Source organism: Desulfohalovibrio reitneri, assembly GCF_000711295.1.
Lineage (GTDB): Bacteria > Desulfobacterota > Desulfovibrionia > Desulfovibrionales > Desulfovibrionaceae > Desulfohalovibrio > Desulfohalovibrio reitneri.
The window spans coordinates 114612-172282 of record NZ_JOMJ01000004.1; the positions used below are offsets into that span (position 1 = coordinate 114612).

Sequence of the window (57671 nt, forward strand, 5' to 3'; positions counted from 1 at the left end):
CCTGGGCCTGCCTCCGGAGGAGGACAATTCCAGCGAGGGCTTCCGGTGCCTGGTGGAAATGCTCAAGTCCAACCACCCCGCCCGGGTCATCGTCATCACCGGCAACGACGAGCGCGAGAATGCGCTCAAGGCCGTGCAGACCGGGGCCTACGACTTCTTCCGCAAGCCCATCGACCTGGACGAGCTGCGGGTCATCATCCGCCGCGCCTTCCACCTCTGCGACATCGAAGCGGAACAGCCCGGGGAGGAGGCGGAGGAAAGCAACGGCGTGGCCGAGAGCCACGGCATCGTGGGCACCTGTCCGGCCATGCGCTCCATCCTGACCATGATCGACCGTGTTTCCTCGTCGGACGTGCCGATCCTCATCTCCGGCGAGTCCGGCACGGGCAAGGAGCTGGTGGCCAAGGCTGTGCACGAGAAGAGCCCCCGCAGGGGGGGGCCATTGGTCACGGTGAATTGCGGGGCCATCCCGGAGAACCTGCTGGAGTCGGAGTTCTTCGGCCACGAGAAGGGGGCCTTCACCGGAGCCAGCTCCCTGGTGCGGGGCAAGGTGGAGTACGCGGACAAGGGCACTCTCTTCCTGGACGAGATCGGCGAGCTGCCCATGAACCTGCAGGTCAAGATTCTGCGCTTCCTGCAGGAGATGGTCATCCAGCGGGTGGGCGGCCGCAAGGACATCGAGGTCAACGTGCGCATCATCGCGGCCACCAACGTCGATCTGCCCCAGGCCATCGAGGAGGGAGCCTTCCGCGAGGACCTCTACTACCGTCTCAGCGTGGTCAATCTGCACTTGCCGCCCCTGCGGGACAGGGGCGAGGACGTACGGCTCCTGGCGGAGCACTTCCTGCGGCGGCTCACCGGGGACATGCACCGGGAGATAACAGGCTTCACCCCGGAGGCGCTGGCCTACCTCACCTCCTATGACTGGCCCGGCAACATCCGCGAGCTGGAGAACAAGGTCCGCCGGGCCATCGTCCTGGCAGGCGGTTCCCGCATCACCCCGGAAGACCTGGGATTCGTGGGCCACGGCACGCGGGGCAACGGCGAGACCCCGCCCCTTTCCGGCACCCTGCGGGAGGCGAGGGCGGGGCTGGAGAAGAAGATGGTCAAGTCGGCCTTGACTCGCTGCCAGGGCAACATCCTCAAGGCTTCCGAAGAGCTGGGGATAAGCCGTCCCACCATGTACGACCTGCTGAAAAAGCACGGCATCGAGAACTGGGGCAAGTAGGCGCGTGCAAACCATGACCACGAACGCGACGCCGGACCGCGCCGGGGACCAGCCCATGCGCGTGGTGCAGAACCAGCGCGGCTTCACCACACCGCCCTACAGCCGGGTGGCCACCCCGCTGGCAGAGGCGGCCAACGGGAGATGGCTGCGGATGCTGCGCGTCAGCCCCCGCCTGCGTGGCCTGGCGGACGGCCTCGGCTTCTACGCCGTGTCCGGGGATTTCGACGCCGTGGTCACGGTGGGGCACCAGGCGGCCAACGTCTACTGCATGCTCCGCCGGACCTTCGGGGACCGGGGGGCGCTGCACGTGGCCAAGGAGTTCTACCTGGAAAAAGCCAGGCCCAACGGCGCGGCCGGGTGGGCCAAACACGCCCTCAAGCGGCTGCTGGGGCTTTTCTATCCCGGAGTCTTTTCCTCGGTGGACCTGCTGGTGGTCAACGCCAGCGAGGAGGCGGACCTGTACGCCGATCAGCTGGGCATCCCCAGGGAGCGGGTCGTCTTTCTGCCGTGGCCGAGCAATGTGGACCCCGTGGAGAGCCCCGTGCCCGGCAAGGGGTACGTGCTCGGCGTGGGCCGCAGCCATCGCGACTGGGAGACTTTCTTCAAGGCGGCCGCCGGGCTGGACGCCCGGGTGGAGGTGGTGGCCGGGGGCGAGGATTCGCGGGGGGTCGAACCGCCGGAGAACGTCCGCCTGCGGGTGGAGATCCCCCGGCCGGAGTACATGGAGTTGCTGGAGGGAGCTGACTGCGTGGTCATCCCCCTGAAAACCATGGGCCGCTCCACCGGCCAGGCCGCCTTCCTGGAGGCCCTGGCCCTGGGCAAGCCGCTGGTGGTCACGGACGCCGTGGGCTCCAGGGACTACATCCAGGACGGGGGCAACGGCCTGCTGGTCCCCCCCGAGGACCCGGAGGCCATGCGGCGGGCCGTGTCCCGTGTGCTGGCGGAGCCGAAGCTGCGCCGCGAACTGGGCGAGGGCGCCCTGGAGAGCGTGCGCACCCGGTTCAACAGGCGGGTCTACTCGCGCGCCTTCCACGATGCCGTGCTTGAGGCTGTCCGGCGGCGGCGGGCGGAGGGGCGCGGCCCCGTCCAGGCTGCCCGGCCATCCGGCTCCTGATTGTCCGGCCCGGCGCTGGCGATTCGATTTCCCCGCCGATGCCCCGCCCTCTCCCGGAGAGCAGCGGGGCGGCGCATTATCAAACGCGACCGGGAGGCCCGGGTGGACACCGAAGACGGGAAACGGCGGTTGCATCCGTCTGTATTCGATTCCGACTGGTATTTGCTGACGAGGCTCCGCCAGGCCATTGAAGGCATGGTCGGTGCGTTTCCAGAGGCCTCGCGGGTGCTGGACTACGGCTGCGGCGACCAGCCCTACCGCCCGCTGGTGGAGGGCGCGGGGCACTCCTACCTGGGCTGCGACCTGCCGGGCAATCCGCTGGCGGACATCTCCCTCGGCCCAGAGGGCGGAATCCAGGCCGGGGACGGGTCCTTCGACGCGCTGCTGTCCATCCAGGTCCTTGAACACGTGGAGGACGTGGGCGCGTACTTGTCCGAGGCCGGCCGCGTCTTGCGCAAGGACGGCCTCATGCTGCTCTCCACGCACGGGTGGTGGACGTACCACCCCTACCCGGAAGACTACTGGCGGTGGACGCGGGCTGGTCTGGAAAAGGTGCTCACGGACCACGGGTTCTCCATCGATCGGGAGGCTTCCGTCATGGGCATGTTGGCCTACAGCACCATGCTCCGGCTGCAATGCCTCAAGGGCGTCCTCACGGCGCCCCTGCCACGCAGGCTCGTCTTTTCCCCTCTGTCCCTGTATTCCCAGATGGCCATGCTCCTGGCGGACAGGGTCATCCCCGGTCATATCAAGCGGAACAACTCCGCCGTGTACCTCTTTTTGGTACGCAAGCCCTCCTGAGCGGGACGCCCCGGACAAGGAAGTCCGGCGAGAAAAGCGGAAAGCGTCCCAAAGTGTCTGTCCGGCTAGCCAGGACACAGGCGTTTCGCCCATCATTGCCTTTTCGGGTCCGTAAAAGGTGGAGAAGTGGTATGCGTCTTGCTTCTCCATATGCATTATGAAGAACATCATCCAGAGAATCCACAAGGCGTCGAACAGGCTGCTTCTCGTTCTCACTCTGGTGGGTTGCCTGGTGCTCCTGGCGGTCTTTGCCAGCGCCTTCTCGGGCGGTGCGTCACCGGCTGCCCTTCTGGGATTCGACTTCAAGGAACGGGTGGACAAGCGCGTTCAGTCGGCGCCCAAGCCCGCCGTCAAGGCAGGCGGGGTTCAACATGCCGAATTCCCCGGGGATTCCCTGGTGCAGAATTGGCGGCAAGGCCGGTTCCTGCCCGACGACGGCGTGTCCTACGCGGGCAGCATGGCTTCCTGGTTCGGCATGGGCTCGGCCAACGCCCACGGCTTCCGCCTGGGCGGCGGAGGCACCCCGCCTCAGCCGCGCCTCGGCTCCAACTCCCTGGCCAATGGTCCGCGCGCCGCGTCCTTCGGGCCGACCCTCAGCATGGCTGGCGGCGGGTTCTCCGGCGGCGGCTCCGGCGGCGGCTCCGGGGGCTCGGGCGGTGGCTCGGGGGACGGAGAAATCGGCGAGCTCGCCCTGATTCCGCAGGAGTTGCAGAACCCCGGCAAGAACCCCTTTGACTACCCCTGGTACGAACAGCCCCGGGATTATCCCGTGGCCGCGGCCCCGGAGCCCGGCACCGGCATCCTGCTCGGCGCGGCGGCGGTCGTCGGCTTGGCCGCCCTGCGGCGCAAGCGGAACAAAGCCTGACCCGCTCCTTGTGATCAGGCGGCCCAGGGCCGCTGGAAAAACGCAAGCCGAAAGGCTTGCGTTTTCTTTTTGCGTGTCCGGCGGATGCCGCGGTGACGAGGCGATGGAGGATGGGGCGGAGGAACGTGGAGGCGTGGTTGCGTCCGGTGTTCACGGAACCGCCACGCGGCCTTGGGGAGAGGCGCGATGGTTTTCCCGGACGGGGAAGAAGGAGTGGAAGATTTTACAGAAAAACGTGTCGGGGGATTTGACAGAATTCGGTCGGAATATCCGGGCCGGGCGGACTACATGAGGTAGCGCTGCATGACCAGATGGCTTTCGTTGAATGCCTGCATGAACTGGGCTCCGATATAGATCCGATGTTCGCTCAGCTCGCATCGGGCGCTCTGGCAGCGGAAGGCGAGCTGCTCGTCCTTGGAGGCCAGGGAGAAGAGGAGATCGAACTTGGTGCCTTCCTTTACTTCCTGGGGCTTTTCCGGAACCTGGTGGGGCGCTTCCAGGCTCAAGCAGACTCCGCCCAGGGAAATATCCTGGATTTGTGCGTATTTGTACTTGTAGACGTTCTTCTCCTCGCCCGGCAGGGAGATGATGGCCGGAATGCCCATCTTCTCCCGATGAAACTTCCGCTTCTCGTTGGACGCCAGCATGGTGGCCTGGGCCCTGTGGACGTACCTGCTGAGGATTCCCTCGGCCAGGTGCTCCGGGGACAGGCCTACGCTGGAGGAGATTGTCTTCAGCGCCTCGTAGATTTCCGGCTGGACGTAGACGATCCGGGGAGTTTCTTTTTTCATTGTGGCCATGGTCCTTTGGAGGTGTGTTTCCATGAAGGGTGCGATGAAAGAATGATGCCAAAAAATGAGGGGGTTTCGCGGCCATGCCGAAAGTGCAGCTCCTTCGTGAATTATTTCCCCGAACGCGGCCGGGGCGGGTGGTGTGTCCGGTTTTTTCCGTGCGGGGCGAAGAGGCGCAAGCTCCTGGTTTAGCATGCGAAGTCTCTCGCGGACTTTTTTTCTGAAAGCGTGTATGAGGGGAGGTTGGCACGACATCGGCATGGGGTGTCCGAGAAAGATGGATTGGTGGGGTGAAACCGGACCAAATTACATGATTACCCGCATTGGCAAGGACGCCCGATGTTGCCAAGGTGCATACTAGACTGGACTGGTTTTCATTTCGCCACAATTGCTGCGAAACCTGGGAGCCCTATCCCATAAAGGGGCGCTTTAGCGGGGGATTTTGGAACATGGGGTACATTCTTCTCGTAGACGACGACCAGACCTTCCTTGAATCGTTCGAAGCCTCCCTGCGGAGCCTTGGACACACCTGCGACCGGGCCACCAGCCTCAACGCGGCCTTGGCCATGGTGGCCAACAACGATTACGAGTTGGTTTTCCTGGACCTTTGCCTGCCCGACGGCAATGGGCTGGACATGATATCCACCATTTCCGGAGCCAAGTGCGGTCCGGCCCTGCTGGTCCTCACCGGTGTCAACGACACCGACGCGGTGGACAGGGCCCTCAAGGCCGGGGCATGGGACTACCTGCTGAAGCCGGTGCAGCTGGTGCAGCTCGGCCCGCTGGTGGAACGCACCATCCAGACCCACCGGGCCCAGGAGCGAAACAACTGCGACCCTGGATTCGATTCCTGCGGCATCATCGGCGAGAGCCCGCAGATCCGGCAGAGTCTTGAGCAGGTGGGCCTGGCGGGCAAGAGCGACGGCAACATCCTCATCACCGGCGAGACCGGCACGGGCAAGGAGCTGTTCGCCAAGGCGGTGCACCGCAACAGTCCCAGGCGCGACGGCCCCTTCATCGTGGTGGACTGCACCAACCTGCCGCCCACACTGGCCGAAAGCCTGCTCTTCGGGCACGAGAAGGGCTCCTTCACCGGTGCGCAGGACTCCAAGGAGGGCCTGTTCAAGCAGGCGGACGGCGGGACCATTTTCCTGGATGAGATCGGCGACCTGGGCTACGACCTGCAAAAGACGCTGTTGCGCGTGCTGCAGGAAAAGCGTTTCCGCCCGTTGAGCAGCAAGCGCGAGGTTTCCAGCGACTTCCGCCTCATCGCGGCCACCAACCGCGACCTTTTCGACATGGTGGAAAAGGGCGAGTTCCGCCACGACCTCTACTACCGCATCAAGACGGTGCATCTGGAGCTGACCCCCCTGCGCGACCGCAAGGAGGACATTGAGCCCATCGTCAAAGAGTATTTGAAGAAGATCTGCAATTCTCTGTCGCTGAAGCGCAAGCTCCCCACGGAGGCCTTCATCAACGCGCTGAAGAGTTACTCCTGGCCGGGCAACGTGCGGGAGCTGATCAACACCCTGTACTGCGCGGTGAACATGGCGGTCTACGAGAACGACCTCGAGCCGCACCACCTGCCCATCGAGCTTCGCTCCTTCCTGGCCAAGCAGCGGCTGGAGGGCAAGAAGGACAACGGCGGCCCGACCCTTTCCTCGGCCATCTCCTTCTACGAAAACGGACGGCTGCTTGAAATCCGCGACATCAGAAAGCGCACCATCGACGTCATGGAACGCAGCTATCTGGACAGCCTGGCCGAAGCCAGCGGGCGTTCAATTACCCGGGCCTGCAAGATCTCCGGCCTGTCCCGCGCCCGGCTCTATGAGTTGTTGCAAAAGCACGACGTGAAGCTGGCGGGCAAGGGGGCTATTCAGCCAGGAAACTCTTGAGCTTGGAGAGGATGTGCTGGCTGGGGGCGCTGACCTCCCCGGCCAGAAAGAGGGAGCCGTTGCTTCGCACCCGCCTGGGCGCGCAGTCCAGGTGAATGAAATCCCGCGAATCCGGCGAGGTGAATACCACCTCGAACTGTTCGGCCGCGGCGAATACCTGCCTGTCCTCCTCGTTTTCCAATTGCACCTGCAGGAGGACACCCCGCAGGGAGCAATCCCTCACGAAGGCCTTGGAGAAGGCCGTCCTGCCCCCGCTCACGGCGTTGACCACCGCCGGGTAGTCCACCCGCTTGCGCGGCGACCGCCGCCGCTCCTTGCCGCCGGACGAGTCGTCCGCATTTTCCCGACAGTTCTCGAAGCCGTCCACTATGGCCCGACGCGCGGCCTCCTCCTCGGAGACCCCGAGCTCGCTCGCCAACTCTCGCAGCTTCTCCCGTTCCCGGGGGCCAAGGAGGAGGGACAGGGGCTGGCCGGGGGACTCTGCGGGGTGATCATTCATGGTGTGCGGGTCTCTCGGGTTGCGGGTCCGTTGGTTTCATACTTGCAAGTCCGAAGTGCCATAAGCATGCCAAGACCGGGAGCGTGCAGGACGCGAACCAGGCGAGGCTTCCCCGGAACCGGGGCGACGCGGAAGAGGGGCGAACACGAATGTCGGAAAAGCGAAACGACGACAGGGCCGAACACGAGATCGACCTCGTCTTCAACAAGGTGATGGCCTGCGACGCCGGGGAGCGGAGCCGCTACCGCCTGGACACCATGCCCGGCACCCACGCGGGTGGGGTCGTCCAGAAAAGGTGGAGGGAGCAGGAAGTCCGTCCGGAGGAGATGGCCATCGAGGCATACGGCCGCATGACCCGGGAGGGCGCGGGGATGCTGGTGGTCGGGGACGGCGAACGCCTGCTCGGCTACCTGCAGCCGGACGACCTGGCCCGCTGGGTGGAGGTGGGCACCGACCTTTGGAAAACGCCGGTGCGTGAGATCATGAACGGCAACGTGGTCCGCGTGGCCCCCACCACGCAGCTCAGCCTCATCCTCTACAACATGTACGCCCAGGGGGCCTCGGTGGCCTCGGTGGAGCGGGACAACCGCTGTCTGGGCTTCATCCGCCGCGACGCCCTGGAGAAGTCCCTGCGACACCTGCTGGGCGGCGAGGACGTCCAGGCGCCTCGGGATTCCTGGGAGCTGCACCTGCTGGACGAACTGCTGGACGTGGGGGTCATCATCACCAACGAGCGCCGCGAGATCATGTACTTCAACAGCTGCCTTTCCCACCTCCTTTCCGGCAAGGGGACTCCCAGGATAGGAGACGACGTCATGGAGTACCTGCGCTCCGAACTCAACGAGGACGTCTTTCACCGGCTTTCCAGGCGGGAGCACGGCGTCGCCGGAGAGGAGCGCTTCGAGTGGCGGTTCGACGGGCGCATCCTCTCCTGCAAGGTACAGCGCTGCGCCGAGACGGCCGAGGCGTGCGGCTTCGCCGTGCTCCTGCGCGACGTGACCCGCGAGCGGTTGGAGATGGAGAAGGTCAAGAAACTCGCCCTGCGCGACCCCCTGACCCTGTTGGCCAACAAGACCCTCTTCCTGGAGCGGCTGGCCAACGAGATCAACCGGGCCAACCGCTACGGCGGCAGCCTGGCGGTCATCTTTCTGGACATCGACGACTTCAAGTATCTCAACGACACCCACGGCCACCTCATCGGCGACCGGGTGCTGCAGGCCATGGCCGCCCGCATGGCGGACACGGTGCGGGAGTCGGACACTGTGGCCCGTTTCGGCGGGGACGAGTTCGTCTTTCTGCTGCCCAACGTCAACAGCGACGAGAGCGCCAACCGCTTCATCAGGAAAATACAGGAGGAGATCCGGCGGCCGCTCAACGTGGACGGCCGGGTGTTCGACGTCTCCATCAGCGTGGGCTACGCCATCTACCCCTGGGACGGGACCACCGCAGAGTCCCTGCTCTCCCTGGCGGACAGGAGCATGTATGAGGCCAAGCGGAACCGCGCGGCCAAGAAGAGGATGCGGCGCGGCGGCGGACAGGGCCTGTCCGCCGAGTGAGCCCGGCGGCGGGCCGGGGCGGCTATTCAGCCATGGCCGCCTTGCGGGCTTCCTCGGAGAAGGAGGGGGAGGAGGCGATGTCCACCCAGGTGTGCACCATGCGTTCGTCCCACTGGCTGCCGGCCCCCCGGCGCAGCCGCTCCATGGCGTCGCGGTAGGTCATGCCCTGGCGGTAGGCGCGGTCGGAGGTCATGGCCTCGTGGCCGTCCACCACGGAGATGATGCGCGACAGGGGCGGGATGTCCCCCAGGGGCAGACCTTCGGGATAGCCCAGGCCGTCCGGCCGCTCGTGGTGGCAGTAGATGAGCGGCAGGACCTCCTCCAGAAAGATGACCCGCCTGACGATGTCCTTGCCCACCGAGGCGTGCCTCTTCATGACGGCGTATTCCTGGCTGGTCAGCGGACCGGGCTTGTTGAGGATGTGGTCGGGCACCCCGATCTTGCCGATGTCGTGCAGAAGCCCCGCGATGCGCAGCAGCTTCAGGTCCTTGGAGGCCAGCCCCATTTTGCGGCCAAGCATGACCGCGTAGCTGCTGACCCGCTCGGAGTGGCCGCTGGTGTAGTGGTCCTTGGCCTCCACCGCCCGCACGAAGGAGGTGATGACCCCCATGTTGATGCTGCGCATGCGGCTGTCCTTGAGGGCGTTGGCCAGCATGACCGTGGCGTGGGAGGCGAAGAAGGTGAGGTATTGCAGCTCTTTTTGGGTGTAGTCCGAGGCGCCGGGGTGGCGGAAGAGGGCCAGCGAGCCGATGCGGGTGTCGTCGTGGCGCATGGGCACCACCAGCAGCGAGACCTCGGGCACGTCCTGTGGCACCACGTTTCCGGCGCGCTTGGCGTTGGCCAGGGTGGCCGGGTCGAAGAGGCGGGGCTGATTGCGGTCCAAGAGGCGGCCGCCCACGGCCTTGCACCAGCGGGTCAGGGAGGGGTGCCAGGCATCGCCGCCCCAGACCGTGGGACCGGCCTCGCCGTTGACGTGGCCGTCCGGGAAGAAAGCCAGGCCGTGCGGAGCGAAGAAATCCCAGGTCTGCTGCAGAAATTCCTGCAGGAGGGTGGAGAAGTCCTTCTTGTCCTTGAGCGACTCGCTGAAGCCCAGCACATCCATGAAGGAGGTGGCCTCCTGCACGGAGGAGCGCAGGCGGCGCTCGCCCAGAGCCTTGTCCAGCCTCGCCGTGAGCTCGTCGATGTTGAAGGGCTTGAGCAGGTAGTCCACCGCGCCCAGTTGCAGGCACTCCACGGCGTTGTCCACCCCGCCGTAGCCGGTGAGGAAGATGACGTCCGCGTCGATGTTGCGGCGCTTCATTTCCTTGAGCAGGCTGACCCCGTCCATGCGCGGCATGCGCTTGTCCAGCAGGGCCAAGTCCACGGGGCGTCCGGAGGACAGGACCTCCAGCGCCTCCACGCCGTTGGCGGCGGTGAGGACGGTCCAGCCGCGCTCGGTGAGCGCCTCTCGGCAAATGTCGCGGAGTTCGGCTTCGTCGTCTACAAGAAGGATGCGGCCACTCATGCCCGGCTCCAGGTCTGGATGCCGCGTCCCCGCGGTGGAGGCGCCGGGGAGCAACGGACCATGTGCGGAAAGCGTGTTCTGCATACACGAGGGAATCCGCGTTGTCCACGTATCCAAGAAGCGATGCGCTCTTTTCTTTGTTCAGGTTTCCCAGTACGGTGCGCGTATCCGTCAGACGTGGGGTAAAGAGAGGCGATGCTATGGACAAAGCGGCGACGGCCTCGGGCGGCGAGGGAAGGTGGGACATGGAGTCCCTGATCAAGAGTCTGGAGCAGCTTCCCTCCCCGCCACACGTGGCAACGCGGATTCTCTCCTCCGTATCGGACGAGGACGAGTTCGAAGAGATCGCGGATCTGGTGCGCTCCGACCCGGCCATGGCCGGGAAGGTGTTGCGGCTGGCCAACTCCCCGGCCTACGGCCGGCACAGCCAGGTCAACACCGTGGAGGACGCCATGCTGGTGCTGGGCGCGTCCACTCTGCGGACCATCCTGCTCGGCTCCTTCATACGAGACACGGTTCTGAAAAAGGGGGCCGGGAGCGACCCGGCGGTAACGGGCGTCTGGAAGCACTCGCTGCTCACCGCCTCGACCGCCCGCCTGTTGGCCGCCCGGCTGTACCCCTCCATGCAGCAGCGCGCTTTCACCTCCGGCATGGTGCACGACCTGGGCAAGATGGCCCTTCTGTGCGTGCGGCCGCACCGCTACGAGCGTTTCCTGGACCGAGTGGAACGCGGCGGGCTGGAGATGTTGCGGGCCGAACAGGAGGCGCTGGGGGTTGACCACTGCCAGGCGGGCAAATGGCTGGCCGAGCACTGGGGCCTGCCCGGCTATCTGGTGGAGGTTGTCTGGCTGCACCACCACCCCTGGGAGGCCCTGCGGGAGGCCGCCGCCCACCCGGAGCTGCTGGACATGGTCTGCATGGCCAACCGCATCGCCCACGAAATCGCCGTGGATTACGCCGAACCGCACTTCGCCAACGGCACCAGGGAGCTTGCGGAAAAGGCCGGCTTCGACGCCCAGACCCTTGAGGGGGTGCGGGGCGAGGTGGTGGAGGAGTTCACCCGCACTGCCGCCCTGTTCGACATGGAGATCGAACCGGGCGAGGTGTACCTGGAGGCCTTGGGGCGGGCCAACTCCAAGCTGTGCGGCATGGGGGTGCGCCACCTGCGGGAGCGTGAGCTTCTGGACCGCTGCAACGCCGTGCTCCGCGCCTCCGCCTCCATGGCCCCCAGGCTGGCCTGCGCCGAGGACGTGCGCCAGTTGGCCGCCCGCACGGCCGAGGACATGGCCGAACATCTGCCGCACAGTTCCGGGGCGCTGCTCATCCGGGGGCGCTCGGGAATGGTGCGGGTCGCTTCCTGGCGCAAGGGCAAGCCGGTCGAATGCGAGAACGGACCCAAGGGCCCGCGCCGGCCCAAGTCGCTGGAGGGGCCGCTTCGGGAGGCCTTCGCCCGGGCGGCCGCCCTGCTCGGCGGCGAGTCGGCCCCGGCCGAGCCGCTGCAAGGGGACGGCGTGCTGGTGCTGCCCATCGCCTCCCCGGCCGGAGCGGAATCGGCCGTGGCCGAGAACTGGCTGCAGGGGCGGCTTTTGGTGTGTTTGTCCGCGCCGGGCGGCGGTTCCCCGTCCACGGAGGAGGTCAACGGCCTGTGGCAGATCTGCCAACTGCTGGCGGCCAACCTGGAGCGGTTGCAGCTGCGGGCCAGCCTGCACAAGCGGGCCGAGGACCTCAGCCGGGCCATGATCAAGCTCAACGCCGCCCGCGAGAAGGCGCGGCACGCCGAGCGGCTGGCCACGGTGGGCCAGTTGGCGGCGGGCACGGCACACGAGATCAACAACCCCCTGTCCATCGTCTACGCCCGCGCCCAAATCATGGAGCAGAAGGAGGACGATCCGGCCAAGAAGAAGAACCTCGGCCAGATGCTCTCCCAGCTGGACCGCATCAGCAACATCCTCCAGCATCTCATGGATTTCGCCCGGCCCGCACCGCCCGTCATGGAGGACCTCTCCCTCAACGACCTGGTGCGCGACGCCCTGGAACTGATGCGCGACGGGCTGGAGGACAACGGCATCGAGGTGCGGACGGACCTGGACGACAGCCTGCCGCCCGTCCGGGGCGACCAGGACCAGTTGCAGTCGCTGCTGGTGAACCTGCTGCTCAACGGGCAGCAGGCCATGCTGGAAAAAGGCGTGGAAAACCCCTCCCTGGCGCTTTCCACTCACCTGGACGACTCCGGAGACAAGGCTGTGCTGCGTGTGCGCGACACCGGCCCCGGCATCCCCACGGACGTTGTGGACCGGGTTTTCGAGCCCTTTTTCACCACCAAGGAGCAGGGCAGCGGAACCGGCCTGGGGCTGTCCATCTGCTACGGCATCGTGCAAAGCCACAACGGCGTCATACGGCTGCAGAACGCCGCGGGCGGCGGGGCGGAGGCGGTGGTCTGGCTGCCCCTGGCCCCGGCCGCGGCCCCGGCCGAAAGCAGGGAGCCGCGCCGTGCGGACGTGCTGGTGGTGGACGACGAGGACTACATCCGCGAACTGCTGCGCGAGACCCTCAACTCCGCGGGATTCGGCGTGGAGACGGCCGTGGACGGCCAGGAGGCCAGGGACCGCCTGCTTTCCAAGCGCTACCGGCTGGTGCTTCTGGACCTCCGCATGCCCAGGCGCGAGGGCATGGAGGTGTTGCGCGACATCCGAGCCGGAGGGGTGAACACCCCGGTCATCGTGCTCACCGGCGCGGCCAGCGATGAGGAGGTGCGCATGGCCAAGGGGCTGGGCGCGGTCTCGGCCGTGCGCAAGCCCTTCAAGGTGGATGAGCTGCTGGCCCTGGCTCGGCGGACCATGGCCCCGGCGGAGAAACAATGAGCACCCACGGCTCCGGCCGGGCCAGGGTGGTGTCCATCGCCAGCGGCAAGGGCGGCGTGGGCAAGACCAGCCTGGCCGTGAACCTGGCCCGCTCCCTGGCGGAGGCGGGCAAGCGCACCTGCCTGCTGGACGCGGACCTGGGCCTGGCCAACGTGGACATCCTGCTGGGATTGGAGCCCAAGTACACCCTGGAGGACGTGCTCTTCAACGGCCTGCCCATGGAGCGCGCCCTGGTGCAGGTGCGGGAGCGGCTGCACGTGCTTTCCGGCAGTTCCGGGGTGCAGCGCATGGCCGTGCTGGACCGCGCCTCGCGGGCCAGGCTGGCGGGCGAGCTGGGCAAGCTGGACGGTTTCGACTACTTGGTGGTGGATAATTCCCCGGGCATCACCCCGCAGATCATCTCCCTTTGCCTGGCCTCCCAGGACGTGGTGGCCGTGACCACCCCGGACGCGGCCTCGGTCACCGACGCCTACGCCCTGCTCAAGGTGCTGCGCAATAACGGGCAGGTGCGGCGGCCGCTGCTGCTGGTCAACCGGGCGCGCACACTGCGTCAGGCCACCAGGGTCCACCAGCGCATGGACCAGACCGCCGCCAGCCACCTGGGGCTGGGCTGCTCCCTGCTGGGCGTGGTGCCGGACGACGCGGACGTGTCCCGCGCCGCCGCCATGCGTACCCCGGTGCTGGATATGGCCCCGGCCGCCCCGGCCTCGCGCATGATCAAGCGGGCGGCCGAGCGTCTGCTGGAGGCGGGCGGCGCGCGTTCCCGGCCGGGGCGCAGCCCGGGGGACTTCTTTCAGGATCTCATGGTTCGCATGCAGGGGTTGGCGGACGCCTTCGGCCCCGGCAAGGACCCCCGTCTGGAGCGTGTCGCGGGCAAGCTGGACGAGCTGCTGCGGCGGAAGATGGACCGGGACCTGCGGCTGGGACTCGAGGAGCTGCGCAGGATTCTGGGCAACGGCTCCGCCCCGGGCCGGGGCGGAGCGGAGCGGACAGCCCGGGACAACGGGAGCGGGAAGGCCGTGAAGAAGGCCGCTCCCGCAAAGGACGCCGGAACCGGGGCCTCGCCGGAAGCCACCCCCGGGACCGGCAAGCCCGTGCCGTCGCCGGGTGCGAAGAAGCCGTCCGTGGTGCTGCTCTGCTGCCCGGACCCGCCCATGCTGGAGCTTCTGGAGGAGGTGGTGGCCGAGCTGGGACTGACGGCCGAGGCCCGCCCCGTGGAGGAATTGCTGCGCGGCGGCGTCAAACCGGGGCCGGAGGTTGCCGTTGTCTGCTGGGACGGCCCGGAGGCGGACAAGACCCGTCTGCTGCGGGCCTTGAAGGACATGCCGGTCATCCTCCTGGAGGGGCTGCGCACCCGGCCCTGCGCCGATCCCGCTTACCTGAGCCTGGCCAGCGCCGTCCTGCACCGGCCGTTCAGGCTCGAACAACTCCGCTCCCTCGTCGCCGAGCACGCCGCGAGCGCCTGACGCCTTTCCCATCCGCCTTTTCCGGACCACCTCCGTTCCATTCGACCATTTCCGGACATTCCCCGCGTCCGGCGCGCTTCCGCGCCCTGAATGAAGCCGCCCCGGCATGCAGTCGATTGGATGCGTGCTCCCGTACCGCGCGGGTTTTCAGCCGATATCGGGGAAAGCCCCTCCCACGGCTTCGTAAGGCACGGTTCTTGTTATCGACTTCAACCAATGTCCGCAGCGCAAGGAGAATCATCATGTGCGGCATCATAGCCTATTCCGGACCGCGCCAGGCGGTGCCGGTCTGCCTGGACGGCCTGTCCCGGCTGGAATACAGGGGGTACGATTCGGCGGGTGTGGCCTATGTCAGCGAAGGCGCCATGCGGGTGGTCAAGGAGCGGGGCAAGGTCTCGGTCCTGCGCGAGGCGGTGAGCGGCAACGGGGCGCACAAATCCCGCGCGGCCGTGGCTCATACAAGATGGGCCACCCACGGCGAGCCGAGCCGGGTCAACGCCCATCCCCACCTGGACGCATCGGGCGGGCTGGCCATGGTGCACAACGGCATCCTGGAAAACTACCTGGAACTCAAAACGGAGATGGAGGCGGAGGGCATCCGCTTCGACTCCCAGACCGACTCCGAGGTGCTGGTCAAGCTCATCGGCCGGGAGCTGGCCCGGGGGCTCTCCATGAACGAGGCCCTGGCGGCAGCGCTTGAACGGGCCGAAGGCTCCTATGCCATCACCCTTCTCGACCGGGGCAACCCCGAACGGCTGTGGGCGGTGCGCAACAAGAGCCCCCTGGTGCTGGGCGTGGGCGAGGATGAGTGCTTCCTGGCCTCGGACGTGACCGCCTTTTTGGCCCACACCCGCGAGGTGGTCCACCTGGACGACGGCGAGGTGGTGGAGGTGAACGGCGGCTCCTGGAACGTGACCCGCGCGCCGGGCCGGGCGGGACGCCGCAAGCTGGTGGAGCTGGTGGACTGGGACGTGCAGGCCGCGCGCAAGGACGGCCACCCCCATTTCATGCTCAAGGAAATCCTGGAGCAGCCCAAGGTCATCCGCGACTGCCTCACCGGCCGGGTGACCGCCGACGGCGCCCTGCGCCTGGACGAAGTGGAGGCGCGGCCCGTGCCGTCCAAGCTGACCATCCTGGCCTGCGGCACCTCCTATTACGCCGGGCTGTGGGGCAAATACGTCATCGAGCGGCTGGCCAAGGTGCCGGTGGAGGTCCACGTGGCCTCGGAGTTCCGCTACGAGGAGCCGGTGCTCGGGCCCGGGGACCACGTGCTGGTCATCAGCCAGTCCGGCGAGACCGCCGACACCCTGGGCGGGCTGGAGCTGGCCCGGGAGCGCGGCGCGGAGCTGCTGGGGCTGTGCAACGTGGTGGGTTCCTCCATCGCCCGCGGCGTGGACACCGTGCTCTACACCCAGGCCGGGCCGGAGATCAGCGTGGCCTCCACCAAGGCCATGTGCTCCCAGATGCTCATGCTGCTGCTCATGGCCGTGTCCCATGGCCGGCGCAACGGCTCGCTGGCCGAGGAGGCGGAGCGGGAACTGCTGGACGGCCTGCTGGGGCTGGCCGACTCCGTAGAGGAATCCCTGGATACCATCCGCGTCCAGGCCAGGCGGCTGGCCCGGGAATACGCCCATGCCAGTCACTTCCTCTTCCTTGGGCGCGGGATCTTCTTCCCCCTGGCCATGGAAGGCGCGCTGAAGCTCAAGGAGATTTCCTACATCCACGCCGAGGGCTATCCCTCGGGCGAGATGAAGCACGGTCCCATCGCCCTCATCGACCGCGATTTCCCGACCCTGGCCCTGGCCCAGCGGGACAGGCTGTACGCCAAGGTCAAGTCCAACCTGGCCGAGGTGCGCGCCCGGGGCGGCCCGGTCATCGCCCTGACCAACCCCGGTCACGACCTGGACGTGGAGCGCGCCTGGGAGATTCCGTCCCTGCCGGAGCCGCTGAACACCTTCATGGTGCTGCCCGCCCTGCAGTTGTTCGCCTACGAGGCGGCCGTGGCCCTGGGGCGGGACGTGGACCAGCCCCGCAACCTGGCCAAGAGCGTGACAGTGGAATGAAAACGTGCGTACAACGAATCATGAATCCCGAGCCGGGCGAACCGGTCCGGCGGGGAAGGTCGGGGAGTGTATGAGTCGGCCTCTCGTGTCCGTGGTCATCCCGGTTTTCAACGCCTCCGAAACGCTTCGCGAGGCTGTGGCCAGCGTCCAGGCCCAGGAGGTGGACGACCTGGAGGTCGTGGTGGTGGACGACGGCTCCACCGACGGCACGCCCGCTCTGGTGGAGGCCATGGCCAGCGAGGACGGACGCGTCCGCCTCATCCGCCAGGAGAACGCTGGCAGCCCGTCCGCCCGGGCCAACGGTTTCAGGCAGTCCCGGGGCACGTTCGTCAGTACCCTCGACGGCGACGACCTGTGGCCGGAGGACAAGCTGGGCAAGCAGCTCGACGTGTTGCGAGAGGACCCGGACGCCGTGGTAATCGGCGGCATCAAACGGTTCCACGAGCAGGACGGGCGGCGGGAATGGCTGGGAGAGACCATGCCCTTCCCCTATAATGACAGCGATTCCTACCTGCGGCGGCTGCTGGCCGCGGAGAACCAGGAGATGGCCATTATGGCCACGTTCTGCGCCAAGCGCGAACACTTGCTGGAGGACAACTACGACCCCGCCTTCCTCACGGCGCATGACTGGGAGGCGTGGCTGCGTCTGGCGGCCAAGCATCGCTTCGTCCCCCTGGAGTCCGTCCTCTATCTGTACCGCAAGCACCTCTCCAGCGTTACCCGCAGGCGTCCGCGTCGGCAGACCATCGATTCGCAACTGTCCGTCCTGCGCAAGCATCTGCCGTTGCACGGCCTCTCCGCGCGGGAGCGGGACGACATCTGGACCACGCAGGTGGCGCGCATCGCCCGGCGGTACATGGACCGCCGGGAGTACGGCGGCGCCTGGTACTGCCTGCGCAAGGGCGCGGCCAGGCCGTCCGTGTTCACCAGGCCGGAGTACATCAGGCTTGTTCTTTCCAATGCCAAACGCCAGGCGGTCACGGCGGCACGCTCCCTGGCCAAGCGAGGGGGCGGCCAAAATCCCCCGAAAAAAAGGTGGCAGCCATGAGCGGCGACCAAGAAATGGTCAAGACCATCGGAAACTTCTGGGAGAAGACCGAGCCGGACGAGGGCCAGACCAACTATTCCTCCGTCCTGCTAAAGCGGTTCTGCCACGATGTCCGTTCCCCCCTGTGCGGCGTCATCAACATGCTTGAGCTCATCAAGATGAACACCCAGGACAAGGATCGCCTGCACTGGCTGAGCCTGGCGCTTCGATCCAGCAAGGAAATCCTCACCCTTGTCAACGACGTGGGCGACGTGGAGAACCTGCGCCAGGGCAGGCTGCAACTGCGGCCGCAACCCTTCGCCCCGCAGGAGATGGTTGGCGAGTTGGTCAGGGACGCCACCCTCAAAGGAGCGGAAAAGGGCGTGGAGGTCCGCCTGGAGTCCAAAGGCCTGCCGCCCCTGGTGGAAGGTGACCGGCGGCGTCTGGCGGACATTCTGGAGGTGCTGCTGGACAAGGCGCTGCTCACCGCGGAGGAGCGGGTGCTGCTACGCGTGGAGGCCAAACCCGTGAAGCAGAACGGCAAGAAGCGGACCCGGACGTATGGCTTCCGCTTCGAGGCGGTGGACCGGCGGCTGCTGGACGAGGGCGTGGAGGAGTGGCTGCACTTCGACCCCTACACCCACATGGCCGAGATAATGAACCCCATGTCCCCCAAACGGGATTTCTCAATGGTCAAGGCCTGCATGCTGGCGCGAATGCACGAGGGCGAACTGTTGGTGGCCAGCCCGGACGGGCGCGGCGGTGGCCTGCTCGAGGTGGATCTTTCCGCGCCGAGGCACTGAGACCGAAAGAAGGCCGGTACGGCCACGCGACGATACCGGGCCGCCCCTTCCGGCGAAGGGGCGGCCCGTTCGTTTGGGCTATTGCTCCAGCAGCTTGTCCACCCTGGCCCGGCGACGCAGTTCCTCGGCGCGCTGCTCGATGTAGTTGTTGTCGCGCACCATCTCGCTCCAGCCGTACCACAAGGCGTAGTCAGGGTTGATGTGGAAGGCGCCCTGGAAGGTGCGCATGCGGTGCTTGAGGAACATCAGCCACAGGCGCGTCTCGATCTCCGTGGGCGCGTCGTGGAAGGTCAGCAGGTCGGGGTAGGCGTACTTGTAGCTGTCCGGCTTTTTCAGGATGCCGTCCTCGTACAGCCCGGCCACCACGCGGATGGACTCGGCCAGCAGGTCGTCGGCGATGCGGATCATGTCGTCGCCGCGCCGCAGCTCCGCCCTGGCGTAGGACTCCTGGTGGCACTGGGAGCAGACCTTGACCATCTCCTCCCGCTCTTTGCGGAAGGCTTCTTCCGTGAGCCGGGCCACCTTGGCCTGCTTGACCACCTCAAGCCTGTCCGTGGGATTGCCCTGCGGGTCCAGCACGCCCAGACCCTTGAGCACGGTGGCCCGGTCCTCGGCCCATTCCTCGTCATCCGGCATGGGCAGCCGCACGCCCAGGAATCCCCAGCCGGTCATCACGGCGTGGTCGCCGCCCTCCATGTGGCAGGTCTGGCAGGTGGGAGCGGCCGCGTCCTCGGGCAGCGAGCCCTCCTGCACCAGCTTGTAGCGCACGCCGTGCTTGGAGGAGGAGTACATTTCCCACTGGGGGTGGTCCATGCCCATGTGGCAGGTGCGACAGGCCTGTGGCGACTGGGCCTCCTTCTTGGAAAAGAGATGGCGGGTGTGGCAGGAGTCGCACGATCCCGCGCCGTACGTGCTGCCAGCCTCGCGCAGTTCTTGCAGTTCCTCCTCGGACTTCAGCCCGATCTTGTGGCAGCCGCTGCATCCTTGTAGGCCGGTGCGCAGCGTCATGGGCTGCCAGTGGGTGGTGGGCATGGCCTTGTACGACTTCCAGCCCAGGGCGTGCTTGCCGTTGGAAAACTCCTCCACCCGCTGGGGATGGCACTGGCGGCAGGTCTCCGGCGTGGCCAGGGCCGCCTCGTGGGAGTCCTCGGCCGTGGTGTGCTCGGAGCCGTGGCAGGTGGCGCAGTCCGTGCCCACGCCCGAGTGGGCGCTGTTCTTCCAGTCGGAAACGATCTTGGGCGTGGTCTTGGCGTGACACTCCACGCACACGTCGGCCGCGCCAAAGGCCGGCGCGGCGCAAAGCAGCGCCAGGACGCACGTCAGAAACAGTATCCGCATAATCCCTCCATTGTTGCGGTCCCATCCTCTCCACGCTCCATACGGGACGCGGAACAATCCATTCCACAACCATGACGGAAAAAAAGCAAAAACAAAGGGGGCGGATGGGGGAGGAAGCGGGGAGGGGAAGGCGTGGGGATCGTGCGGGGGTGGGATCCTGCCCCGATTTTAAACAGCCTTGATCTAAGTGGAAGTCCGTGGCTCCTTGGGAGTGGAGGTCGAAAGAATAAGGAGAAAACTCTCCACTGGCCATTGATTTCGGAACGCAGAGTGAATAGGGTGATTTTCCGTAAAGAGGTTAAAGAAATTTATCTTGTGCCTTTTTTCGCAAGCAAGCGTGGGAGGACGGCATTGGCCAGCGACAACGGATTACGCTTCAAATACGTTTTCAGGGATGATTTCAGTCCGAGATACGCTAACGGGGTTTTTGGCGGAGCCACCCCAAAAGGCGAGATCAATATGAACTTCTTCTTGGAGAGGTTTCCTGTTCCTAAATCTGTTTACCATGAGATCGACACCGATACGGGGCGGCTGGGCAAAGAGATGAGCCGGGAGCCAGAGCAGAAGATGATCATCCGTGACATAGTTGCTGGTGTCGTACTCAACTATGACGAGGCGAAAGCGATCCACAATTGGCTTGGCGACAGGCTGGCAGAGATTGAGAGTCGCAAGGCACTGGCTCAGCATAGAGACGAGGAGGTGCAGTAGAATGGCGCAAGCTATGGAGATGTACCCTGAGAAGACAAGCGAAGCAGCAGGAGGCATGGGATACTTTTCGCCCCCTGAATCCACTCCTTCTGGACCCTTCCAGTTTGAGCGCGATGAGTTTTATAGCTCAGTCGGCCCAAGGAGGATATTGTTGCGTGAGGTTTCCGGGCATGCGCTCAATTCTCCCTTGGCAGTCATTGTTGAGCATGACGAGGATGAGTACTTCGTTACCTCTGGGCAGGTTCCTCGTATCTATGGATGCGGGAACACTCTTCAAGAGGCGCTCAGCATGTTTGGGGACGAAGCTTGGTCACTGTGGGAAGACCTCAACGAGGACAACAACTGGACCCAAGAGATGCTTGACCTTCGAAAGAACCTGAGGGGCCTCTTCCCCCATGAAGGGTGAGTATAAAGCTCTTGATGTCAGGGGCATTTGCGAGAAGAAAGCCGAAACAAAGTTCGGGGCTACCAAAGAGCACCAGGCCGTCTTGCGCAAGAGAGATGGAACCAAGGTCGGGAAAGTCACAGTGTCCAAGGGGCGAAATCCCATCAAGCGCAAAACACTCCACGATGGAATAAGAAATCAGTTGCGGCTTACAAAAGAGCAGTTTGAGCGTTTTTTGGATTGCTCCATGACACCAGATGAGTACCTAGACATCCTCGACCAACTCTAAGAACCTAGCCCCCTCTCTCCACCCACCCCAGCCCGTCCCCAGACGGGCTTTTTTGTGCCCCAGCCTCGAAGCCTGCTCGGAGTGGGGGTTTACAGGGCCGCGCAGCCCCCTGGCTGCCCGAAGGGCGAAATCCTCCTCTTCCCTTCCTCCTCTTCGTCCTACTTTCTTCCAGCCACCAGTTCCTCCAGGCTTCTTTTGGGGACGTGGTGCCGGTTTTGCTCGTCGCGCCAGTATTTGATGGAGTCTTGCACGGTGTCGGTGACGATTTCCTCGCCGGATCGGCCCAGGGCCAGGACGAGGAGGGGGTGGAGGTGATCGGGGAGGTCCAGGGCTTGGGCGAGTTTGTCGCGGTTGATGGAACCGAGGATGCATCCGGCGAAGCCTTTTTCCACGGCGCCGAGCATGATGGTCTGGGCGGCGATTCCGTGGTCGCAGTCCGGGGAGTCGGCCAGGGTGGTGTCGTGGAGTATGGCGACGTAGGCGGTGGGGCGTTCGTTTTCCGCCGGGCCCGGCCAGTCGGGCAGGTAGCCCGCCCAGCCCAGGCAGGGGTAGACGGCGGCGCACGCGTCGGGGTCGGCGACCAGGAAGTACTTGAGAGGCTGGCGGTTGGCGGCGGAGGGGGTGAGCCGGGCCAGTTCGACCAGGTCCTCCAGGTCGGCCATGGCGGGGGGATTGTCCTGGGCGAACCGGCGGGTGCTGCGGTTGGCGGCCACGAGGTCCTTGAGGGGCATGGTGTCCTCCTTACATGTAGCCCAGGCTGCGGAGCTGGGCCATGGCGTCTTCTTTTTCCAGGCCGCGCCCGAAACGTTCGGGCAGGGCGGCCATGTCCTGCTCCCAGGCGGGCACGCCGGGCTGGACCGGTTTGGTGGCGGAGCGCGATCCCAGGGAGCGGTATCCTTGCTCGTAGAGTGGGCAGACGGGGAGTCCGTTGTCCAGGGTTGCTCGCCAGACTTCGGTCTCGGTGAGGGGCAGGAGCGGCTGGAGGCGCAGGTGGGGCGGATTGTCGCGCGGCTCCTCGGGGGCGTCGCAGGCCCGGGCGGGGTGCTCGTCCCAGCGCACGGCCGTGATCAGGGCTCCCAGGCCGGTGGCGCGGATGTGTTGGCGCAGGGGCAGGGTCTTGAGCAAGTGGTTGGCCGGTGGGGAGTCCGGCTGAAAGAGGAAGGGGGAGGGCGGGGCGTCCAGTTCGGCCAGCGCGGCGCGGGAGGCGGGGTCGAGCCTGTCCGGGGGCAGGGCGTCGCCTGGAGAGGCGGCGTCCAGGAGCGGGGCGTTCCGCAGGACGACCAGTTCAAGGGACCAGTCGGTTTCCAGACGGCGCACGAAGTCCCTGATTTCGGGAAAAACGTCGCCATCGTCGATGAACAGGGCGCGCGGCTGGGTGAGTCCGGCCACTTCGGCGGCGCGGCGGGCCAGCCACAGGGCCAGGGTGGAGTCCTTGCCCCCTGTCCAGGCCAAGGCCACTCCGTCCGGCCCGAAGCGCCGGAGGGCCCCGGCCAGGGAGTCCCGGGCAAGGGACAGCTTGTCCTCCAGAGAGAGGCCCATGAGCCGTGCCTGTTCGGCCAGTTCAACCGGCATGGGACTTCCACAGGGCGGTGGTGCATCGTGTGCTGGGCATGGTCCGGGTGTAGCCCAATGCCGGGGGGCGGGTCCACAGGCGGTGGTGCCTGTTGGCGACATGCCCGGCAAAGCTGGACAGGCGGGGAAAAAGTTGCTCAATTGACACCCCGTGTGGCCTTGGGAATGCCCCGTGGGGCGGTCCGCCCCGCGCCATCCAGTATCGCGGGCGAGCGTGGGGAGGTTGGAGAGGTTGCCCTGTCCTTGGTTGATGTCCGCAATGCGGGGCGGAGCGGGAAATCGGCCCGTTTCCCTTCCCCTTTTTCCGCTGGTTCTCATTCTCGCGGTGCTTCTCGTTCCGTCGGGAGTGACGGCCGCCGCCAAGACCGTCCGGGTGGGCGTCTACGACAACATGCCCATGATCGGCGCGGCCGGCGAAGGCGGGGCCAAGGGCATCTATGTCGACGTGCTGCGGGAGGTGGCCGCGCGGGAAGGGTGGAACCTGGAGTTCCGGCCCGCCTCCTGGCCGGAAGCCTTCCGCATGCTGCGCCAGGGCGAGATCGATCTGCTTCCCGTGGTGGCCCACACTCCTGGACGCACCGCCTATCTCGACTTCGCCGAGACCGCCCTCATGGCCAACTGGGGCGTGGTCTACACACGCCCCGCGGCCGGGGTGGACTCCATCATGGACCTGGAAGGCATGCGGGTGGGGCTGCAGCCCGGCGACACCCACGCCAGGGCGTTCCGCAGGCTGGTGGACAACTTCCAGGTGCGGGTGGAGATAGTAAATCTCCCGAAATACAAAGACATTTTTCGCGATTTGGACGCCGGTCTGATCGAAGCGGGCGTGGTCAACCGCATTTTCGGGCAGCTCAACGATGAGGGCTACCACGTCCGGGCCACCAGCATCATCTTCAATCCCATAGAAATGCGCTACGCCGTGCCCGAGGGCGACCCCGCCGGGGTGCTCCCCGGGCTGAACCTGCAGCTCCCGTCCATCAAGGAGGCTTCGGGCTCGGTTTTCCACCAGTCAATGAACCGCTGGTTCGGCGGCGCGGAGGGTGGGACTCCCGACTGGGTCTGGCTGACCCTGGCGGGCATCGCGGTGGCGGTGGCCGGGCTGGGGGGGCTCGTTTTGTGGCTGCGCCGCCTCGTCAGGGCCAAGACCCGCCGCATCCGCGAGCAGAACGAGGAACTGGAGCGGGAGGTGGCCGTGCGCAGAAGCGCCCAGGAGGCGCTTCGGGAGAGCGAGGGCCGCTACCGCACCCTGGTGGAGAACGCGGGGGAGGGCGTGATCGTCATCCAGGACGAGCGGTACCGCTTCATCAACCCCGCCATGTGCGCCATCACGGGATACGAGGAGGACTGGCTGCTGGGGCGGGACATCGGCGAGACCGTCCACCCCGAGGACCTGCCCATGGTGCGGGAGCGCATCAAGTCCCGCCTGAGCGGCGGGGCGTCGCCCAGGACGTACGAGTTCCGATCCATCCACGCCGACGGGCGGGTGCACTGGCACCATGTCTCGGCCGTGGCCATTACCTGGGAGGGGCGGCCGGCCAGCCTGGCCTTCGTTTCGGACGTGACCATGCGCAGGGAGCGCGAGGAGCGGCTGCGCATGCTCACGGCCATGGTGGAGCAAGCGGCCGACCCCATGATCCGCACCGACGCCGACTTCCGCATCCGCTACATGAACAGGGCGGCGGAGGAACTGTTTGGCTGGGAGCTTGTGGACCTGTACGGACAGAAACCGGATATCCTGAACGCGGAGGACGACCCGGAAGAGGCCCAGCGTGAGATTTACGAAATCCTTCAGGCCGGGCGGAAGTATTCCGGGGAGATGCGCAACCGCCGCAAGAACGGCGAGGTGTTCGATGTCCAGATGCGGATATCCCCCATCTTCGGGCCGGAGGGAAACATCGTGGCCTACACCGCCTCCCAGCACGACGTGACACGCCGCAAGGAGGCGGAGCGGGCCATCAGGAGGGAATACGCCCTCAATCGCGCCCAGGCGGAGATCGCCAGGGCGGTAGTCCAGCCGGACATGACCATGGGGCGGCTGGCCGAGGTGGTGCGGCGGGTGGCCATGGACATCACCGACAGCGAGCACTGTTTCGTCTCCTCCATCGACCGGGCCACCGGCGACAACGTGGGGCACACGCTGTCGCCCATGATGGAAAACGGGAACTGCGAGGTGGAGGGCAAGCGGACGGCCTTCGCCAAAAAGCGGGGCGGCTACCTGGGCCTATGGGGCCACGCCCTGAACACCGGGGAGCCGTTCTTCACCAACGCCCCCCGGGAACACGCGGCGAGCACGGGGGTTCCGGACGGGCACGTGCCCCTGCGCCGCTTCCTGGCCGCTCCGGCGGTCTACCGTGGCGAAGCGCTGGGGGAGATCGCCCTGGCCAACTCCAGCCGCGACTACACCGAGCGCGACCTGGAGACGGTGGGCGTCCTGGCCGGGCTGTTCTCCGTGGCCGTTGCCGGCATCCGCAACCGCGAGGACATGCTGGAGGCCAAGGAGCAGGCCGAGGAGGCCAGCCAGACCAAGTCGCTCTTTTTGGCCAACATGAGCCACGAGGTGCGCACCCCGCTGCACGGCATCCTGGGCATGCTGCAGCTTCTGGAGGATACTGGCCTGGACGACGAGCAGCGGGAGCTCCTCACTGCGGCCATGCAGTCCTCCAACCGCCTTGCCCGGCTTTTGGCCGACATCCTCGACCTCTCCAGGGTTGAGGCTGGCAAGCTCAGCATCCAGGCCGAACCCTTCGACCTGCACGCCGCCGTGCGGCAGGTGGAGGAACTGTTCCGGGTGACGTCCAGGCAGACCGGCGTTGAGCTGCGCACCGAAATGGGCGAAGACGCCCCGCGCTGGCTGCGCGGCGACCCGGCCAGGCTGCAGCAGGTGCTGAACAACTTGGTGGGCAACGCCTTCAAGTTCACTTCCGAAGGGATCGTGTCCATAACGGTGGTGGCCCTTGATCGGTCGGACGGGGGCGGGCCAGCTCCCATCCGCTTCAGCGTGACCGACACCGGCGTGGGCATCCCCGAGGAGACCCGGGCCGGGCTGTTCACCCCCTTCTCCCAGGTGGACAGCGGCTACACCCGGCGCTTCCAGGGCGCGGGCCTGGGGCTGTCCATCGTCAAGCGGCTGGTGGACCTCATGGGCGGGACCGTGTCCGTGGAAAGCCAGGAGGGTGAGGGCAGCACGTTCCGCGTGACCATCCCCTTCCAGCCGGCCCAGGACCCGAGCGGCCGCTCCGGCGGGCCTTCCGCCCAGGCGCGGAGCGAAACCGGCGGAGCGCGGGTGCTTGTGGTGGAGGACGACCGGGTGAGCCGTCTGTTCGTGGAGCGGGAGATGCAGAAGGCGGGCTGGAGGGTGCTTTCGGCCCGGGACGGCAAGGAGGCGCTGGAGGTCCTGTCCCGGGAGGATGTGGACGTCGTGTTCATGGACGTGCAGATGCCGGGGCTGGACGGCGTGGAGGCCACCAAGGCTATTCGCCGCGGCGAGGCGGGGGAGGACAAGGCGGACGTGCCCATCGTGGCCATGACCGCCTACGCCATGGTGGGCGACGAGGAGTCCTTTCGCGCGGCGGGCATGAACGACTACTTGGCCAAGCCGGTCAAGGTGGAGTCCATCCACGAGGTGGTGCGGCGGATTCTTCCGGGATGATGCAGGGCGCTACCGGGCACGTGGACAACAGGGACCACTCAAGCTGGAAAAGGAGGAACCGTTCGGGCGTTTGACTAAATTTTAAAAGAGGGCTACTCCGTGACACGAATTGCTTATTCGTAGCAAAAGGAGCCCTTATGACCGTGCCGCGCCATTCCCTTTTTCTGGTCCTTCACTTTGCCACAGCCCTGGTTCTGTTCTGCATGGCCGGCCATGCAGCCGCTTCCCCGCAGGTGGGCGAGGACACCCTGGTGTACTCCTGGCCTTCCAATGTAGGTCCGCTCAATCCCCATCAGTATTCTCCGAATCAGATGTTCGGACAGGCCATGGTTTACGAGCCCCTGGTCAAGTACCAGGCGGACGGCTCGGTGAAGCCGTGGCTAGCCGATTCTTGGGAGGTGAGCGAAGACGGACGGGTGTACACATTCCAACTGCGCGAAGATGTGACCTTTTCCGATGGAGTCCCCTTCACTGCGGAGGCCGTGAAAAGGAACCTCGACGCTGTTCTGGCGAACCATCGCGGCCATTACTGGCTGGAATTGGTCAATCAGCTCCATATGGTGAACGAGGCTGGCGGTCAGGCCGTGAAGGTGCTGGGGGAGCATTCGGTGCAGCTCACCCTGCACGAACCATATTATCCCATTCTGCAGGAGCTTGCCCTCATCCGGCCTGTGCGTTTCCTCTCTCCTGCTGCCTTTCCCGAAGACGGAGACACTTCCGAAGGCATCGCCGCCCCCGTCGGAACCGGACCCTGGAAGGTCGTGGAACTGGTCAAAGGCGAATATGACCTGTTTGTCCGCAACGAGAACTACTGGGGAGACAAACCCCGAATGAAGCGCCTGCTCATCAAGGTTATCCCTGACTCCAACGCCCGGGCCGTGGCCTTCGAGACGGGGGACATCGACCTCATTTACGGCTCGGGTGGCCACGGAGGCGGCCAACTGGGACTGGACATGTTCCAGCTCTATCAAAATCGTGCAGATGTCACGGCCCGGGTTTCGCCTCCTTTGGCCACGCGCGCCATGGCGCTGAACAGCAATCGTTTTCCCACCGGCGAACTCGCTGTGCGCCGTGCCATTCTGCACGCGGTGAACAAGCCCGCTTTGGTGAAGCACGTCTTCCTCGGAGTGGAACAGCAGGCCGACACCCTGTTCGCTCCCTCCATGCCCTACTGCGACATCGGCCTGGAGCCGTATGGCTATGATCCGGCCAGGGCCGAGCGGCTCCTTGAGGATGCGGGCTGGACCCTCGACGAGGGAGAGGAATATCGCACACGAAACGGCAAAGTCCTCGCTCTTGACCTCTGCTTCGTGGGCAATGACGCGATAATGAAGTCTGTGGCCGAGGTGGTGCAGGGCAATCTCGGACGGGTCGGCGTCAAGGTGACGCTGGTCGGCGAAGAGAGCGATTCCTTTCTTGTTCGGCAGAAGAACGGCCGTTTCGGCATGATTTTCGGCAATACCTGGGGGCCTCCGTACGATCCCCACTCCTTTTGCAGCTCCATGCGCGTGCCTTCGCACGCGGATTATCAGGCCCAGCTCGGCCTGCCGATGAAGGAGGAGATCGACGCTAAGATCGGCCGAGTACTCGTTACCGTGGACGAGGCGGAACGAAGCGGTTTGTACGCGGATATTCTAGGCACATTGCATGAGCAGGCGGTTTATCTGCCTCTTACATACATGACATCCATTATGGTGCACAGGGATGACCTCGAAGGCGCCTCCTTCGGAGCCACCAAGAACGAGATTCCCTTCAGCCCCATGCATAAGCGGTAAGCTGCCGTGACCTGGTACGTTCTGAAAAGGCTGGCGCTGCTGGTGCCGATCCTCTTGGCGGTTTCCGTGCTGGTCTTTCTGATTCTCCGGCTGGGCCAGGGCGATCCGGCCATGTCTTACCTGCGGCTTTCCAACATCCCGCCCACGGACCAAGCCCTTGATGCGGCCCGCGAGGAGTTGGGCCTGAACAGGCCGCTGCCGGTACAGTATCTAAGCTGGCTAGAAAAAGCGGTGCAGGGGGACTTCGGGCGTTCGTACGTGACCAAGAGGCCGGTTCTGGAGGACATCCTCTACTACATGCCGAACACGTTGAAGCTGGCCTCGGCCTCGCTGCTTTTGACCCTTGCGCTGAGCGTTCCCCTCGGGATGGTCTCGGCTCTTCGAAAAGACGGCCCGGCGGATTACCTGACCAGGGGGATGAGTTTCTTCGGAGTCTCCATCCCCAACTTCTGGCTGGGATTCCTGCTGGTATGGCTTTTCGCCGTGAAGCTGGAGTGGCTGCCGCCCATGGGGAAAGGCGGGCTGGCTCACATGGTCCTTCCCGTCGTCACCATGTCCCTGATGTCGCTGTGCATCAACACGCGCCTGATTCGGGCCAACATGCTGGACAACATGCACTCGCGCTACGTGCTCTATGCGAGGGCGAGGGGCCTTCCCGAATCGACGGTCATCGGCAGGCACGTCATGGCCAACTCGCTCATTCCGGTCATAACGGCTGTGGGCATGCACGTGGGGGAACTCTTTGGCGGCGCGGTCATCGCGGAATCCATATTCTCCTGGCCCGGCGTGGGAAGATACGCGGTCTCCGCCATCTACAACCGCGACTACCCCGTGATGCAGTGCTTCATCCTCATCATGACCAGCATCTTCGTGCTCATGAATCTGGTTGTGGACATTTGCTACGCATGGCTTGACCCGAGAATCCGATACGAAGGGGGAAGTGGATGATCTTCGCCAGAATGCGTCCTTTCATCCGGCGGGGCATGGTCGCTCTGGCCGTCTCCATCCTGGTTGTCCTGGTTCTGGGGGCGTTGTTCGCGCCGCAGCTGCTGCCGTACGATCCGGAAGAGGTGGCTCTGGAGAACAAGTTCGCCTCGCCCGGCCAGGAACACATCCTGGGGTGCGACCACCTGGGACGGGATGTGGCCTCCAGGCTGCTCCACGGAGCCCGGACTTCGCTGGGCGCGGTGGCGGTCATCGCCTGCGTCATACTCACGCTGGGGGTCGCCGTGGGCGCCACCGCGGGATACGCCGGGGGAGCGGTGGACAACGCGCTGATGCGTTTTTGCGATATATTCCTTGTCTTTCCCACATTCATACTGGCCATGTTCCTGATTGGCGTACTCGGCACGGGGCTGGTCAACGTCGTCCTGGCCGTTTCGCTCACGCATTGGGCGTGGTACGCACGCATAATCAGGGGTTTCGTGCTCTCGCTGAAACACCGTGAGTACGTTCTGGCGGCCAAGGTTTCCGGCACGGGGCGCGTGGCGACCGTGCTGCGGCATGTGCTCCCGCCTGTTTTCGCCCAACTGGCCATTCTGATCACGTTGGATGTCGGCCATATGATGATGCATGTTTCCGGGCTTTCCTTCCTGGGGCTGGGCGTCACCCCGCCCACGCCGGAATGGGGTGTGATGATCGCCGACGCGAGGCAGTACGTGTGGACCCACCCGGAACTGATCATGTACCCGGGGTTGGCCATTTTCATCACCGTTATGGCTTGCAACTACTTGGGCGACGCGCTGCGGGACGCGCTTGACCCCCATTCACGTGAGCACCAGGCCGTGGAGCGGGAAGTGGTCGAACATGTCCCTGGGTATGACAGCTTGGCGGAGGTGCGCTCATGAGCGGCCAGCGGCCGGGCAGCGGTTCTTTTCTCGAGGTGCGCGGCCTGACCGTGCGGGCGGTGAACAAGCCGTTGCTGCGGGGAGTTAACTTCACTGCGGAAAAAGGCCGCGTTACCGGGCTCATCGGCGAGAGTGGAAGTGGCAAGTCCCTGACATGCCAGGCCGTGATGGGGCTGCTTTCACCCGGACTTCGGTCGGGTGGATATGTGGCCGTGGACGGACAGCGAATAGACCCGTCAGCGCGCGGACGGGGCCGGAGGTATCGCACCGGCCGTGCGGCCATGGTCATGCAGAATCCCATGAGCTGCTTCGATCCGGTGTTTACGATCAAGGCCCATTTCAGGGAAACGCTTGCCGCCCACGGCGTCCCGAGGCGTGAAAACACTAAGCGACGGTGGCTCGCGGCTCTGTCCGAGGTAGGCTTTTCCAGCCCGGAAGCCATTCTACCCATGTATCCTTTCCAGATGAGCGGCGGCATGCTGCAACGAGTCATGCTGGCCCTGGCTCTGGTTCTGGAGGTGGGGCTACTCCTCTCGGACGAGGCGACGACCGACCTCGACGTGGTGGCCCAATCGAGGGTCCTGGGGCTTATGGAGAGGCTGGTCAGGGAGCGAGGCCTGGGCATTCTGCTCGTGACCCATGATTTGTCCGTCATTGCCAGGCTGGCCGACGAGGTGCTGGTCATGCGTGACGGAGTGCTGGTCGAAAGTGGCCCCGTCGAGGGAATCTTCCGCCGGCCGAAGCATGAATACACCGGTGCACTTCTGGACGCGCACCACCGGCTCTGCGGTGAACGTTCCGCCGTGGGAGGGAAATCGTGAAGATTCTCGAGGCAGTGGGCGTGAGTAAAACGTACCGCAGGGGCGGTTTCTTCAGTCGCTCGGAATCGGTCCAGGTCCTGCGTGGCGTGGAACTGTCCGTGTCCCAAGGCGAATGCGTGGGGGTCGTGGGCCGGAGCGGCTCCGGAAAGAGCACCCTTGGACGGCTTCTTCTGGGGCTGGAAGCCCCGAGTGCGGGGGAGGTGCGCATTCTGGGGGAAACCACGACCGACGGCCGGGGAAAGCTCCGCCTGACTCCTGAGCAGCGCCAGGCCGCGCAGGTTGTTTTCCAGGACGCGGTCGGCTCGGTCAACCCAAGGCTGACCGCCGGGACCATCCTTTCCGAGCCGTTGCGAAACCTCGATAGGCTCCGCGGCGCGGCCCTGTCCGAGCGTGTCGTGGAACTGCTCGAACAAGTGGGTTTGAACAAGGACGACGCCGCCAAACATCCCGGCCACTTCAGCGGCGGCCAATTGCAGCGATTAAGCATTGCCCGGGCCCTCGCCGCCAGGCCGCGCTGCATCATCCTGGACGAAGCGGTTTCCAGCCTGGACATGCTCATGCAGGCCAGGATTCTGGATTTGCTTGATGTCCTGCGCCGTGAACGCGGCGTGGCGTATCTCTTTGTGACCCATGACTTGAGACTGGTCCGACGCTTTTGCGACAGGGCGGTGGCTATGGAAAACGGCCGACTGGAGCCCTTCGACCTTACCGGTGACGCAGTACATAAGATGAGCGATTCTCTGCGCGAACTGGCGGAAGCGATTCTGCCTTCCTGTCCAGGCGGTGGTTTTCTGCCCACCTCGCAAGACTAGAGTCGATAGACTTGCTGGACGCACATCCGCCCTTGAGGCATACAGTGGCGATCCGGGTACCGCCCGGCAACGGGCGGTTCATGGAGCCACCCCGCAAGCCAAGGGGGTCCCATGCGGTTCGAGAGCATCCAGGTCGGCGTGGACGAGCGGTATCCCGATACCGTGGTGGACTTCGTGCGCAACGAGAGCTTCAGTGTGGTCTACAAGTTCCGGCTTCTGGAGGAGAAGCGCACGGAGTTCGGCGAAGTGGTGAAGGTGGGCGAGAGCCCCCATCTGGGAACCCTGCTCTTTATTGACGACGACATCCAGATGGCCTCCAGCGACCACCACCTCTACCACGAGGCCTTCATCCGCCTGGCCGGGCTGGACGGGCCGGACATGGAACGCATCCTGGTGGTGGGCGACGGCGACGGCGGCTTCACCCGCTACCCCTTCGCCGGAAAGATCACCTACGTGGAGCGCAGCCGGGTCATCATGGACCTGGGAGAGCGCTTCTTCGGCGCGGACTGGTCCGCGCCGCGAGAGATCATCCTCCGGCCCTTCGAGGAGCTGCGGGTGGAGGAACCATTCGACGCCATGGTTTTCGCCCTCACCGACGAGTTCAACCGGGCCGGAGCGCACGAGGCCTTCCGGCGGGCTGTGGAAGAGGACTGGGTGAAGCCGGGCGGGACGGTGGTCTCCCACTGCGGCTGCTCCCTCACCCCCTACCACCGGGAGGTCATGGCCGAGTACGGCCGCATCGCCGGGCTGTTCTCCTCCCACCGCTTCGAGGAAGTACCCATCCCCTCCTTCTTCGCGCCGCTGACTTTCTTCGCCGGCACAGTCTAGGCCGGGTCCGGCCGCTGACCGTTCACCCCGTCCTGGCCGCCTCTGCCGGGCCGGATGGCGACGCCTGCCTGGATGGAAAGTCATTTCAAGTTGTTATGTGTGGGAGATATCTCTCCGTTGGCAAGGTGGGCGTCCGCCACCGCTCGGAAAAGTGAATTCCAACCGTTGACCGAATACGGGCAGAAGTTTTTTGCGGGAGGAATCCGCTTCCCGTTTTTTCGGATTGGCGAAGCCGGGAGGAGTCCAGGTGGGCAAGGAATCCGCCCGGCCGCGCCGCCTCCGTGGAGGGCTTCCTTTCCGAGGAGGCGGGATGAGCCGGCGTGGTGCAAAAGCCATCGGTTTTGCAGTCTGCGTGTTCAGCGACTGGAAGTGGGCGGCACGTGAGCGGAGGGTTGGAGAGGGTCAGCGGGTATGCGGTCTGAATCTTTTCCGGCAGGACCGTTTACCGAAAGAAAGTGGCGCCTTTTCGCGCGCTTCTCCTACAAGGGAGTTACGGAGAAAGAGGGCATCCCGTCCTTGAACCGCAACTCCTGGAGGAGGTCATGTCCAAGTCCACCAAGACGACCATCACCCGCCGCACCGCCATCAAGACCGTGGCAGCGTCTGCCCTGGCCGTGACGTGCGCACCCGCCTTCTTCGTGCGCAACGCCTGGGCCGAAAAGGCCATCGGCAACTTCCCGGTCAAGGGCAAGGAGGTGGTCTTTGGCTTCAACGTTCCGCAGACCGGCGCCTACGCCGACGAGGGCGCGGACGAACTGCGCGCCTACAAACTGGCCGTGGACCACCTCAACAACGGCGGGGGCATGCTCGGGACTCTCGATCCCTGCGCGCTGGACGGCAACGGGGTGCTGGGCAAGAAAGTCTCCTACGTGGTGGGCGACACCCAGACCAACCCGGACGCGGCCCGCACCAGCGCCCGCCGCATGGTCGAGCGGGACAAGGTGATCATGTTCGGGGGCGGCTCCTCCAGCGCGGTGGCCATCGCCCAGCAGTACCTGGCCCAGGAGATGGGCGTGGTCTTCATGTGCGGGCTGACCCACTCCAACGACACCACGGGCAAGGATCGGCGCCGCTACGGCTTCCGCCACTTCTACAACGCCTACATGACCGGCAAGGCCCTCGGCCCGGTGCTGGCCGAAACCTATGGCTCGGACCGCCGCGCCTTCCACCTGACCGCTGACTACACCTGGGGCCACACCCAGTACGAGTCCATCAAAAGCTTCACCGAGGCTGAAGGGTGGACCACGGTCAACAACATCATGACCCCGCTGGGGAACACCGACTACTCCCAGTTCCTGACCGCCGTGCTCAACTCCGACGCGGACGTTGTGGTGCTGAACCACTACGGCAAGGACATGGTCAACTCCCTGACCCAGGCCGTGCAGTTCGGCATGCGCGAGATGCAAAAGAACGGCAAGCAGATGCAGGTGGTGGTGCCCCTTTTCAGCCGCCTCATGGCCAAGGGCGCGGGGCCGTCCAACATCGACGGCGTCTTCGGCACGGCCAACTGGAACTGGGCCCTGCGGGACACTGGCTCCCAGGCCTTCGTCAAGTCCTTCGAGAGGGAGTACGGCTTTCCGCCCTCCCAGGCGGCCCAGACCTGCTACGTGCAGACCCTGCTCTACGCCGACGCCTGCCAGCGGGCAGGGACCTTCTATCCGCCCGAGGTCATCAAGGCCCTGGAGGGCCATACCTTCACCGGAGCGGGGCCGGGCGAGTCCTTCATGCGCGCCGGGGACCACCAGTGCTTCCACGACGTTTTGGTGGTGCAGGGGCAGGGAATGGCCGCCCGCCAGGGGGACTTCGACTTCCTGCGCGTCTACAAGCAGGTGCCCAGGGACCAGGTCAGCTATCCGGTGGATACTTTCCCCGGTGATCTCGGTCCCTACAAGCCCGCATAAGGGCCATGCCGACGGGGCGCACACCCATTTGGCGGGCCATCCCGGCCCGGGCGGCCGACCCCACGACCTGCCGCCAGGTCCTCCCGCGGGACCTCCTGCCTCGGCAGGGGCGGTCCGCCCTAGCGGCGGGCCGCCCCCAAGGGGGCCTTAACCCGAGGAGAGAGCACTGATGTCCGGCCATCTCATCAACAGCCTCACCCTGCAGGTCCTCACCGGGCTGCAACTGGGGGCCATCTACGCCCTCATCGCCCTGGGCCTGACGCTGATCTTCGGCACCCTGGGCGTGGTCAATTTCGCCCACGGCGCCCTCTACCTGGTGGCCGCCTACTGCGCGGTCTTCATCGCCAACTCCCTGGGCTTCGGCTGGGGAGTGGTCCTGGTTCCCACAATCCTCTTCGCGGCGGGCTGGATCATGGAACGGGGGTTGGTGCGCCACTTCTACACCCGGCCGCACACCGACCAGATCCTGGTCACCTTCGGCCTGGCCATCGTGGTGGAGGAGGCGCTCAAGTGGGGCTTCGGCTCCAATAACATCCCGTACCCAGCTCCGGCTTGGGGCTCGGGCATCGTGCGGCTGCACGACTACCTAGGCTTTCTGGAGGGCTTCGTGGTCTTCCCCAAGTGGCGGCTGGTGCTCATCGGGGTCTCGCTGGCGGTCATCGTGGCCCTCTTCGCCCTGCTGCGGCTGACCACCTTCGGCCTGGTCATCCGCGCGGGCATGCGCGACGCGGGCATGCTTCGCTTTCTGGGCGTGAACATCTCCCAGCGGTTCGCCCTGGTCTTCGGGCTGGGCGCGCTCATCGCCGGAGTGGCCGGGGTCTTCGGCGGCCCCATCACCCAGGTCAGCCCGGAGGTGGGCATGCACCTGCTGGTGCCCTCCTTCCTGGTCGTCGTCATCGGCGGCATGGGTTCGCTGGAGGGGGCGCTCATCGCGGCCATGCTGCTGGGCATGGCCCTGAGCTTCTCGGCTCAGTACTCGGCGGTGCAGCAGATCATCATCTACCTGGTGGCGGTGGTCGTCCTTCTGGTGCGTCCGCGCGGCTTGCTGGGCAAGAAGGGGGTGTTCGAATGATGACCGCGGCGCGTTTCTCCTGGCCCCGCGAAGGGCTTGTCCTGGGCGGCTTCGCCGCGCTGGTCCTGGCCATGCCTCTCTGGCTGCCCTGGATCGGCGGCTACGAAGCCCTGGCCACCAAGATCGTCATCTGGGCCATCTTCGCCCTGGGCTTCGACATTCTGCTGGGCTTCACCGCCTACCTCTCCTTCGGCCACGCCGCCTTTTTCGGCACCTCGGCCTACATCACCGGGCTGATGCTCAAACATGCTTCCACCAGCATAATCTGGGCTCTTTTTGCCAGCGCGGTGGGTACCCTCGTCCTGGCCTTCATCCTGGGCGGGCTCATCCTGCGGCGCTCCGGCATCTACTTCTCCATCCTTTCCCTGGCCTTCGCCCAGATGCTCCACGCGGCGGCCCTTTCCATCTTCGCCCGCTGGACAGGCGGGGACAACGGCCTGACCATGGACACCGCGCCCGAGCTTCTGGGCATGCATATGGAGGGGCAGCCCATGTTCTACTTCGCGGCCCTGCTGCTCATCGCCGGGTTCGTGGCCGCGCGGCAGATCAAACGCTCGCCCCTGGGCCTCATGCTGCAGGCGGTCAAGGAAAACCACATGCGTCTGGAGTACACCGGGGTCAATGTCATGGGCTACAAGATCGCGGCTTACGTCATCAGCGCGGTCTACGCGGGTGTGGCCGGATCGCTGATGGTCATCTACGAGCCCTACGTGGCCACCAAGTTCCTCAACTGGTCCACCTCGGGCGAGGTGGTCATCATGTCCGTCATCGGCGGGGTCAACACCCTGGTCGGCCCCATGCTGGGCGCGGGTTTCATGCTCTACTTCGAGAACGTGGTGCAGGGGCTCATCGGTGCTCAGTGGAAGCTGGTGCTGGGGCTGATCTTCGTGCTGGTGGTCATCTTTCTGCCGGGCGGGTTCGTGGACCTGTGGCGCAGGCTGCGCCGCCGCTTCGGCCCGGCTCCCGACCGCCGCGACAACGTGCCCGACGCCCCGGGCTCACTCTTGGAACAGCGCGAGGCCCGCTACAAGGCCATTGAGGAGGAGGCATGAACGGCGAACACCTGCTGGAAGTGCACGACGTGGCCAAGAGCTTCGGCGGACTCAAGGCCCTCTCCGGCGTGGAGCTGGAAGTGGAGGAGGGTACCATCCACGCGGTCATCGGACCCAACGGCGCGGGCAAGTCCACCCTGCTCAACGTGCTTATCGGACTGCTGCCGCCTGACGACGGCACGGTCTGGTTCGCGGGACGGCCCATGATCGGCCGCAACCCCTACGACGGCACCAGGCTCCGCACTCTGGCCCCGCACGAGATCATCCAGCGCGGGCTGGCCCGGGTATTCCAGACCCCGCAGGTATTCGGAGCCATGAGTTTGCTGGAGAACGTGGCCGTGGCGGGGCTGGCCAAGCGCGACGGCTCCTTCGCTCCGACCTCCCTGGAGTCCCTGGACCCCTCCCACTCCCTCATGAAGGAGGCGGCCAGGTTCCTGACCCGACTTGGCCTGGGGGAACTGTTGCATGTGGCCGCGGAGCACCTCTCCCGCGGGGACAAACGGCGGCTGGAGCTAGCCCTGTGCCTCAACGCCCACCCCCGTCTGCTGCTGCTGGACGAGCCCACGGCGGGCATGTCCCGTCACGCCACCAACAAGATCATCGACCTGCTGGCCGACATTCACCGCACCGGCATGACCATGGTGGTCATCGAGCACGACATGCACGTGGTCTTTTCCCTGGCCCAGCGCGTTACGGTCATGGCCCAGGGCCGGGTCATCGCCTCGGGCAAGCCTGAAGCGGTGCGGGCAGACCCCGCAGTCAAACAAGCCTACCTTGGAGGAGCGCACTGATGGAAGCCCAAGGCGCCACCACGACACACACGCCCCACGCGGCCCAAGGTCCCGCCCCATTCCTCTCGGTGCGCGACGTGCATGCCTATTACGGCGAGAGCTACATCATCCAGGGCGTCTCCCTGGAGGTGGCCGAAGGGGAGATCATGGCCCTTTTGGGCCGCAACGGGGCCGGCAAGACCTCCACCCTGCGGGCCATCGCCCGTGCCCGGCAGCCCGCCCTGAGCCAAGGGGAAATCCGGCTGGGGGATCTCGAATTGCATACCATGCGCGACTACCAGGCGGCGCGGGCCGGGGTGCAGCTGGTGCCGGAGGACCGCCGCGTCATCCCCGGCATCACCGTGCACGAGAACCTCATCATCTCGCAGGTGGCCGGAACCAAGGGCTGGCCCCTGGAACGCGTCTACGAGCACTTCCCTCGATTGGCCGAACGCCGCCGCCAGGACGCGGCCACCCTCTCCGGGGGCGAGCAGCAGATGCTGGCCGTGGCCCGGGCCATGGCCCGAGACCTCAAGCTGCTACTGCTGGACGAGCCCTACGAGGGGCTGGCACCCAAGATAGTGGAAGAGATCGAGTCCATCGTGCGCCGCATCAAGGACCTGGGCATCACCACCATCATCGTGGAGCAGAACGCCCTGGCCGCCCTGGAACTGGCCGACACCGCGGCCATCGTGGACATGGGGCAGGTGGTCTTCGCCGGCGGGGCCGGGGAAGTGATGGACAACGAGGAGCTCAGGGACCAGTACTTGGCCATCTGAACACGAGGAGGCGAGCATGGCTGCCGATCGGGAAAAATTCGTCCGTCAGGCAAACAAGCGGGTCAACGCGGCCATCAGGGCCATCCAGGAGGTGGCCAAGCTGTCCAACACCGCGCTGTACGAGTACACCGAGCGCGACGTGGAACTTATCTTCGAGTCGTTGGAAAAGGAACTGGCCGCCTGCCGTAAAAGTTTCGAGCTGGCGATGAACGTGCAGTCCTGGGTGGATTTCTCCCTGGAAGAGGGACGGGAAGGGGGAGTGGGCGGCGAGGAAGAGTAGTTAGGCCGGTTCGGTCCCGCCCCGCCGCAGCAGGTTCGTGACGTCCTCCAGGGCCATGTACAGGCAGGGCACCAGCACCAGGATGATGGAGGTGGCGAAGATGATGCCGAAGCCCAAGGATATGGCCATGGGGATGAGGTAGTAGGCCTGCCGCGAGGTCTCGAAAATGATGGGCGTAAGGCCGCCGAAGGTGGTCAGGGTGGTCAGGATGATGGGGCGGAAGCGGCGGATGCCCGCCTGGTGGATGGATTCGAAGGCGGTCTGGTGCGCGCGCTGGCGGTTGGCGTAGTCGATCATGATGAGCGAATCGTTGACCACGATGCCGGACAGGGCCACCACGCCCATGAGGCTGATGAGGGAAAGGTCGTAGCCCAGGATGATGTGGCCGATGACCGCGCCGATGACGCCGAAGGGGATGGCCGTCATGACGATGAGCGGCTGCACGTAGCTGCCGAAGGCGATGGCCAGCAGGGCGTAGACCACGGCCATGGCCAGGGCGAAGCCGCCCCACAGGGCCTCGGTTGATTCCCGCATGTCCGCCTGGCTGCCCTGGAAGGTCCAGGTGATGCCGGGAAAGTCCGCCCTGAGTTGCGGCAGCACCTCGGTGTTGATGGATTCCAGCACGCGCCCCACGGCCCGCTTGGGCTCCACGTCCATGCCCACCGTGACCACCCTGCGGCCGTCGCGGCGGTTGATGGTGGTGAAGGCTTCGCCCCGCTCCACCCGGGCCACGTCCAAAAGGGGCACCTCGCCGCCGTCCGGCGTGCGAACGATAAAGTCCTCCAGGTAGCTCAGGTGCTCGCGCTGCTCCTCGGGCAGCTTGACCCGCACCTCTATCTCGTTGGTGCCGCGCAGCCGCCGCATGGCCAGTGCGCCGTAGAAGGCGTCGCGCAATTGCCCGCCCACGTCCTGCGGGGTCAGGCCCAGCATCTCTCCCTCGGGCAGCAGGGTGAAGTCCAGCTGCTGTTTGCCCTTGTTGTAGTTGTCGTTCACGTCGCGGGTGGCCTCGAACTCCTGGACCCGCTCCACCAGCGCCCGGCTGGCCCGTTCCAGCACGTCGATGTCGGTGTGGCTGAGGTCCACGCTGATGTCGTCGCGCCAGCCGCCGGGCCCCGCTCCGCCTCGAAGGTGATCTGGTCCACGCCTTCGATGTCGCCGATGTTCTCGCGCCACAGGGCGATGACGTCGTTGGCCGTCAGGTCGCGTTCGGCCGGGGGCTTCATGACGATTTCCACGTCGATGAAGCTCTGGCCCCGGACGTTGGTCTTGATGCCCTCGGCCACCCGGTAGAGGTCGTGCTCCTGGAACATGCGGTGGGTGGACTCCGTGACCTGGGCGGCCACGCGCCCGGCTTGGTCCGGGGTGGTGCCCACGGGCAGTTTGACGCCCGCCTCGATTTCGTCGGCTGAGACCTCGGGCATCATGATCATGCCCATGTGGTCGCTGTAGCCGTAGCCGCCCACGGTGGCCAGCAGGGCCACGGCCAGGCTGAGGGTGACGTAGCGGTGGCGCAGGCAGGCCCTGAGGAAACCCCAGTAGTAGCGGTCCACCAGGCGGTTGAAGAGGTGGGCGAAGTTCTGTTGCAGGCGGTGGATGTGGCGGCCGAAGGGGAGGACGTGGCGCTCGGAGCGGTGCGAGAGGTGGGAAGGCAGGATGAACAGCGCCTCGAACAGGGACACGGCCAGGAAGGTGATGACCACCGCGGGCAGGGGCCACCAGAACTTGCCGGTGGTGCCGGGCAGAAAGAGCAGCGGCACAAAGGCCGCGATGTTGGTCAGGATGCTGAACGTCACCGGCCCGGCCATCTCCTTCACGCCGGTGATGGCCGCGTCGATGTACGTCATGCCGCGCTGCCGGTACTCGTAGATGTTCTCGCCCACCACCACGGCGTCGTCCACCACGATGCCCAGCACCACGATGAAGGCGAACATGGAGATCATGTTCACGCTGACGCCGATGAGGGGCATGAGCAGCACGCCGCCGGTGAAGGAGATGACCATGCCCATCATCACCCAGAAGGCCAGCCGGTACTCCAGGAATGCGGCCAGGATGAAGAGCACGATGACCACGGCCAGGGCGCCGTTTTTCAGCAGCAGGGAGAGGCGCTCGTTGTAGTCCCGGGCGCGGTTGCTGTCGATGCGGGGCTGGACGCCGGGCGGCAGGGAGTCCTGGAAGTCGCTCAGGACGGTCTGCACCGCGGCGGCTATCTCCAGGGGCTCCTGGCTGCCGGTTCGGAAAATCTCGATTTCAACCGACGGCTTGCGGTTGAATTGGGCATGGAAACCGGTCTCTTCGAAGCCGTCCCGGATGTCCGCCAGGTCCGCCAGGGTGACGGACCGCCCCGAAGGCGTGGTGACAACGGCGATGCGGCCGAACTCCTCGGCCCATTCCTTTCGTTCCCGCATGCGCAGCAGGATTTCGCCGCCGCGCGTCTCCACCGCTCCGGCCGGGATGTCGCGGCTGGAGCGTTCGATGCGCCGGGCCACCTCGTCCAGGGTAAGCCCGTGCTCCCGCAGCCGGTCCAGGGGGATTTCCACGTGGGTGATGTATCCGGGGACATTGTTCAGCTCCACCTGGGTTATGGCGGGGGAGTTCAGCAGACTGTCGCGCAGTTGCTCGGCCAGGTGGCGCAGCGTCCAGATGTCCACGTCGCCGTAAAGCCCGACCTCCATGACGTCGCGCTGGCGCGAGACGAGGCGCACCTCCGGCTCTTCCGCATCCTCGGGAAAGGTGCGGATGCGGCTGACCGCCTGGTCGATGTCCTGGAAGGCCTTCATGCGGTCCGCGCCGGCCAGCAGTTCGAATACTACCGTGCCGAACTCCTCGCGGGCGGTGGAGGTGGTCTCCTTGATGTCCTGGATGCCCCGGGCCGCCTCCTCCACCGGCAGCAGAATGCCCTGTTCCACCTCGGCCGGGGCGGCGCCGGAGTAGCTCACGTAGACCTCCACCAGGTCCAGCTGGAACTCGGGAAAGACCTCTTTCTGGATGGTGAAGGCCGTCCAGATGCCCCCGCCCAGGAGGATGATCATGAGCAGGTTGGCGGCGATTGGGTTGCGGGCCATCCACTCGATGGCCCCGCGTCCCCGTGGGGTGGGCTGGCTCATTGCCCGGGCTCTCCGGCTTCCCCGGCGCGGGATTCCTTGCGGCGCAGGGGCACTCCCTCGGCCACGGTGGCCAGGCTGGTGGTCACCACCAGCTCGTCGTCCTCGAGGCCGTCGCGGATGTAGGCGTACTCCGCGTCGCGGAAGGCCACTCCGGCCCGGCGGATGTCCAGCCGGCCGTCGCGCAGCACCCACACGGTGTCGCCGGGGCGCAGGTAGTCGCGGTCCAGCCGCACCACGTCCTCGATGCGCCTGGCCTGGATGCTCGCCTCCACGAAGGCCCCGATCATCAGGGGCGGCCGCCCCGCGTTTTCCTCAAGCCGGGCCAGGGGGTCGTCCACGGCCAGCAGCACCCTGGCCAGCCTGGTGCGGTCCTCCAACTCGCCCACCAGCTTGTGGATGCGCCCCTTCCGGGTGACGCCCTCCGGCCAGGCCAGCCGGTCTCGCACCAGCACCTCGGCCCCGCCTCCGCCGGTTTCGTCCGGGAATTCGATCCAGCGCAGCTTGGCCAGGGGGACGGTGGCCTCCACCCAGTAGGTGTCCAGACCCACCAGCCGTCCCAGGGCGTCCCCGGCCTCCACCTGGGAGCCGAGGTCCGCCTCCCGGGTGAGCACCTGGGCGTCGAAGGGGGCGCGGATGGTGGTGCGATCAAGTTCCAACCGGGCCTGCTCCACGGCGGCGCGGGCGGACTCCACTTCCGCCCGGGCGGAGCGCAGTTGCGGCTCGCGCAAGACCAGGGCTTTCTCCTCGCCGGAGAGATTCTCCCGAAGGAGCTGGAATTCCTTGCGGGCCACGGTCTGCTGGCCCATCTCCAGGCGCAGGGCGGATTCCGCCCGGCGCAGTTCGCTCCGTCGCTGGCGCAGGGCGTTGCGGTAGTCGTCCGGATCGATGCGCAGCAGGGCCTCGTCCCGCTCCACGAAGCCGCCCGGAGTAAAGGCCCCGGTCCGTTCCACGATCTGGCCCTCCACGCGGGGGCGGAGGATGACGTCTCGGGCGGGGCGCACCGTGCCCATGGCCTCCACCACGGGCCGGAAGTCCCCGCGCTCCGCCCGGACCACCTCCACCAGCATGGCCGTTTCCCGGGTCTGTTCGATGCGGGAGGCGGTGGGCTCGGTGTTGAATATCCAGACGGTCACTCCCGCGCCCGCCAGCAGAACCAGGCAGCAGGCGAGCAGCGTCACCCTCCACCCGGGGCGGGGGCCCTCGGGCTGGGGCGATTCCTGGCTGTCGGTCATTTTTGGGTCGTCCTCGCGTTGTTCCGGCGGGAGGCCGGGTCCAATGGGCCAGCGTAGCAGAGGAAAGCGCGGACGCAAGTCCGCGCCGCGGGAAAGCGGCGCGGCCTCACGACTCCGTCTCCCGCCCGGTGGCGAAGCCCCCCGCCAGGGTGCGGTACAGGGCGATGCGGTACTCCACCAGGGCCAGCCTGGCCGCGATGCGGTCGCGGCGGAGTTGGTGCTCCTCGGTGACTGAGGTGAGCACGTCGATGTAGCCGCGCAGGCCGTTGAGGTATTCCAGGCGCAGCCGTTCGGAGGCGCGCGAGGCCAGCTCCACCTGCCTGTCCAGGCTCTCCAGGGCCCGGCCTTGATGGAGTTCCTGGGTCAGGGCGTCCTCCACCTCCCGAAAGGAGGTCAGTATGGCCTGGCCGTATTCCGCCAGCCGCTGTTTGGCCCGGGCCTCGGCGCTGTCCACCTCGGCCTCGCGCCTGCCGCCGTCCAGCAGCGGCGCCGCCAGTTCCCCGGCCAGGGAGTAGGCCCAGTTGCGGAACAACTGGTCGGCGTCGTTCTGGGCGGTGGAAAGGGAGCCGGTGAGGGACAGCCGGGGGTACTGGGCGCTGACGGCCGCGGCCAAGTCCTTGTCCGCGGCCCGCAGCCGGTTGAAGGCCCGGCGGATGTCCGGGCGGCGGCGGATGAGTTCGGCCGGCAACCCGGCGTCGGGCAAGGGCGGCGGGTTGGGCAGTCCGCGCGGGGTGTACTCCGGCACCTCTCTTGGCGGCCTGCCCAGGAGCACCGCCAGCTGGTGCTCCTGAACCCGTACGCTTGAACGCGCCTCGTGCACCCGCTGGCGGGTGCTTTCCAAGAGCCCGCGCTGTCGCAGCACGTCCACGCTCCGCATCTGGCCGGTGCCGAAACGGGCGCGAACCAGTTCCAGCACCTTTTCGTCCGCCCCGGCTTGCTGCCGCAGCAGGTCCAGGCGGCTGTGGGCGGCCATGAGCCGGTACCAAGTCCGGACCACCTCGGCGGAAAGGGAGAGGGCGGCCGCGCGGTAGTCCTCCATTGAGGCCCGGGCGCGGAACTCCTCGGCCTCGGCGGCCTGGCGGATGCGGCCCCAGAGGTCCACCTCGTACTCCGCGGCCAGACCCAGACGCAGCTCCTCGTCGCTTTCGGAAACCGGGCCGCCGTCCGAATCGCCGTTGCCGCCGGAATCCCCGTTCGACTCGTACCCGGAAGCCTCGCCCCGGGCGGTGGCGTCCAGGGAGGGGGACAGGCCGGACTCCGCCCGTTCGGCCACGGCTCGGGCCTCCCGCAGCCGCTGCCAAGCGGTTTCGAGGTCGAAATTGTCCCGCAGGGCCGCTTCCACAAGTTCGTTGAGCCGCTGGTCGCCGAAGGCGGTCCACCACCTTTCCTCCAGTGGGGCCTCCCCGGAGCGGGAGAAGGCGGGGGGCGGCTCCACCGGGGTTGAAAGATCCGGCGCGGGCCGGGCGCAGCCAGCGGCCAGCGCCAACAGCAGAAGGGCCACGGCCAGGGCGGTGCGGAGCGCCATGATCAGGTTCCGGCCGGGAGGGGGAGCGAATCGGGGAAGGCGGGGACGCGGTATTCCATGAAGTCTGATGATGCCCTAAGGGGGGTGCGATCTCAAGGTTCTTCGCACGCGGGATGGACGCGGGGGGCGGCTCGCCGGAATCGGCCGGCCGTGGAGGGTAGGCAAGAAGTCGACACTCTGCTATTGCTCTGCCTCAATAGGCGCTGTGCCTTGAGCGCCTGAAACAGCCGTGAAGTCGCCAACCCGGGGGGGATGATGACCAACGACACCGAGGATCTCCAACGACTCCTGCTGGAGGAGCCGCAAGAGCGCGACCTGCCCGAGGCGGACGCCGACGGCGCCCGCGTGCAGGCGGTCGACGGCGGTGGGCCCGAGGGCGGTCTGGACACCACCACCATCGTGGGCTCGGTGTTTCCCCAGCGGATGGGTGAGCCGCCAGCCGCAGGGGATGAGGCCCCTGCTTCCGGCGGCAGCGGTGTGGAGCGGACCGGCGGATTGGACGTGGACCTCGCTTTGGGCGGAGAGGACGCGGCGGCCGCGGGCGTCTCCCGAACCGCCGCAGTCACGGCCGTTCCCCAAGCCGAGGGAGGCGGCCCGCTGGCTTACGACAGCCCCGGCAACAGGCCCTGGTCGGCCAGCTCCTCGGTTTCCTCCAGAGAGGAGGGCGGCGGAGAGCCCCAGGGTGAGCAGGCCTCCGGCGGCGGCCAGCCCCAGCCCGGGGAGGCCGCTGAGGAGGCCGCCCCAGCTTTCCAGGAGACGGTCCAGACCGCCGAGGAGTCGGCGCTGAACGAGGCGGCCGCCCAGGAGCGGGCCGCTCCCGGCGGGACCGCAACCGCCCCCGAGCCCACGGTGTACGAGGTGGAGCGCGGCGACGGCGAAGTTGTCATCGATGGCTTCGACGGCGTCGGGCCCGGCGGGTCGGCCGATCCGGCCCGCGACGTCATTCGCTTCATCGGCGAGGGCCTGGACACCGGGAGCATGCTGCTCACGGTGGACGGGAACGACACGCTGATCACCTTCGAGGGAATCGACGACGTCTCGGTCCGCCTGACCGGCTTCGATTTCCACCACCTGGACAACCTCTCCGGCGGCCAGGTCAACATCATCTTCAACGACGGCTGGGTGGCCGACTCCTACGACGTATTCGACAGCTTCTCCGGCACCTCGCGAACGCAAGTCTTCCGGCCGGACACCGTGACCTTCCTGAACCAGGGGGACAATCAGGTTTCGGGCACGGACTCCTCCGACGTCATCAACGCCATGGACGGGGACGACACCCTGTACGCCGGGGCGGGCGACGACCTGCTGCGCGGCCAGGCGGGCGACGACACCCTGTTCGGCCAGGCGGGCGACGACATCCTGTTCGGCGGGGAGGGCGACGACACCATCCACGGCGGCGAGGGGAACGACTTGCTGGACGGCGGAGCCGGGGCGGACGCCCTGAACGCTGGTGCGGGCGATGACATCCTGGCCTACAGCGACGATGGCGACTGGTCCAGCCGCTACGTGGCCCGCGACGCGGGGAGCCCGGGCGAACCCGGCAGCGGGGAGCGGGTGGACATCGCTGGCAAGAACGCCAGCCACGACACCTTCTCCGGCGGCACGGGCGAGGACACCCTGCGCATGACCGGCGGCGGCGACGCCCTGTTCCTGGACGACCGGTACAGCGGCCACCCGGACGACCCGGACTCTCCGCGCATCAGCGGCGTGGAGCGTATCGAGGCGGGCGGCGGCGACGACGTGGTTGACTTGACCAGCCAGCGGCACGCCTACGGCGACGTGACCATCGAGGGCGGCTCCGGCGACGACGTGCTTTGGGCCAACGCGGGCGACGACACCATTTCCGGCGAGTCCGGCGACGACGACCTGCGCGGCGGTTTTGGCGACGACATCCTCTATGGCGACACAACCCAGAGCCAGTACGACCCCAACTCCCAGGCTGCGGGCGGACCCGGCGGCTGGGCCAACCAGGGCGAGTTCGGGGCGGCGGACGCGGCCCAGGCGGCGGCCCGGTCCGGTGACGACGCGCTGTACGGCGGTTCGGGCGATGACATCCTCTACGGCCGGGGTGGCGACGACCTCCTGGAAGGCGGCACGGGCGACGACGAATTGCGAGGCGGCGTGGGCGCCGACGACCTGCGCGGCGGCGAAGGGGACGACACCTTGTTCGGCGGCCGGGGCGGCGACGTCATGGACGGCGGCTCCGGCGACGACTGGATGGACGCCGACTCCGGCGATGACACGGTCCGGGGAGGCGCTGGCGACGACCGCATGTGGGGCGAGAGCGGCGATGACGCCCTGTACGGCGACCAGGGCGACGACCGCCTGCTGGGCCAAACCGGCGACGATACGCTGGAAGGCGGCTCGGGCAACGACACCCTGGATGGAGGCTCCGGCGACGACACCCTGCGCGGCGGGGAAGGCGACGACGTGCTGCGTGACGGCGTGGGCAACGACGTCATGGAGGGCGGCGCGGGCGACGACACCTTCCGCCTGACCGACTCCAACGAGTTCGGTGACAATTCCATCAACTACGACCCCTCCCGCCCCTTCCCCCTGCTGGGCGGCGACGGCTACGACACCGTGGACGCCACCGGGGCCGAAAAGGCCATCCGCATCGGCGACCTGGTCTTCCGCCCCTCCAGCATCGAGGAGTTCCGGGGATCCCGCTTCGGCGACGAGGTCAACGCCATGCGCGTGGACCACGACGTCGTGTTGCGCGGCAACCAGGGCGACGACTCGTTCCGGGGCGGCTCGGGCGACGACCTGCTGGACGGCGGCCAGGGCGACGACACCCTAAGCGGCGGCGGCGGGGCGGACACCCTGCTGGGCGGCGCGGGCGACGACCACATCCACAACATTTCCGACGCCGACCAGGTGGACGGCGGTGAGGGCTCCGACCTTGTGCGGCTGTGGGGCGACCGCGATCTGGGCACCGGCGACCGGCCCTTCGACATGGCCGAGTCCGATGTGGAGCGGTTTATCAGCGGCGGCGGCGAGTACCACGTCACGGCCGAAGGCTCCGATCAGGGCGTGGACATGATCAGCTACGGCGAGTCCCACTTCCAGGGCAGCGAGCACGCCGACCAGATGGCCGGATTCGGCGGAGAGGACACCTTCCGCGGCGGAGGGGGCGACGACAGCCTCAATGGCCGCGACGGGAACGACGCCCTGTACGGTGGCGAGGGCCACGACACCCTGCGCGGCGGCTCCGGCGAGGACGTGCTGGACGGCGGGGCTGGCGACGACCGCGCCTGGGGCGGCACCGGCGGAGACACGGTCGAAGGCGGCGCCGGAAATGACCGCCTGTACGGCGAGGAAGGCGACGACCGCCTGCGGGGCGGCGCCGGTGCCGACCGCCTGGAAGGCGGCCAGGGCGACGACGTGATCGAGGGCGACGGCGGCTCCCGCGCCTTCAACCTGGACGGGGCCACCGGCCAGGGCGAGACCTACGCCGGGCTGGACGATTTCCCGTCCGACAAGCTGACGGTGAATCTGGGCTACGCCTCCGCGGACGCGCCCCTTCCCTCCCAGACCAACGGCACCACCCTGGTCAGCTACGCCAACCAGGCGCACCACAACGCCTTTCTGGTCTTCGCACAGTCCGGCGGGGACTTAAGCGTCTACGTCAACAACCAGCGCCTGGACCTGGGCATCGGCCCGGACAATTTCGAGACCCTGTTCGACGGGGAGTTCCACGACCTCTCGGTGTCCTACGACAGCGCCACCGGCGAGGTGGCGGCCACCCTGGACGGCGCGGAGATCGGCTCCGGGGTGTTCGCCAACCCGCGGGCCATCGCCTCCGGCGGAACCCTTACGCTGGGCCAGGAGCAAGACACGGTGGGCGGGCGCTTCGAACCGCGCCAGGAGTTCTCCGGCGAAATCTCCCGGCTGGAGCTGCTGGACGGCGAGGGCAGCCCCGCCCTGTCCGCGGACTTCGGCCAAGGCGCCGGGGACGACGTGTTGTACGGCGGCTCCGGCGACGACGTGCTGCGCGGCGGCGGCGGAGACGACGACCTGCACGGCGACGCGGGCGACGACACCATGGTGGGAGGCGCTGGCCGCAACCGCTTCTTCGGCGGCTCTGGCGACGACACCAGCCTGGGCGGGGCGGAGCAGGACATTGTGCTGGACAAGGGCGGCGACGACATCGCCCGCACCCAGGGCGGCAACGACTGGGTGCAGACCGGGGCGGGCGACGACTTCATCCACGCCGGAAGCGGCGACGACACCGTGCTGGCCGGGACCGGCGACGACGAGATCCACAGCGGCGAGGGCGCGGACACCATTTACGGCGACGCACGCTGGAACAACGCGCCGGAGATGGCCGACCCGGACGCCCAGGCGGATGCGGGCGCGGACGCCATCTTCGCCGGAAGCGGCGACGATATGGTGGTTGCCGGAGGCGGTGACGACACCGTGCACGGCGGCGACGGAGACGACGACCTGCGCGGCAACGCGGGCGACGACACCCTGCGTGGCGGAAAGGGGTCGGACGCGCTGACCGGCGGCGAGGGCGCGGACACCCTGTTCGGCGGGGGCGGCTCCCTGGAACTGAACCTGGGCGGCGACAGCGGCCAGCTGCATGCCTACCAGAACGTCGCCCTGCCGCCGGAGGGCTTCACAGCGGAGCTGGGTTTCGCCTCCACCGACGTCCCGGACGCCTCGCAGACCAACGGCACCACTCTGCTCAGTTACGCCACCGAGTCGCACCACAACGCCTTCCTGGTATTCGCCCAGTCCGGCGGGGACTTAAGCGTCTACGTCAACAACCAGCGCCTGGACCTGGGCATCGGCCGTGACAATTTCGAGACCCTCTTCGACGGGGAGTTCCACGACCTCTCGGTGTCCTATGACAGCGCCACCGGCGATGTGACCGCCTCCCTGGACGGCGCGGAGATCGGCTCCGGCTCGGTCGCTTCCGGCGAGATCGCTTCCGGCGGCACCCTCATGCTGGGGCAGGAGCAGGACCGGGTGGACGGCGGCTTCGAGCGGCGCCAGGAGTTCTCCGGCGAGATCGAGCGGGTGGACATCGTGGGTCCGGACGGGGAGGTCCTCTCCGAGGGCTTCAGCGATTCCACGGGCGAGGACGTGGCCGTGTTCGAGGGGGATTTCGCGGACTACGACGTCAGCCTCGGCCAGGACGGTGTGGTCACAGTGACGGAGACGGCCAACCCCGGCAACACGGACGAACTGCACCAGATTGAGAAACTGCGCTTTGCCGACGGCGACCGCAAGGTGGCAGACCTCTTCGACCAGGACGGCGTCTTCGAGGTGGGGCACGGCGACGGGAATCTGGCCATCGATGCCTTTGACGGTGTGGGGCACGGCGGCGTGGGCGATTCCTCCAACCAGACAATCCGCTTCAGCGGCGAGGGGCTCACCCCGGAGAACATGCTGCTGCGGGCAGACGGCGGAGACACGGTCATCACCTTCGAGGGGGTGGACGACGTCTCGGTGCGGCTGACAGGGTTCGACTTCCACCAGCTGGACAACCTGCCCAACGGCAAGGTGAACATCGTCTTCGACGACGGCCGGGTGGCCGATTCCTATGACGTGTTCAACAGCTTTGAGGGCACAGGCCGCTCCTCGGTATTCAACTCCGACACCGTGACCTTCCTTGGCGAGGGAGACAACGATGTCGCCGGGCGCGACGGCTCGGACGACGTGATCAACGCCATGGGAGGCGACGACCGGGTGCGCGGGCTCTCCGGCGACGACCTCCTGCGGGGGCAGGGGGGCGGCGATGATCTCCTGGGCGGCACGGGCGACGATACGCTCAAGGGTGGGGAGGGCGACGACCTGCTCACCGGCGGCCAGGGCGACGATATTCTGGAAGGCGGCGCGGGCACGGACCGGGCGGTGTTCAGTGGCCGCCAGGACCAGTACGAGATTGTCGAGCACGACGACGGCAGCCTTTCGGTCCGCGACCTGCGGGGGGACGGCGACGGCGAGGACACCCTGCGCGGGGTGGAGGAGCTGGAGTTCGCCGACGGCCGGTTTGACGCGTTCGGGGCGGGCGGCGGACAGGCTCTTTTCGAGGCGCGGGGGCAAGCCGCCCAGGGCTGGACGGGGCAGCAGTCCCGGGGGAAGGCGGCCGGGAGGATTGGACCGACCAGTCCGGCTCCGTCCAGAAGGATATTCCCGGAGGCGACAGCGGCGGTCAGGAACACGGCCCCGGGGACGAACTGTTCGACATGCCCGGCGCCGACGGTGTTGACGAGGCGATTTCCTTTTGATGAAGCGGGCAGCCCGGTTCCGCGACGGCGACCATATGCGATTCGAAACACTTCTCAGACGCTCAAAGGGGCCGCGCGGCCTGCTGTCCCTGCCCGGCGGGAAAGGCATCCAGGCGGACCTGCTGGCCGCCTCCCTGGTCATCAACCTGCTGGCGCTGGCCCTGCCCATCGCCTTCATGCAGGTCTACGACCGCATCATCGCCACTGGCAGCACCAATACCCTGGTCTGGATCACGGTGGGCTTCGCTGTGGCCCTCGGCATCGAGCTGTGTCTGCGCATGTGCCGTTCCACCATCACCGCCTGGATGGGCTCGCGCTTCTCGCACAAGGCCTCGGTGGCGGCTGTGGACAAGCTGCTGCGGGCCAGGCTGGACCAGGTGGAGAACGCCAGCGTCATTTCCCACATGGACCGGGTGGGGGCCATCACCAGCCTGAAGAACTTCTTCTCCGGCCAGCCGCTGCAGCTTTTGCTGGACGTGCCTTTCGCCAGCATCTTCCTGGCGGCCATCTGGTACCTGGGCGGAGAGACGGTCTACGCCCCCCTGGCGGTCATCGCGGTGTATCTGGTGCTGGCGCGGCTGGCCCGGCTGGCCTACGGGGCCAGGCGCCGCCGCCGCAACCGCATCGCGGACAGGGCCTCCAACTTTCTGCTGGAGGTCTTTTCCGGCATCCACACCGTCAAGGCCCTCACGGTGGAGGAGCAGATGCTGCGCCGCAACGAGCGCCTGCAGGCCGAGGCCGCCCTGAGCGACGTGCGGCTGGCCCAGGTGGCCAACCTGCCGGCCAATCTGGGGGCCGCCTTCTCGCAGGTCTGCCTTTTCGCCACCCTGCTGGCGGGCGGCTACTTCGTCATGCGGGGCAGCCTGACCGTGGGCAGCCTGGGCGCCTGCCTCATCCTCTCCACCCGCGCTTTCGCCCCTTTCCAGGGGCTGGGCACACAGTGGATTCAGGCCGTGGACCGCGATCTGGACCGGGACAAGCTGACCGAACTGGCCGCGCTGGAGGACGACCCGGCCGGGGGCGGAGACGTCCTGCCCGCGGACTCCCCCGGCGAGATGCGGGTGGAGGGGCTGGCCTACACCCCGCCCGGCGAGGAGGCCGAGGTGGTCCGCGAGGTGAACCTGCGCGTGGCTCCGGGCGAGTTCGCCTACATCCACCTGGAGGACGGCGGCGCGGCGGCCAGTTTCTTCTCCCTGCTGTGCGGGGTGCTGCCCCCGTCCAAGGGGCGGGTGCTGGTGGACGGGCTGGACCTGGCCGGACTGGATAAGGCCTCCACCCGCAGACAGGTGGCCTACGTGGGGCAGGGCTGCCGTCTTTTGCGGGGCACCGTGCTTGAGAACATCACCCGCTTCGATCCCAAGGCGGTGGACCAGGCCCTGGCCTCGGCCGAGCTTCTGGGATTGCGCGAGGCCCTGGGCGACCTGCCCGAGGGCTACAACACCCGCGTGGGCGACAGGAACGGGGCCTCCATTTCACCAGGGCCGGTGCAGCGCATCTGCCTGGCCAGGGCCCTGTGCCACCGGCCACGCGTGCTTCTTTTGGACCAGGTGGACGTGTCCATGGACGCGGCCTCCAGGTCGGTGCTCTACGACCTGCTGCTCTATCTGCGCGGGCACATGACCGTGCTCATGTGCGGCCGCAACCCTCGCCTGCTGGACGTGGCCGACTCCATTCACGTGCTGCGCCGGGGCGGCCTGCACCAGGCCAATACAGAGGAGATATCGTGGCTGAAAAAGCGCTTCGCATAGTCTCCATCGATACGGGCAGCTTCCGCCGCTGGGCGGTGGAGACGGCCCGCATCCTGGGCGACGTGGAGTTTCTCATGCCAGCCACCGGCGTTGCCGAGCTGGATCGCGACCATCGCGGGTTCGTGCGGGCGGTGCTGGACATGGAGGCGGACTTCGACGGCGGGGAGGGCTCGGGCAAGGAGGCTGTGGACCGCTTCGCCGATGCCCTGGACAAACTGGCGCGGCAGGCCGGGGAGCACTTCACCCGCGAGGAGGCCCTGCTGTCCGCCGCAGGGTCGCCCAAGCTGGCCGCGCACGCGCGCGAGCATCAGGAGTTTATGGACACCCTGCACCGCCAGGCGGAGCTTTTCCGCAACGGCCGCCTCAACGTGGCCAGGCGGCTGCGCGGCCGCTTGCTGTCATGGTGGGTGGATCACGCCGCCCGCGTCGCGGCTGAGGATTTCTCCGCCGCCGGGAGCGAGGCGCGCCCTGCCGTGGGGGCTCAAGGAGCGCGGCCATGACCGTGCCCGCCGCCTCCCCGCGCGAGCATCCGCCCGCGCTGCCGGGCCGCGACACGGACCTGGCCGCCTGCCTGCTGCCGCTGCTGGACGGCCTGGACTGGCATGGCGACTCCTTCAGCCTGCTGGAGGCCATCCCCCACCTGCGCGATGTGGAGTCGGTGCATGAGTTCGTCCTGGCCATGGCCAACCTGGGGTACGCCTGCCGCAGCCGCGCCACCTCCCTGGCGCGGCTGGAGGAGCGGGATCTGCCATGCCTCTTCGTGGACGGTTCGAGCCGCCCCCTGGTGCCCCTGGAGCATGACGAGGGCGGACTGCTCTGTTTCGACGGGCGGACCCGGACTTTCGAGACCGTTTCCCTCAGGGGGCGGCGCGGCAGGGTCTATGTATTCGAGCCCCTGCACGAGGAGGATTCGCCGCAGGCCCCGCAGACCAAATGGCTGCAGCGGGTCATGGGCCGCTTCCGCCGTCCGCTGGGCTTCGTGCTGGTACTGTCGCTTTTGCTCAGCCTGCTCACGCTGCTGACACCCTTCTTCATCATGCTCATCTTCGACCAGGTCCTGGCCACGGACAACCCGCGCACCCTGGCCTACGTGACCATCGGGGTGGGCATATTCATCGCCAGCGGCCTGGGGCTGCGGCTGGTTCGGGCCAGTCTGCTCTCCTTCGTGGGCGGCAGGTTGGGCAACATCATCGGCAACGAGGCGGTGCGCCGCATCTTCCTCCTGCCGCCGTCCATGACCCGCTCAGCCTCCATCAGCTCACAGATCAACCGCATGCGGGAGTTCGAGTCCATCCGCGACTTCGTCACCGGGCCGGGCTTCGCCGCCCTGGTGGAGTTGCCCGGGGTGGTCATCCTGCTGCTGGGGCTGTTCCTCCTCGGCGGTTCCCTGGCCCTTGTGCCGGTGGCGGCCATCGCCGTTTTCGCGGTGCTGGCCGGCTCCCTGCACCCCCTGGTCAACCGGGCCTTGGAGCGGGCCAGCGCGGCCCACTCCAAGCGCAGCGAGCTCTTGCTGGAGATCGTCTCCAAGATGCGGACCATCCGCCAGATGGGCTGCGAGGACGTCTGTCTGGAACGGTTCCGCGCCCGCTCGGCCGAGGCCGCTCTGGCCTCCTACCGCGCCACGCAGTACATGAACCTCGTGACCACCCTGGCCCACGGCGTGATCATGGGCGCGGGCATGGCCACCCTGGCCTTCGGGGTGCTGGGCGTTTTGGCCGGGGACGTGACCACCGGCGCCATGCTGGCGGCCATGATCCTGGTCTGGAGGGTACTGGCTCCCATCCGCTCCATCTTCGGCGTGATGATGCAGGCCAGAAAGGCCACCAACTCCGTGGGGCACGTCAACCGGCTCATGGAAATGGAACTGGAGCAGCGCAGCGGGCCGGACTCCCATCACCACAAGCCGGTGCGGGGCGAAATCGAGTTTTCCCAGGTGTCTGTACGTTCCAGGCAGGGAGAGGCCCCGGAACTGCTGGGCGTGAGCTTTGCCCTGCCGGCCGGGCGCATGCTGGCGGTCATCGGCCACGACGGTTCGGGCAAGAGCGCGCTCATGCAGAGCATTCTGGGCATGATACGGCCTCAGGCCGGCCGCATCAGCCTGGACGGCCTGCCCCTCATGCAGAATTCGCCGCTGCTGCTGCGGCGGTCCATCGGCTACGCCCCGCAGGAGCCGGACGTTTTTTACGGCACCATCGGGCAGAACATGCGCATGGCCTTCCCCGCGGCCACCCCGGAGGAGATCGAGACCGCCCTGCGGCGGGCGGGCGTGCTGGAGGAAGCGCGGGCGCTCCCCGAAGGCATGGACACCCGGCTGGGCGACCACAAAAGCGCCCGCCTGCCCGCCACCACCCTGCACAAGCTGAACTTGGCCCGGGCGTTGCTCAAGCCCGCCACGGTATTCCTCATCGACGAGACCCTCGACCGGCTGGACATGGAGGGCAGGCAGCGGGCCTTCGAGGCGCTGCGGGAGAAGCGGGGGCGGGCCTCCGTGGTCCTGGCCACCAACGACAAGAGCATCGCCAGGCGGGCCGACCTGGTGCTGCGGCTGGAGCGGGGCCGGGTGGCCGCCTTCGGCTCGCCCAATCAGGTCCTTGGCCTCACGTCCGAAAACATCGCGGGATAGATCATGGCACTGAAAAAACGCAACGCCGACCCCCTCTCCTCATCCCCTTCCATCGTGCTGGAGGAAACCGGCGTGCCCAGGCTGGTGCGGCTGGTAATCTTCGTGCTGACCCTGGTGGTCATGGCGTTCATCGGCTGGGCCTCGGAAACCAGGCTGGACGAGGTGGCCCACGCCTATGGCGAGATAACACCCCGTGGCCACGCCAAGCGCGTGGAGGCTGAGAGCGGCGGGCGCGTGGTGGAGCTTCTGGTCAAGAATGGCCAGCGGGTGGAGGAGGGCCAGCCCATGCTGGTGCTGGACCGTTTCCAGGCCCGATCCAAGGTGCGGCAGCTCAAGGACCGCCGGGCCGCCCTGCGGGCCAAGCGGGCCAGGCTGGCAGCGCTGGTGGAAGGGAGCCAGCCGGATTACGCCTCCCTGGACGGGCAGCACCAGGAACTCGTGGCCGAGCAAAACAGTATCCTGGAACAGCAGCGGCGGGCGCTGGAGGTGCGGCTGGACATCATCCGCAACCAGATCAACCAGTACGAGGCGGAGCTCAAGGAGTTGCGCGGACTGGAACAGACGGTCCAGCAGAACTACGACTTGGTGCGCGACGAGTATGAGTCGTACAAGTCCCTGCTGGAGCAGGGCATCGTGGGCAAGAGCGAGTTCGCCAACGTCAAGCGCCTGTTCCTGCAGGCCCAGCAGGACCTCATCCAGATCCCCACCAAGCGGGTGCAACTCCTGGAAAAGCTGACCGAGCTGAAAAACCGGGTGCAGGTTGTCCGCTCCGAGACGCTGGAGGGCTGGATGAACGAGCTGTCGGGGGTCAACCAGAATTTGGTGGAACTGGGGCAGAACCTGGCACGGCTGGAACAGGACCTCTCCCGGCAGCGGCTGCGCGCCCCGGCCTCCGGGCTGGTGCACGCCCTGGCGGTGAACTCCCCGGGCGAGGTGGTGGAGGAGGGCGAGGCCGTTCTGCGCATCGTGCCGGAGCAGCGGAACCTGCTGGCCGAGACCCGCATCTCCCCGCGCGACGTGGGACACATCACCACGGGACAGGCGGTCAAGGTCAAGGTCTCAACCTTCGATTACGCCCGCTTCGGCACGGTGCCAGGCACGGTGGAGTCCATCTCCCCCTCGTCGCTTACCGACTCCGAAGGCAATGTCTACTTCCAGGTCGACGTGCTCCTGGAGAGCGACCACGTGGGCGAAAACCCGGAGGACAACCGGCTGCAGCCGGGCATGTCGGTGCAGGCGGACATCGTCACAGGGGACAAGACTCTCATGGAATACCTGCTCAAGCCCATCTACGCCTCGGCCAGGGGGGCCTTCAACGAGCGCTGAGCCTCCCCCGGCCGGCGCCCCCCGGCGGACAATGGGTGGTTCCGGCGTCCCCTGGCTGGAAACGGATTATCCGGCGAAACGCCGCTCCACGCGCTCGATGAACGCAGACGCTCCTGGCTCCGCGCCGTCCCGCAGAAGCGGTGCGGCCAAGCGGAGAAAGGCCTCGGCCACGTCCGGGGCGAACTGGCTTCCAGCCTCCCTTTCCACTTCGTCCAAAGCGGCCCGCACTCCCATGCCCTTGCGGTAGGGGCGCTGCTGGGTCATGGCCGAGAAGCTGTCCGCCACGGCCAGAACGCGCGCTCCCGCGGGGATGGCCGTACCCGCCAAACCGTGCGGGTAGCCCCGGCCGTCCCAGCGCTCGTGGTGGTGCAGCACCATATCCGCGATGCCGGTGGAGCCGTTCAGCGAAGTGATGGGGGAAACGATCTGGTGGCCGATGACCGGATGGCGGCGGATGGCCGCGAATTCGCCCTCGGTCAGGGGGCCGCGTTTTTGCAGCACGGCGTCGGGCACGCCGATCTTGCCGATGTCGTGCAGGTGCCCCGCGATATGGATGCACCCGGCCTCCAGCGGCGAAAACCCCATGAACCGGGCCACGGCCTGGGCCAGAACGGCCACCTGGGTGGAATGGAAGTGGGTGCAGCGGTCCTTGGCGTCGATGGCGTGGCCCATGGCCTCGGCGAATTCATGGATGGATTCGCATACCGGTGAGCAACCGCTCGGCGAACTGGGCGCCAGCAGGCGGGACAGGAACGGGGAGAGGTCAAATCCGGACATGGCGTGTCTTGGTGGTCCCGGACGGGTGGCGGCGGAGAGGCCGCCGTCCGCCGAAACCAGGGAGAAAAGTGGTGTTGCGGGTGGCGCGTCGCTGGAGGGGAATCGTGCCGGGTGCGGCTCGGCGAGGATTGAAGGCTGCCGGAGTGTGCCTTTGGCCGATGCGGAGCCGGGACGTGAAAGAGTCCGACCTTGGGTGGCGGAGTCGGGCATTCCTTGGGTTGGGGGGCTGGCCTTTCCGGGGGGCTGTCGCGGCGAATGCTGAGAGCCGGAATTCCATCCAGCCGGGTTGAATTGCCCCGGGTATGTCAACGTCCTTAAATGGCATGCGAAATGGTCTAATGAAAATGATTTTCAGTGTCAACAATACGTCCGTTGTTCAGTGAAAAGGCAGTATTTCAGCGTGTTGTCGTGAATTTTGGAGCACGGTGGCGGGAGCGAAGGTGGAAGGAAGAATGAGTTGACATTGATTATCAATATCAAATAGTGTTCGCTTCACGCTTGGAGATACCCGGGCCGAGTGCGACGGCCCGGTCTTGTCCAGGGCGAAACCAGGAATACGGAGTGGACCATGTTGTACGACCCGCAACGCATGCAAACCGCCTCCCGGCGTAAACGAATCTGGGAACTGGACGACCTGCAGTGCCCGGTCATCGGCACCTGCCTCGGCCTGGGCGAACTGCGTAAGCTGGCCCGCAAGGCCGACATCCAGGTTCCTCGCAACGTCTCGGATTTCGAACTGCACGGCA

Annotated in this window: 41 protein-coding genes and 3 pseudogenes (2 of these 44 cut by a window edge); 34 read left to right on the forward strand and 10 right to left on the reverse strand. The window is 66.6% G+C overall.

Annotated features, from left to right (window positions below):
• The 4 genes from prsR to N911_RS18515 all read left to right on the forward strand — a co-directional run.
• Window positions 1-1228: the 3' portion of a PEP-CTERM-box response regulator transcription factor gene (prsR, locus tag N911_RS0113070; protein WP_029897889.1), read on the forward strand. Its footprint begins 155 nt before the window's first position; 1228 of the gene's 1383 nt are visible here — the last part of the coding sequence; the start codon falls outside the window, past its left edge; its stop codon occupies window positions 1226-1228.
• Between the two features lie 13 nt (window positions 1229-1241).
• On the forward strand, window positions 1242-2342 hold the full coding sequence (locus tag N911_RS17675; protein WP_081859249.1) for a glycosyltransferase family 4 protein: 1101 nt from the start codon (window positions 1242-1244) through the stop codon (window positions 2340-2342).
• Between the two features lie 102 nt (window positions 2343-2444).
• On the forward strand, window positions 2445-3143 hold the full coding sequence (locus tag N911_RS0113080) for a class I SAM-dependent methyltransferase (RefSeq protein WP_051694396.1): 699 nt from the start codon (window positions 2445-2447) through the stop codon (window positions 3141-3143).
• 157 nt (window positions 3144-3300) lie between these two features.
• A complete protein-coding gene (locus N911_RS18515) occupies window positions 3301-4008 on the forward strand; it encodes a PEP-CTERM sorting domain-containing protein (protein ID WP_029897895.1) in 708 nt (235 codons plus the stop codon).
• A 284-nt stretch (window positions 4009-4292) separates the two neighbouring features.
• Here N911_RS18515 and N911_RS0113090 read toward each other — a convergent pair whose 3' ends face one another.
• Window positions 4293-4799, reverse strand: coding sequence for a PilZ domain-containing protein (locus N911_RS0113090; RefSeq protein WP_029897897.1), 507 nt, complete (start codon window positions 4797-4799; stop codon window positions 4293-4295).
• Between the two features lie 449 nt (window positions 4800-5248).
• Here N911_RS0113090 and N911_RS0113095 point away from each other — a divergent pair, with 449 nt between their 5' ends.
• Window positions 5249-6694, forward strand: a complete 1446-nt coding sequence (locus N911_RS0113095; RefSeq protein WP_035105536.1) for a sigma-54-dependent transcriptional regulator — start codon at window positions 5249-5251, stop codon at window positions 6692-6694.
• Here the strand turns inward: N911_RS0113095 and N911_RS0113100 are convergent.
• The gene (locus N911_RS0113100; protein ID WP_029897902.1) at window positions 6672-7193 is read right to left on the reverse strand and encodes a PilZ domain-containing protein; all 522 of its coding nucleotides are present in this window, start codon (window positions 7191-7193) and stop codon (window positions 6672-6674) included. The two genes, N911_RS0113095 and N911_RS0113100, sit on opposite strands and share 23 nt — an antisense overlap.
• 149 nt (window positions 7194-7342) lie before the next feature.
• On the opposite strand from N911_RS0113100, the gene N911_RS17680 reads away from it, so the two are divergent.
• Window positions 7343-8749 carry a GGDEF domain-containing protein gene (locus N911_RS17680; protein ID WP_051694401.1) on the forward strand — a complete coding sequence of 469 codons (1407 nt, stop codon included), beginning with the start codon at window positions 7343-7345 and terminating at the stop codon, window positions 8747-8749.
• Window positions 8750-8771: 22 nt separating this feature from the next.
• Here N911_RS17680 and N911_RS0113115 read toward each other — a convergent pair whose 3' ends face one another.
• Complete coding sequence (locus tag N911_RS0113115) at window positions 8772-10253, reverse strand: HD domain-containing phosphohydrolase (RefSeq protein WP_029897907.1); 1482 nt, start codon at window positions 10251-10253, stop codon at window positions 8772-8774.
• Between the two features lie 200 nt (window positions 10254-10453).
• Between N911_RS0113115 and N911_RS0113120 the strand changes: the two genes are divergently transcribed.
• The 5 genes from N911_RS0113120 to N911_RS0113140 all read left to right on the forward strand — a co-directional run bounded on the left by N911_RS0113120 (window position 10454) and on the right by N911_RS0113140 (window position 18473).
• Entirely contained in the window at window positions 10454-13114 is a 2661-nt protein-coding gene (locus N911_RS0113120) for an HDOD domain-containing protein (RefSeq protein WP_029897909.1), read from the forward strand.
• Window positions 13111-14580 carry a MinD/ParA family protein gene (locus N911_RS17070; protein ID WP_035105540.1) on the forward strand — a complete coding sequence of 490 codons (1470 nt, stop codon included), beginning with the start codon at window positions 13111-13113 and terminating at the stop codon, window positions 14578-14580. Before N911_RS0113120 ends, N911_RS17070 begins: the two co-directional genes overlap by 4 nt.
• 242 nt (window positions 14581-14822) lie before the next feature.
• A complete protein-coding gene (gene glmS, locus N911_RS0113130; protein ID WP_029897912.1) occupies window positions 14823-16643 on the forward strand; it encodes a glutamine--fructose-6-phosphate transaminase (isomerizing) in 1821 nt (606 codons plus the stop codon).
• Between the two features lie 70 nt (window positions 16644-16713).
• Complete coding sequence (locus N911_RS17685) at window positions 16714-17691, forward strand: glycosyltransferase family 2 protein (RefSeq protein WP_081859251.1); 978 nt, start codon at window positions 16714-16716, stop codon at window positions 17689-17691.
• The gene (locus tag N911_RS0113140) at window positions 17688-18473 is read left to right on the forward strand and encodes a sensor histidine kinase (protein ID WP_029897917.1); all 786 of its coding nucleotides are present in this window, start codon (window positions 17688-17690) and stop codon (window positions 18471-18473) included. The genes N911_RS17685 and N911_RS0113140 overlap by 4 nt, the downstream gene beginning before the upstream one ends.
• 78 nt (window positions 18474-18551) lie before the next feature.
• Here N911_RS0113140 and N911_RS0113145 read toward each other — a convergent pair whose 3' ends face one another.
• Entirely contained in the window at window positions 18552-19811 is a 1260-nt protein-coding gene (locus tag N911_RS0113145; protein ID WP_029897918.1) for a multiheme c-type cytochrome, read from the reverse strand.
• Window positions 19812-20081: 270 nt separating this feature from the next.
• Here N911_RS0113145 and N911_RS0113150 point away from each other — a divergent pair, with 270 nt between their 5' ends.
• The 3 genes from N911_RS0113150 to N911_RS0113160 are packed head-to-tail and all read left to right on the forward strand — an operon-like array spanning window position 20082 to window position 21193.
• The gene (locus N911_RS0113150; protein WP_202593875.1) at window positions 20082-20519 is read left to right on the forward strand and encodes a hypothetical protein; all 438 of its coding nucleotides are present in this window, start codon (window positions 20082-20084) and stop codon (window positions 20517-20519) included.
• Between the two features lies 1 nt (window position 20520).
• Window positions 20521-20925: a type II toxin-antitoxin system HicB family antitoxin gene (locus N911_RS0113155; RefSeq protein WP_029897922.1), complete on the forward strand. Its 405-nt coding sequence runs from the start codon at window positions 20521-20523 to the stop codon at window positions 20923-20925.
• A complete protein-coding gene (locus N911_RS0113160) occupies window positions 20915-21193 on the forward strand; it encodes a hypothetical protein (RefSeq protein WP_029897924.1) in 279 nt (92 codons plus the stop codon). The genes N911_RS0113155 and N911_RS0113160 overlap by 11 nt, the downstream gene beginning before the upstream one ends.
• Before the next feature lie 158 nt (window positions 21194-21351).
• On the opposite strand, the gene N911_RS0113165 is transcribed toward N911_RS0113160, so the two are convergent.
• Window positions 21352-21924: a nitroreductase family protein gene (locus tag N911_RS0113165; RefSeq protein WP_029897925.1), complete on the reverse strand. Its 573-nt coding sequence runs from the start codon at window positions 21922-21924 to the stop codon at window positions 21352-21354.
• Between the two features lie 10 nt (window positions 21925-21934).
• Entirely contained in the window at window positions 21935-22765 is an 831-nt protein-coding gene (locus N911_RS0113170) for a phosphoadenosine phosphosulfate reductase family protein (RefSeq protein WP_035105543.1), read from the reverse strand.
• A 325-nt stretch (window positions 22766-23090) separates the two neighbouring features.
• On the opposite strand from N911_RS0113170, the gene N911_RS0113175 reads away from it, so the two are divergent.
• The 13 genes from N911_RS0113175 to N911_RS0113235 all read left to right on the forward strand — a co-directional run bounded on the left by N911_RS0113175 (window position 23091) and on the right by N911_RS0113235 (window position 38351).
• Entirely contained in the window at window positions 23091-26414 is a 3324-nt protein-coding gene (locus N911_RS0113175; protein ID WP_161781635.1) for a PAS domain S-box protein, read from the forward strand.
• A gap of 137 nt (window positions 26415-26551) precedes the next feature.
• Entirely contained in the window at window positions 26552-28189 is a 1638-nt protein-coding gene (gene nikA, locus N911_RS0113180) for a nickel ABC transporter substrate-binding protein (protein WP_051694406.1), read from the forward strand.
• Window positions 28190-28195: 6 nt separating this feature from the next.
• Window positions 28196-29137 carry a nickel ABC transporter permease subunit NikB gene (gene nikB / locus N911_RS0113185; protein WP_029897929.1) on the forward strand — a complete coding sequence of 314 codons (942 nt, stop codon included), beginning with the start codon at window positions 28196-28198 and terminating at the stop codon, window positions 29135-29137.
• Window positions 29134-30036 (forward strand): nickel ABC transporter permease subunit NikC, encoded by a 903-nt coding sequence (gene nikC, locus N911_RS0113190; RefSeq protein WP_081859253.1) that lies wholly within the window; start codon window positions 29134-29136, stop codon window positions 30034-30036. Before nikB ends, nikC begins: the two co-directional genes overlap by 4 nt.
• A complete protein-coding gene (locus tag N911_RS0113195) occupies window positions 30033-30857 on the forward strand; it encodes an ATP-binding cassette domain-containing protein (protein WP_029897933.1) in 825 nt (274 codons plus the stop codon). The genes nikC and N911_RS0113195 overlap by 4 nt, the downstream gene beginning before the upstream one ends.
• The gene (locus N911_RS0113200) at window positions 30854-31669 is read left to right on the forward strand and encodes an ABC transporter ATP-binding protein (RefSeq protein ID WP_029897935.1); all 816 of its coding nucleotides are present in this window, start codon (window positions 30854-30856) and stop codon (window positions 31667-31669) included. The genes N911_RS0113195 and N911_RS0113200 overlap by 4 nt, the downstream gene beginning before the upstream one ends.
• A gap of 111 nt (window positions 31670-31780) precedes the next feature.
• Window positions 31781-32497, forward strand: coding sequence for a class I SAM-dependent methyltransferase (locus N911_RS0113205; RefSeq protein ID WP_029897937.1), 717 nt, complete (start codon window positions 31781-31783; stop codon window positions 32495-32497).
• Window positions 32498-33039: 542 nt separating this feature from the next.
• Window positions 33040-34398, forward strand: a complete 1359-nt coding sequence (locus N911_RS0113210) for a substrate-binding protein (protein WP_029897939.1) — start codon at window positions 33040-33042, stop codon at window positions 34396-34398.
• A 169-nt stretch (window positions 34399-34567) separates the two neighbouring features.
• Window positions 34568-35470: a branched-chain amino acid ABC transporter permease gene (locus N911_RS0113215; RefSeq protein ID WP_029897941.1), complete on the forward strand. Its 903-nt coding sequence runs from the start codon at window positions 34568-34570 to the stop codon at window positions 35468-35470.
• Window positions 35467-36522, forward strand: coding sequence for a branched-chain amino acid ABC transporter permease (locus tag N911_RS0113220; protein ID WP_051694408.1), 1056 nt, complete (start codon window positions 35467-35469; stop codon window positions 36520-36522). The genes N911_RS0113215 and N911_RS0113220 overlap by 4 nt, the downstream gene beginning before the upstream one ends.
• Entirely contained in the window at window positions 36519-37313 is a 795-nt protein-coding gene (locus N911_RS0113225) for an ABC transporter ATP-binding protein (protein ID WP_029897945.1), read from the forward strand. The genes N911_RS0113220 and N911_RS0113225 overlap by 4 nt, the downstream gene beginning before the upstream one ends.
• On the forward strand, window positions 37313-38071 hold the full coding sequence (locus tag N911_RS0113230; RefSeq protein ID WP_029897946.1) for an ABC transporter ATP-binding protein: 759 nt from the start codon (window positions 37313-37315) through the stop codon (window positions 38069-38071). The genes N911_RS0113225 and N911_RS0113230 overlap by 1 nt, the downstream gene beginning before the upstream one ends.
• Window positions 38072-38087: 16 nt before the next feature.
• The gene (locus N911_RS0113235) at window positions 38088-38351 is read left to right on the forward strand and encodes a hypothetical protein (RefSeq protein WP_051694410.1); all 264 of its coding nucleotides are present in this window, start codon (window positions 38088-38090) and stop codon (window positions 38349-38351) included.
• Here N911_RS0113235 and N911_RS18910 read toward each other — a convergent pair.
• The 3 genes and pseudogenes from N911_RS18910 to N911_RS0113250 form a co-directional block, all read right to left on the reverse strand.
• A pseudogene (locus N911_RS18910) lies at window positions 38352-41455 on the reverse strand (efflux RND transporter permease subunit). It lies immediately after the preceding gene.
• Window positions 41452-42687 carry an efflux RND transporter periplasmic adaptor subunit gene (locus N911_RS0113245; protein ID WP_029897950.1) on the reverse strand — a complete coding sequence of 412 codons (1236 nt, stop codon included), beginning with the start codon at window positions 42685-42687 and terminating at the stop codon, window positions 41452-41454. The pseudogene N911_RS18910 and the gene N911_RS0113245 overlap by 4 nt, the downstream one beginning before the upstream one ends.
• Window positions 42688-42793: 106 nt before the next feature.
• Window positions 42794-44212, reverse strand: a complete 1419-nt coding sequence (locus N911_RS0113250) for an efflux transporter outer membrane subunit (RefSeq protein ID WP_051694412.1) — start codon at window positions 44210-44212, stop codon at window positions 42794-42796.
• Window positions 44213-45190: 978 nt separating this feature from the next.
• Here N911_RS0113250 and N911_RS0113255 point away from each other — a divergent pair.
• From N911_RS0113255 to N911_RS0113275, 6 genes and pseudogenes are all read left to right on the forward strand, one after another.
• Window positions 45191-50059, forward strand: a pseudogene (locus N911_RS0113255) (hypothetical protein); the annotation flags it as partial.
• A gap of 568 nt (window positions 50060-50627) precedes the next feature.
• Window positions 50628-51296 (forward strand): annotated as a pseudogene (locus N911_RS19210) (ABC transporter transmembrane domain-containing protein); the annotation flags it as partial.
• A 258-nt stretch (window positions 51297-51554) separates the two neighbouring features.
• A complete protein-coding gene (locus N911_RS18915) occupies window positions 51555-52199 on the forward strand; it encodes an ATP-binding cassette domain-containing protein (protein ID WP_029897956.1) in 645 nt (214 codons plus the stop codon).
• The gene (locus tag N911_RS17690; RefSeq protein ID WP_051694414.1) at window positions 52175-52699 is read left to right on the forward strand and encodes a bacteriohemerythrin; all 525 of its coding nucleotides are present in this window, start codon (window positions 52175-52177) and stop codon (window positions 52697-52699) included. The genes N911_RS18915 and N911_RS17690 overlap by 25 nt, the downstream gene beginning before the upstream one ends.
• Window positions 52696-54822, forward strand: coding sequence for a peptidase domain-containing ABC transporter (locus N911_RS0113270; RefSeq protein WP_029897958.1), 2127 nt, complete (start codon window positions 52696-52698; stop codon window positions 54820-54822). The genes N911_RS17690 and N911_RS0113270 overlap by 4 nt, the downstream gene beginning before the upstream one ends.
• A gap of 3 nt (window positions 54823-54825) precedes the next feature.
• The gene (locus N911_RS0113275; RefSeq protein ID WP_029897960.1) at window positions 54826-56148 is read left to right on the forward strand and encodes an HlyD family type I secretion periplasmic adaptor subunit; all 1323 of its coding nucleotides are present in this window, start codon (window positions 54826-54828) and stop codon (window positions 56146-56148) included.
• A gap of 66 nt (window positions 56149-56214) precedes the next feature.
• Here the strand turns inward: N911_RS0113275 and N911_RS0113280 are convergent, their stop codons facing one another.
• Complete coding sequence (locus N911_RS0113280; RefSeq protein WP_051694416.1) at window positions 56215-56925, reverse strand: HD-GYP domain-containing protein; 711 nt, start codon at window positions 56923-56925, stop codon at window positions 56215-56217.
• A 568-nt stretch (window positions 56926-57493) separates the two neighbouring features.
• Between N911_RS0113280 and N911_RS0113285 the strand changes: the two genes are divergently transcribed.
• Window positions 57494-57671, forward strand: partial view of a DUF2325 domain-containing protein gene (locus N911_RS0113285; RefSeq protein WP_029897964.1) — the beginning only. The gene runs 1055 nt beyond the window's last position; the window shows 178 of its 1233 coding nt (coding positions 1-178); it begins with the start codon at window positions 57494-57496; the stop codon falls past the right edge of the window.

Excerpts from the sequence above, each read along its gene's own strand:
- N911_RS0113250 (WP_051694412.1), bottom strand. The coding sequence starts at position 44,212 with ATGGCGCTCCGCACCGCCCTGGCCGTGGCCCTTCTGCTGTTGGCGCTG.
- N911_RS0113095 (WP_035105536.1), top strand. The coding sequence starts at position 5,249 with ATGGGGTACATTCTTCTCGTAGACGACGACCAGACCTTCCTTGAATCG.
- N911_RS0113115 (WP_029897907.1), bottom strand. The coding sequence starts at position 10,253 with ATGAGTGGCCGCATCCTTCTTGTAGACGACGAAGCCGAACTCCGCGAC.
- N911_RS0113165 (WP_029897925.1), bottom strand. The coding sequence starts at position 21,924 with ATGCCCCTCAAGGACCTCGTGGCCGCCAACCGCAGCACCCGCCGGTTC.
- N911_RS0113225 (WP_029897945.1), top strand. The coding sequence starts at position 36,519 with ATGAACGGCGAACACCTGCTGGAAGTGCACGACGTGGCCAAGAGCTTC.
- N911_RS17070 (WP_035105540.1), top strand. The coding sequence starts at position 13,111 with ATGAGCACCCACGGCTCCGGCCGGGCCAGGGTGGTGTCCATCGCCAGC.
- N911_RS0113205 (WP_029897937.1), top strand. The coding sequence starts at position 31,781 with ATGCGGTTCGAGAGCATCCAGGTCGGCGTGGACGAGCGGTATCCCGAT.
- N911_RS0113230 (WP_029897946.1), top strand. The coding sequence starts at position 37,313 with ATGGAAGCCCAAGGCGCCACCACGACACACACGCCCCACGCGGCCCAA.
- N911_RS0113275 (WP_029897960.1), top strand. The coding sequence starts at position 54,826 with ATGGCACTGAAAAAACGCAACGCCGACCCCCTCTCCTCATCCCCTTCC.
- N911_RS0113245 (WP_029897950.1), bottom strand. The coding sequence starts at position 42,687 with ATGACCGACAGCCAGGAATCGCCCCAGCCCGAGGGCCCCCGCCCCGGG.
- N911_RS0113220 (WP_051694408.1), top strand. The coding sequence starts at position 35,467 with ATGATGACCGCGGCGCGTTTCTCCTGGCCCCGCGAAGGGCTTGTCCTG.
- N911_RS0113270 (WP_029897958.1), top strand. The coding sequence starts at position 52,696 with ATGACCGTGCCCGCCGCCTCCCCGCGCGAGCATCCGCCCGCGCTGCCG.
- nikC (WP_081859253.1), top strand. The coding sequence starts at position 29,134 with ATGATCTTCGCCAGAATGCGTCCTTTCATCCGGCGGGGCATGGTCGCT.
- N911_RS17685 (WP_081859251.1), top strand. The coding sequence starts at position 16,714 with ATGAGTCGGCCTCTCGTGTCCGTGGTCATCCCGGTTTTCAACGCCTCC.
- N911_RS17675 (WP_081859249.1), top strand. The coding sequence starts at position 1,242 with ATGACCACGAACGCGACGCCGGACCGCGCCGGGGACCAGCCCATGCGC.
- N911_RS0113195 (WP_029897933.1), top strand. The coding sequence starts at position 30,033 with ATGAGCGGCCAGCGGCCGGGCAGCGGTTCTTTTCTCGAGGTGCGCGGC.
- N911_RS18515 (WP_029897895.1), top strand. The coding sequence starts at position 3,301 with ATGAAGAACATCATCCAGAGAATCCACAAGGCGTCGAACAGGCTGCTT.
- N911_RS0113280 (WP_051694416.1), bottom strand. The coding sequence starts at position 56,925 with ATGTCCGGATTTGACCTCTCCCCGTTCCTGTCCCGCCTGCTGGCGCCC.
- N911_RS17680 (WP_051694401.1), top strand. The coding sequence starts at position 7,343 with ATGTCGGAAAAGCGAAACGACGACAGGGCCGAACACGAGATCGACCTC.
- N911_RS0113170 (WP_035105543.1), bottom strand. The coding sequence starts at position 22,765 with ATGCCGGTTGAACTGGCCGAACAGGCACGGCTCATGGGCCTCTCTCTG.
- N911_RS0113145 (WP_029897918.1), bottom strand. The coding sequence starts at position 19,811 with ATGCGGATACTGTTTCTGACGTGCGTCCTGGCGCTGCTTTGCGCCGCG.
- N911_RS0113235 (WP_051694410.1), top strand. The coding sequence starts at position 38,088 with ATGGCTGCCGATCGGGAAAAATTCGTCCGTCAGGCAAACAAGCGGGTC.
- glmS (WP_029897912.1), top strand. The coding sequence starts at position 14,823 with ATGTGCGGCATCATAGCCTATTCCGGACCGCGCCAGGCGGTGCCGGTC.
- N911_RS0113155 (WP_029897922.1), top strand. The coding sequence starts at position 20,521 with ATGGCGCAAGCTATGGAGATGTACCCTGAGAAGACAAGCGAAGCAGCA.
- N911_RS0113100 (WP_029897902.1), bottom strand. The coding sequence starts at position 7,193 with ATGAATGATCACCCCGCAGAGTCCCCCGGCCAGCCCCTGTCCCTCCTC.
- N911_RS0113140 (WP_029897917.1), top strand. The coding sequence starts at position 17,688 with ATGAGCGGCGACCAAGAAATGGTCAAGACCATCGGAAACTTCTGGGAG.
- N911_RS0113215 (WP_029897941.1), top strand. The coding sequence starts at position 34,568 with ATGTCCGGCCATCTCATCAACAGCCTCACCCTGCAGGTCCTCACCGGG.
- N911_RS0113090 (WP_029897897.1), bottom strand. The coding sequence starts at position 4,799 with ATGAAAAAAGAAACTCCCCGGATCGTCTACGTCCAGCCGGAAATCTAC.
- nikA (WP_051694406.1), top strand. The coding sequence starts at position 26,552 with ATGACCGTGCCGCGCCATTCCCTTTTTCTGGTCCTTCACTTTGCCACA.
- N911_RS0113160 (WP_029897924.1), top strand. The coding sequence starts at position 20,915 with ATGAAGGGTGAGTATAAAGCTCTTGATGTCAGGGGCATTTGCGAGAAG.
- N911_RS0113210 (WP_029897939.1), top strand. The coding sequence starts at position 33,040 with ATGTCCAAGTCCACCAAGACGACCATCACCCGCCGCACCGCCATCAAG.
- N911_RS0113120 (WP_029897909.1), top strand. The coding sequence starts at position 10,454 with ATGGACAAAGCGGCGACGGCCTCGGGCGGCGAGGGAAGGTGGGACATG.